The sequence below is a fragment of the Micromonospora sp. NPDC050397 genome (assembly GCF_044901685.1).
In the GTDB taxonomy this organism is placed as follows: Bacteria; Actinomycetota; Actinomycetes; order Mycobacteriales; family Micromonosporaceae; genus Micromonospora_G.
In genome coordinates this window covers 1-55622 of the sequence record NZ_JBJDPS010000008.1, presented here as the reverse complement: position 1 = coordinate 55622, position 55622 = coordinate 1, and the positions used below count along the sequence as shown (strand labels likewise).

Sequence of the window (55622 nt, the reverse complement as noted above, 5' to 3'; positions counted from 1 at the left end):
TCGCGATCCGGGACATCGGCCCGGAGGCCGGCTGGAAATAGAGCTGGCGGCCGTCCGGGGAGACCTCGAGCTGGTCGGTGTGGATCCGCACCTCGCCGCCGTCGGGCGTACGCAGCAGTTGGCCGTCGGCGTACATCGGGCGCTGGTCGGACGCGCTCGGGTGGTCGTCCAGCACTCGCCGCAGTTCGGCGGTGGCGAGGTCGAGCACGATCAGCCCCGGCTCACCCGCGTCGGTGAGATAGATGTGGTCACCGTTGAAGCGGAGGTCGTCAAGGTAACTGTGCGGCTTGGTGATCGGACCCAGGTCGTAGATGTCGCTGACCGTGTCCGTGCTCAGGTTGACCACGATCAGCCGCGCCCCACCCGGTACGGCGGCACGACCGACTCCCGGCGCACCCGCGTCGACGATCCAGAGCCGCCCGTCCGGACCGACCCGCAACGCGTTGACCCGTACGAAGGTGTTTGTCGGGTCGTTGTCCTGGCGAACCGTGTTCCAGGTCTCGTCCGGATAGGGCACTATCTGCCCGTCGGAGCCGAGTTCCGCGACCTGAACACCGGGACTGTCGGCGCCCGGAAAGCTGACGAACATCCGCCCGTCGCCACTGGTGGTCACTCCGCTCCAGGCCCGGTCGGACCGGAAGGTGGCCTCCAGGCGAGGATCCTCTTCGGTCGGCAACCCGAACATGTGACGCCTCCTCCCCGATGCGACCCGGGCGGTCCACGCGACTTCGCGCGACCCGGGGTCGACGGTTGAGGCGTACCCGTTGGGGACCGGCGTACCCCTGCCGGTGCTCCAGGCTGTGGGCGGGCGGCTCAGCTCCCGGCGCAGGCCTCGTCGTGCGCGCTGGTGTTGATCCTGGTCAGCAGGTCGTGCAGGGTGGCGACCTCGGCCGGGGTGAGGTGGGCGAGGAGTTCGCGCTCCACCGCCGTCATCGCGGTGTCGACCCCGGTCAGGACCTCGGTGCCGGCCTCGGTGAGCAGCACGATGTGGCGACGCCGGTCGGCCGGGTCCCGGCGCCGTTCGACCAGGTTGTCCCGTTCGAGGTCGTTCAGGATGGCGACCAACGCGCTCGCGTCGACCCCGATCGCCTCCATCAGCGCCTGCTGTCCGATCGGGCCGGTCTCGGCCAGGTGCATCAGTGTCATGCCCTGCCGGGTGGTCAGGCCGGTTGCCTCGAGCGCCTGCCGTAACCGGGCGTTGCTGATCCCCCCGTGCCGGGCCAGCAGCAGGCCGATGCGGTCCATCGCCCGCCGGCACCGGGTCTCCTCGACCGTCATGGCGTCATGCTAACAGAGCCAAGATGATTAGGGTCCGCTAATTATTTGTGTCCCTGAATGATCTGGTACGGTCGGGCCCATGAAGCGTGGCCGTGGGACCAGGGAGGCGCCGGGCGAGCACCTGGTCAAGGAGCTGAAGTGGATCCACGGGGTGCTCCGCCGGGACCTCAACCAGCTCCGCCAGCTCGCGGACGAGATCCAGCGCGGCTCGGCGCCGGAGCGGGTCCGGTCCACCGTCCATTCGTTGCAGACCCGCAGCCCGCTCTGGCAACTCCGGACGAACTGTCTCACCTGGTGCCGGCTGGTGCACAGCCACCATGGCAACGAGGACGTCCGCCTCTTCCCCGCGTTGCGTCGGGCCAACCCGGCCCTGATTCCGGCGGTCAACCGGCTCCAGGCCGACCACCGTCGGATCTCCGACCTGTTGGACCAGGTCACGTCGCTGGCCGACCTGCTCAGTGGTGACGACCGCCCGGAGACCCGGAAGCGACTGCTGCTCACCCTGGCCGAGGTGCGGACGGTCCTGCTGGCCCACCTCGATCTGGAGGAGGCCACGATCACCCCTACCCTGCGGCGGTGGCGAGACTGGCCGAGGTGAGGCGGCACGACGAGCACGAGTACGAGCACGAGCATGAGCACGACGAGGACGAGGACCACGTGACCGACACCGAACACTGGCTGACCGCCCGTACCGGGCTGGTTCCGACGCCCGCTCCGACCCGCCGGCACAGCGCCACCGAGGTCTGGGACGAGAGCACCCGGCCGAGCGCTCCCGAGCCCGACGGGGAGGTGCGGTTCTCCGGCCGGGGACTCTCCGCCGGCAAGCACCTGATCGAGGTGCACGACCACTACCGGACCGAGCTCGCCCGGGTACGCGACATCCTGGACCAGGTACGCGCCAACGCGATCGACGTCGGCGCCGCCCGGGGTGAGTTGAACGCGATGACGCTGCGCTCGAACAACTGGACCCTGGGATCGTTCTGCCAGTCGTACTGCGTCTCGCTCACCCAGCACCACACGATGGAGAGCGGCAGCATCTTCCCGTACCTGCGCGCCTCCGACCGCAGACTGGCCGCCGTGATCGAACGGCTGGACCAGGAGCACCAGGTGATCCACGAGGTGCTCGAATCGGTGGACCGGGCACTGGTCGACCTGGTCCGTCACCCGGACGACCTCTCCGGCATCCAGGAGGCGGTCGACGTGCTCACCGACGCGCTGCTCTCACACCTCGCGTACGAGGAGCGCGAACTGGTCGGGCCGCTCTCCCGGTTCGGCTTCTTCGGCGGCCAGGTCTGAGTCCAGCCCGGGTTCGGCTGAAACAGTTCAATCTTCGGAAGTTACCGGCGGCTCGGCGGCTGCGTCAATCGTTCTCGGCTTCTATCTGCTGAAAACGGTCGCCGAGCCGCCGAAGCCATAGTTTTCCTTGACACCCTCGTAACGCCCTCGATATCTTGGCCGCGGCTTATTGAAACGGTTCATCTCCTTGCGGAAATTCCCCCGCTCCCCTCAGGAGGCTCCGACATGCCGCAGTCACCCCCGTCCCGACCTCGAACCGACCCCCAGGCACCGCGCTGGGGCGGGTCCGGGTCACCGCCGAGAACGCCCGTCCGGAACAGAGAACAGAGGGGCCAGCGGCTGCGCCGTACGGTGGCGCTGCTGGCGGCGCTCCCGTTGGTCGCGACCGGGCTGGTGGCCCCGTCGGCCGCCGTGGCCGATCCCGGTCCGGCGTTGCGTCAGCTCGAATACCTGGACCGTGGTCTGGTGGCGGTCAAGGTGGCCGAGGGTGTTTTCCTGAGTTGGCGTTTTCTGGGTGACGAGCCGGATGACGTGGTGTACCGGGTGTACCGGGACAACAGGTTGGTCGGCACGGTGACCGGAAGCAGCAACTTCACCGACCCGGCGGGTACGGTCACGTCGTCGTACCGAATCGCGGCGATCGTCAACGGGGTGACCCGGCCCAAGTCGGCACCGGCCACGCCACTGGCCCAGCAGTACCGGGACATCCAGCTCAAGCAGCCCCCACCGGCCATCACGCCGGTGTTGCAGACCTACCCCACCACGGTCTCGGGCAAGCAGTACGAGCCGGTGGACATGGACCTGCTGCGGCGGGTGCGGGAGGCGCGCGAGAACCCGGCCGGTCTGACCGAGGCGGAGTTCGCGGCGTTGATCGCGCCGTTCCGGACGTACCTGGGCGATCCGTCGTGGGCGCCGAGGAATCCGTTCGGCACCCGGGCGACCTGGAAGGGCGGTGACCGGTACGGCATCAGCGACAGGCTCTTCGCCGAGCTGGACAAGACCTTCACCCGGTACGTCGACGAACTCGACCGGGGACCGAGGCTGGCGTACGCGAAGAACCCCGACGGCACGCTGCGGACCAACACCGCCACCTACTCGGCCAACGACGCCAGCGTCGGTGACCTGGACGGCGACGGCGGCTACGAGCTGATCCTGAAGTGGGACCCGAGCGACAGCAAGGACTCCTCGGTGTACGGCTTCACCGCGCCGGCCATCGTCGACGCGTACAAGCTCGACGGCACGCTGCTCTGGCGGGTCAACGTCGGCTACAACATCCGTGCCGGGGCGCACGACACCCAACTCGTCGTCGCCGACTTCAACGGTGACGGCCGGTCCGAACTGGTCATCAAGACCGCCGACGGCACCACCACCGGCAGGGTCCTCGCCGACGGCACCTACCAGGTGCGGGACGTGGTCGGCGACAACCGGGCCACCGCGGAGAAGATCCAGTCGTACATCACCAGCGGTGACGAGGCGAAGCTGGACAGGTTCACCGACGCGATGAACACGTACAGCGTCTCCTGGGTGCTGCCGGGTGGCAACACGCCACCGGAGCAGAACGTGCGGCAGTGGGGCAAGGTCTACGCCTACGGGCCGATCGGCACCAGCAACGAGTACCTGACCGCGTTCGACGGCGCCACCGGCCGGGTGCTGGACACGGTCGACTACGCCTTCCCGTACGGCGAGCCGAACTGGGGTGCCGCGCCGGTCGACCACCGGGGCGCGTTCTTCAAGGCCGAGATCGATCCCTACTGGCAGAACCCGAGCACCCGGTGGGGCTACTTCCCGTGGGGCGACCCGCAGGGCAACCGGTCCAACCGGTTCCTGGCCGGGGTGGCCTACCTGGACGGCGTACACCCGAGCGCGATCATGGCGCGCGGTTACTACGCCAAGACGACGGTCGCGGCGTACTCGATGCGGGGTGACCAACTGGTGCTCGGCGACACCTTCGACTCCGACCGGCTCCCCGACCCGAAGGTCGGCGAGGAGCGGGGCGCGCACAGCCTGATGGTCGCCGACGTGGACGGCGACGCCAAGGACGAGATCGTGTACGGCGCGATGGTGCTGGACGACAACCTGGCGCTCAAGACGGTGGCCAACACCTGGTTCCCGTCGCCGCCGCCGGCCACCAACGTCGACCTGACCCCGCAGATCAGGAACCCGGACGAGAACGCGCGGTTCGTCTACCTCGCTCACGGTGACGCCATGCACGTCGGCGACCTGAACCCGGACCGCCCCGGCCCGGAGGTGTTCATGGTGCAGGAGGCGTGGAACGCCTGGCAGGACGCGAAGGACCGGGCCGGCAACACGGTCGACGGCGTACGCCCCGGTGGCGGCGTCTACGACCCGGTGACCGGCGAGTTGACGACCGCGTTCTACGCGGGCAAGGACAACGGCCGAGGGGTGGCGGGCAACATCGACCCGAACAGTCCCGGCGCCGAGTACTGGTCCAACGGTTCGGTCTACAGCGCGGTCACCGGCGAACGGCTCTACGGCTCGGGCAACCTGCCGCAGAACTTCCTCGTCTACTGGGACGGCGACCTGACCCGCGAGCTGCTCGACAGCAACCGGATCTCCAAGGCGGACACCGACTACAGCACCCGGCCGGGCACGGTCAACAAGACCGACCTGCTGGTGGCGACGGACGCCTCCGCCAACAACGGCAGCAAGTCGACCCCGACGCTCTCGGCCGACCTGCTCGGTGACTGGCGGGAGGAGGTCGTCTGGCGGGTCGGCGACGACAAACTGCGCCTGTACACCACCACCATTCCGACCGAGCACAAGATCCGCACCCTGATGCACGATCCGCAGTACCGCAACCAGGTGGCCTGCGAAAACATCACCTACAACCAGCCGCCGCACCCCAGCTTCTACCTCGACCCGGCGTACCCGCTTCCGCCCCGTCGCACCGACATCGACGTGGCCAAGAAGTAGCGGCGAGGATTAAGGATTCCCATGCCCGACAGAAATCGAAGGAGTCAGCGGCTGCGCCGTACGGTGGCGATGCTGGCGGTCCTCCCGCTCGCCGCGACCGGGCTGGTGGCCCCGTCGGCCGCCGTGGCCGATCCCGGTCCGGCGTTGCGTCAGCTCGAACATCTCGACCGTGGTCTGGTGGCGGTCAAGGTGGCCGAGGGTGTTTTCCTGAGTTGGCGTTTTCTGGGTGACGAGCCGGACGACGTGGTGTACCGGGTGTACCGGGACAACAGGTTGGTTGGCACGGTGACCGGGAGCAGTAACTTCACCGACGCCGCGGGTACGGTCACGTCGTCGTACCGGGTGGCGGCGATCGTGAACGGGGTGACCCGGCCGAAGTCGGCCGCCACCACCCCACTGGCCCAGCAGTACCGGGACATCCCGTTGCAACGGCCACCGTCGGCGCCGTACCCGCTGGTCACCACGTATGCGACCACGGTCAGCGGCAAGCAGTTCGAGCCGGTGGACATGGACCTGCTGCGGCGGGTGCGGGAGGCGCGCGAGAACCCGGCCGGTCTGACCGAGGCGGAGTTCGCGGTGTTGATCGCGCCGTTCCGGACGTACCTGGGTGATCCGTCGTGGGCGCCGAGGAATCCGTTCGGCACCCGGGCGACCTGGAAGGGCGGTGACCGGTACGGCATCAGCGACAGGCTCTTCGCCGAGCTGGACAAGACCTTCACCCGGTACGTCGACGAACTCGACCGGGGACCGAAGCTCCAGTGGCAGCGCAACGACGACGGCTCGATCCGGACCACCATGGCCTCCTACACCCCCGGCGACGCGACCGTCGGTGACCTCGACGGCGACGGCGGTTACGAGCTGATCCTGAAGTGGGACCCGAGCGGCGCGAAGGACTCGTCCCAGTCCGGCTTCACCGCTCCGGCGATCGTCGACGCGTACAAGGTCGACGGCACGCTGCTCTGGCGGGTCAACGTCGGCTACAACATCCGGGCCGGGGCGCACGACACGCAGCCGGTGGTCGCCGACTTCAACGGTGACGGCCGGGCCGAACTGCTGATCAAGACCGCCGACGGCACCACCACCGGCAGGGTCCTCGCCGACGGCAGCTACCAGGTGCGGGACGTGGTCGGGAAGAGGCAGGCGACGTACGACAGGTTCGCCGGTTACTTCGCGGCCGGTGACGACCAGAAGTTGGACCAGTTCTACGACGCCATGAACGGCTACAACGTGAGCTGGATCCTGCCCGGTGGCAACACGCCGCCGGAGCAGAACGTACGCCAGTGGGGCAAGGTCTACACGTACGGGCCGATCGGGACCAGCGACGAGTACCTGACCGCGTTCGACGGCCGGACCGGGCGGGTCATCGACACGGTCGACTACGCCTTCCCGTACGGCGAACCGAACTGGGGTGCCGCGCCGGTCGACCACCGGGGCGCCAGCTTCCAGGGCGCGGTACGCGACGGCTCCGGACCCGGTGAGCAGGTGCCGGTCGACCCGAGCGAAATCCCCGACGCGTACTGGACCAATCCCGAGACCCGGTGGGGCTACTACCCGTGGGGCGACCCGCAGGGCAACCGGTCCAACCGGTTCCTCGCCTCGGTGGCGTACCTCGACGGGGTGCACCCGAGCGCGATCATGGCGCGCGGTTACTACGCCCGGACCACGGTCGCGGCGTACACGTTGGTCGGCGACAAGCTGAAGCTGGGCCGGACGTTCGACTCGGACCTGTTGCCGGATCCGCACCTCGGTGAGGACCGGGGCATGCACTCGCTGATGACCTCCGACATCGACAACGACGGCCGGGACGAGATCGTCTACGGCGCGATGGTGCTGGACGAGGAACTGAGGGTGCAGACGGTGGGCGGGACCTGGTTCCCGTACCCTGCTCCGCCCTTGAACGTCGACCTCACCCCGCAGATCAGGAATCCGGACGCGGACGACCGGTTCATCCACCTGGCGCACGGCGACGCGTACCACGTGGGTGATTTCGACCCGGACCGGCCGGGCACCGAGGTCTTCCTGGTGCAGGAGCAGGCCGCCGGGCTCGACTCGGTCGGGCGCGACGGGCGGCCCGGCCTCGGCTACCGGCCGGGTGCGGCGGTGTACGACCCGGAGACCGGCGAGGTCGTCGCCGCGATGTACGGCGGCGGTGACAACGAGCGCGGCGCGGCCGACAACATCGACCCGAACTCGCCCGGCGCGGAGTACTGGACCGGCGGCAAGGTCTACAGCGCGGTCACCGGCGAGGAGTTGTACGCGCACGACGGCCTGCCGGCCAACTTCCTCGTCTACTGGGACGGCGACCTGACCCGGGAGATCCTGGACGGCAACCGGATCTCGAAGGCGGACACCGCCTACACCACCCGTCCGGCCACCATGACCAAGACCGACCTGCTGGTGGCGCCGGGAGTGTCGACCGTCGGCGACGGCGGCAAGGGCAGCCCGATCGTCTCGGCCGACCTGTTCGGCGACTGGCGGGAGGAGGTGGTCTGGCGGGTCGGCACCTCGGCCCTGCGGATCTACACCACCACCATCCCGACCGAGCACAAAATCCGTACGTTGATGCACGATCCCCAGTACCGCAACCAGGTCGCCTCGGAGAACGTGGTCTACAACCAGCCCCCGCACCCGAGCTTCTTCCTGGACCCGGCGTACCCGCTCCCGCCCCGCCGCACCGACATCGACGTCACCGCAAAGTAGCGGTGTAAGGAAGGGCCCCTTATTAACGCATAGCGTTAATAAGGGGCCCTTCCTTACACCTGAGCCTCGGCGGCGGGTGACGCTCGTCACGGGAACTCGTGGCGCCCGGCCGGACAGACGCTGATGTGGAGATGAGCATTCGTGCCCGAGTGCGCGACGGGGACCCGGACGCGTTCAGAGAACTGTTCGACGCGTACGCACGCTCGGTGTACAACCACGCCTACCGGCTGACCGGCGACTGGTCGACGGCGGAGGACGTGGTGTCGCTGACCTTTTTGGAGGCTTGGCGGCTGCGCGACCGGGTGGACGTCGGCGTCGAGGCGGGCTCGCTGCGCCCGTGGCTGCTCGGGATCGCCACCAACGTCACGCGTAACGTCCGCCGGGCCGCCCGCCGGCACGACGTGGCGCTGGCGCGACTGCCGAGGGCGGAGGCGGTGCCGGACTTCGCCGAGGAGGTCAGCTCCCGGATCGACGGCCGGGGACGGCTCGCGCTGGCCATGACGGCACTCGCGGCGCTGCGCAAGCCCGAACGCGAGGTGCTGGCGCTCTGCGTGTGGTCCGGGCTCGACTACGCCGAGGCGGCGGAGGCGCTCGGCGTACCGGTCGGCACGGTCCGCTCCCGGCTCTCCAGGGCGCGGACGAAGCTGGCCAAGCTCGTCGCCGCCGGAAACCCTCTGTCGCCCGACGCGGATCGGGAACCGACACCCCGGCACGGACAGGTAAGAGGAGACCGCGAGATGGCGGTCCGGCTCGCTCAGGAGAATGCCCGATGAAGCCCCATCCGACCCAGCCCAACCCGATTCAGCCCGACTCGAACGAGCGCGACGAGCTGGTCCGGCTGTTGCCGGGGCTGGTGGAGCGGGATCTGCCGAGCGACCGTCAGCGTCGACTCCAGGAGTTCGTGATGACCCGCATCCACCAGGACCTGCGTACGGTCGAGCAGGTATCCCGCCCGAGACCGAGGCGGCGGTTCGTCCTCGCGGCCTCGGCGTTGGCCGCCGTTGCCGTAGCGGCGGCGGCGATCGGCACCGGAGGCTTCGGCGTCGACCGGGGTGCCGAGGCCACCAAAGCCCCACGGAACACCGCCGGTCCGGCGTCGCCGGTGATGGTGCCGGTGGCCGGGACGTTCGAACTGGCCGCCGCCTACGCCGCCGCCAGGCCGTTCACGCCGCCCCGCGCGGACCAGTGGGTCTACGTCCAGAACCGGAACCTCGCCCCCAGTGCGATGGCGGCGGACAAGGGGCAGGAGCCCGACGTGACGGTGGCGGTCTGGAAGCGCGCCGACGGGAAGAAGATGGCCGAGTTCAATCCGATGACCGGCAAGCTCGACACGTGGGACCAGGACAACGGCTATCCCATGCTGTCCACGCTGCCCACCGATCCGCAGGCACTGCTCGCCCTGCTGCGGGAGCAGATGGAGGCCGTGCCCTCGGCCCCGCCCGGAGCCCCGAAACCTCCGGTGGTGAAGGGGAATCGCACCCCGGAGGAGTTGAACAGCCTGCTGTTCGACCGGGTCGCCGGGATCCTCGGTGAGAACCTGCTTCCGCCGGAGGTGACGGCGGCGCTCTGGCGGGCGGCGGCACTGGTTCCCGGCGTCACCGACGCACCCGAGACGATCGAGGTGGACGGGCGCCGGGTGAACGTGGTCGGCCGGGTCCAGGAGGGTTGGCGGTTCAGCCAACTCATGCTCGACCCGGACACCCACGAGTTTGTCGGTTACCGGTCCGTGGCGGTCAAGGACCACACGTACGAGACCGGACCGAACGGGCCGGTCACGGAGAAGAAGGGCCAGGTGCAGTTCACCATCACCCGGCTCACCGGGAAGGTCGTCGACACGGCGGGTCAGACGGGTTGAGCGGGCCGTGCGGGCCGTGCGGCGCATGGGACAAGGCAGACAGATGTCCCCGCCGGGGAATGTGAGTCGCCAAATCTCTACATGGAAGATGATGTAGCTACACGTTTTTCCGTGTAGAGATTTGGCGCACAACCGCCCCTCGTAGCTTCGCGGCGCATCCGGCCGGCGCGGCGCGTCCCGTCGACGCGGCGCATGCCGTCGACCGGGGAGGGCGGGAGGGCGGGACGGTGGTCGGCGAGATCGAGGTCGCTCTGCCGGCGCTGCCCGGGTCAGACCGCCCGCAGGTGTCGGGTCGGTGGCTGGTTGATCCAGCCGATGAACCGGGCCTCGACCTGCCGCGCGGTCAGCTCCGGCAGTGCGGGTGCGGCCTTGTCGCGGAAGTGACGCATGAACGCGGCGAGCCGGATCGGGTCGTCCGGGTAGAGCAGCCGCATCCGCTGCCGGAAGATCTGGCACGGCCACTCCCGGCCGTCGTCACGGCAGCGCCAGTCGTCTCCGGGGCGGTGCGGTGCGCTCAGGTCGTCGGTTTCCTCGGCCACGTAGGCGCTCCGTCCAGTCGACCGGTCCATATTGGACACAACGGTAGATGGGGCACGGAAGCGAAGATCATCGGCTCCACCCAATCGGTTCTGACCAGGCGGGTCGACCACCGGGGACCGGGTCGGCGCTCCGGAGCGTCACTCGCAGGCGGCGACGAAGTCCTGTCGGGCCTCGGCGAACCTTGGGTCGAAGGCGGCGAACTTCGGCCGCAGAATGGTGATCGAGCTGCTCGACTCCAGGTCGGCTTCCCGGATCACGTCGGCCAGCCGCTGGATCGAGGACTTGACGTCGCCACTCGCCGGTGCGGCGATCTCTTCGAGCTTGGGGCGCAGGGCGCCGAGGTAGACCGCCCGGAGTTCCTCGACATTTCCCTTGAACTCGTCGAACTGCACCATCAGCTTGCCGGTGTCGTCGCACGCCTTTCGTGAGGCGTCGTCCAGCCCTCCGCCGCAGCCGCCGGTGGCCAGCGCGAGCAGGAGGAGGACGGATCCGACCGCCCGGGATCGGTGACGCCGCATGCTCCCACCCCCGAATTCGCGTGTCCGGCCATCTTCCACCACCCACAGTCGGATGTCGATGCCACCGGCCGCCTCCGGGCGGAGCCCAAGCCCAAGCCCAAGCCCAAGCCCAAGCCCAAGCCCAAGCCCGAGCCCAAGCCGGAGCCGGAGCCGGAGCGCGGATCGGACGGGACGCGTGGTCGGGCCTGCACTACCCGGGCGACCCGGTCAGCCCTACCGCCAACACGGGTGTGAGCTGGATCGATCCGTCGCGGCGTGGCCCATAGCGTCGGAGTCATGACCACGTCGACCGTTCTTCCGCCGCCGCCGCCCCGCCCCGACCCGTACGTCACGGCGCGGGGCAAGCCGCCCGGCAACGTCGCCGCGCGGGTCGCCGGGTGGAGCGCTCGGCACCGCACCACCGCCATCCTCGGCTGGCTGCTCTTCGTTGCCGTGGCGACCACGCTCAGCGCCGTACTCGGCACCGTGAACGCCGAAGACAGCGAGTACGGCCACGGCGACTCGGGTCGGGCGAGCGAACTGATCGCCGCCGCCGGTTTCCCCGACCGGGCCGGTGAGCTGGTGCTGATCCGCAGCGACACACTCGACGCGGACACACCCGCGTTCCGGGCCGCCGTCAACGCCACCGTCACCGCCGTCCAGGGCACCGGACGGGTGGAGAACGTCAACGCCGGCGCCGTCTCGGCGGACCGGCACGCCGCCCTGGTCACCTTCGATCTGACCGGTCCGGCCGACACCGCCGCCGACCGGGTCGGCCCGGTACGCGACGCCGTCGCCGCCGTCGCGCGAGACCATCCGGACCTGCTGGTGGCCCAGACCGGCGACGCCAGCATCGACGAGTCGATCGGCACCATCCTGAGTGCCGACATGCACCGGATGTCGCTGCTCTCCCTCCCGGTGACGCTCGGCATCCTGATCGTGGCGTTCGGCGCGCTGCTGGCCGCCGTACTCCCGATGGGCCTGGCCCTGACCGCGTTCGCCGCCTCGCTCGGCCTGCTCGCGGTGGCCAGCCGGCTGGTTCCCGCGGTCGACACCACGATGCACCTGATGCTGCTGATGGGGCTCGCCGTCGGGGTCGACTACTGCCTGTTCTACCTGCGTCGGGAACGGGAGGAACGGGCGCTCGGCGCCGACCCGGAACGGGCGCTGGCGATCGCGGCGGCCACCTCCGGCCGGGCCGTGCTGATCTCCGCCCTGACCGTCATCGGCGCCACCGCGGGCATGTTCATGACCCGGGACACCGTCTTCGAGAGCCTCGCCACCGGCACCATCCTGGTCGTCGCGATCGCCGCGCTCGGCTCGCTCACCGTGCTGCCGGCGGTGCTCTCGAAGCTCGGTGACCGGATCGACCTCGGCCGGGTGCCGGGCCTGTACCGCCGCGCCTCGAACGGGCGTGGCTGGAATCGGTTCCTCCGGGTGGTGCTGCGCCGGCCGGGGCTCTCCGCCGTACTCGCCGCCGGCACGCTGCTCGCGCTGGCCGTACCGGCGCTCGGCATGCGGACCGCCGAGGAGGACATCACCACCCTGCGGAGTTCGTCCCCGGCGCTGGACACCTTCGTACGGGTCCAGGCCGCCTTCCCCGGCGGCGGCGACCCGGCCCTGATCACGGTCCGGGCCGACGACGTGACCAGCCCGGCGGTCACCGCCGCGATCGACGACCTGAAGACCCGGGGGTTGGCCTCGGGCGCGTTGCACGAGCCGGTGACGGTCGAGGTCAACCCGGACCGGACGGTCGCGGTGGTCAGCGCCGGCCTCTCCGGCTCCGGCGTCGACGCCACCTCGGAACAGGCCGTACGGACGGTGCGCGAGCAGGTCATGCCGGGCGCCTTCGCCGGGGTTGACGGCGCGGAGGCACTGCTGACCGGACGTGCGGCCGGCTCGGTCGACTACAACGACGCGATGGGACGCGGCACTCCGCTGGTCTTCGGATTTGTGCTCGGGCTGGCGTTCCTGCTGCTGCTGGTCTCGTTCCGGTCACTGGTGGTGGCGCTCACCGCGATCGTGCTGAACCTGCTCTCCGTCGCCGCCGCGTACGGCCTGCTGGTCCTGGTCTTCCAGCACGGTTGGGGGGAGGGGCCGCTCGGCTTCGAGTCCAGCGGGTCGGTCACGAACTGGGTGCCGCTGTTCCTCTTCGTGATCCTGTTCGGCCTCTCGATGGACTACCACGTCTTTGTGCTGAGCCGGATCCGCGAGGGACACGACCGGGGCTGGCCGACCAAGCTCGCCGTCTCGCGCGGCATCCGGAGCACCGCCGGGGTGATCACCAGCGCGGCGGTGGTGATGGTCGCGGTCTTCGGCCTCTTTGTCACCGGTTCGCTGGTGTCGATGAAGGAACTCGGCTTCGGCCTGGCCGTCGCGGTGCTGATCGACGCCACCATCGTCCGGGCCGTGCTGCTCCCCTCGGTGATGGTGCTGCTGCGGGAGCGGAACTGGTACCTGCCGCGCTGGCTCGACTGGCTGCCCAGCCTCTCCCACGGCGAGCCGGTGGCGCTGCCGCCCGTCGTCCGGGAGCGCGACCCGGAGCCGGCACGGACGTAGCCGGGCGGCAACGGGGGGCGGACGCCGTACGGGGCCGGGGGGCTCGTACGGCGTCCGCGTCCGTACCGTCGAGCGGCGTCAGCTCACCAGTGGTCGCCCGGCTGGCGCGGGGTGCCGTACAGGGTGCCGCGCGAGGCGCGGGCGTCGGCGACCGGGTCCGACCCGACCGGCTGCCCGGCGTACGGGTCCGCCGCCGGGCTGGTTTCCCAGGGCTGCTCCGTCCCGTCCGGCTCGGGGCTGGAGAGCTTCGCCTGCCGGGCCCGGCGCACCCGGGTGAACACGAAGTACGCCACGGCGATCACACAGACCAGGATCACCACGTTCTGGAGCACCCCGACGTAGCTCTCGACCACGTGCCAGTTCTCGCCGAGGAAGTAGCCGGCCAGCACGAAGACCGTGTTCCAGATCAGGCTGCCGAGCGCGGTGTAGAGCAGGAACGTGGTGACCCGCATCCGCTCCACCCCGGCCGGGATCGAGATGAGGCTGCGGAAGACCGGGATCATCCGGCCGAAGAAGACCGCCTGCACCCCGTGCCGGAGGAACCACGCCTCGGTCCGGTCGACGTCGGCGAGCTTCACCAGCGGCAGTTTCGCCGCGATCGCGCGTACCCGGTCCCGGCCGAGCAGGGCACCCACGTAGTAGAGGGCGAGTGCGCCGACCACCGAGCCGATGGTGGTCCAGATGATCGCGCTGGCCAGGCTCAGGTTGCCCTGACTGGCGGTGAAGCCGGCCAGCGGCAGGATGACCTCGCTCGGGATGGGTGGGAACAGGTTCTCCAGGGCGACCGCCAGCCCGGCGCCGGGACCGCCGAGGGTCTCCATCAGGCCGGTGACAAAACCCACGATGCCGCCCGAATCCGGCTCGGGGTTGGCGGCGAGTAACGAGCTGGTGTTCCAATCCCAGGTTCGATTCACCGCCAAGACGTTACGGGGCCAGTCTGAGCGTCACCATGCGGTGCGCCGCCGGGATCGACCGGACAACCGCAGCCACCTACTGCGGAGAACCACACCCGACGGGACCGGTGTCGGGTTGGTCGACAGTCGGCGGCATTAGAGGTTTTTGTCGGGAAGGAGGTGATTTCTCGATACCCTCGGCTGGACCGGAAACGGGGGTGGTGCGGTGAAGTCGTACGTCGGGGCAGTGGGAACCGCGGACACGGCGGTGGTACGCGGCCCGGGTGAGGTCATGATCACGCTGTCGGTGAACGGTGTGTCACGCAGCCTGCCGATCGAGCCCCGGGTGAGCCTGCTCGACGCGCTGCGGGACCGGCTCGACCTGACCGGCACCAAGAAGGGCTGCAACCAGGGTGCCTGCGGGGCGTGCACGGTCTGGATGGACAAGCGCCGGGTGCTCGCCTGCCTGACCCTGGCGATCACCTGCGAGGCCAGGGAGATCACCACCATCGAGGGGCTCGCCGAGGACGGCGAACTGCACCCGATGCAGACGGCGTTCATCGAGCGGGACGCCTTCCAGTGCGGCTACTGCACCCCGGGACAGATCATGTCGGCGGTGGCCTTCCTGCACGAGGGCCACCAGGTGGACGACGGCAACATCCGCGAGTGGATGAGTGGCAACCTGTGCCGCTGTGCCGCGTACCCGCACATCCGGGCGGCGATCCGGCAGGTCCACGACGCGATGGTCGCCGGAGGCCCCGATGCGCCCCGTTAGCTACTCCCGGGTGGCCGACGTCGCCACCGCGATCGGTGTGGTCAGCACGGACGCGGACAGCGCCTTCCTGGCCGGCGGCACCACCCAGGTCGACCTGCTGCGGATCTACGTCGAACAGCCCGGCCGCCTGGTCGACATCAACGACCTGCCGCTGCGCCAGATCGACGCGCTGCCCGGCGGCGGGGTGCGCATTGGCGCCCTGGCCCGGATGAGCGACGTGGCCCAGGCCCCGCTGGTCCGTACGGGCTTTCCGGTGATCTCCCAGGCGTTGTTGCTCGGGGCCAGCCCGCAACTGCGCAACATGGCCTCGATCGGCGGCAACCTGATGCAACGGGTGCGCTGCGGCTACTTCCGCGACCTCGCGGCCGGCTGCAACAAGCGGGCACCTGGCAGCGGGTGCGCCGCGCTGCACGGCGTCAACCGGGGCCACGCGGTGCTCGGCACCAGCGAGCGCTGCATCGCCACCCACCCCTCCGACCTGGCCGTGGCGTTGGTCGCGCTGGACGCGGTGGTGCACACCGAAAGCTCCTCCGGCCGGCGGGAGTTCGCCGTCGACGACTTCTTCCCGCTGCCCGGCGAAACCCCCGAACGCGAGCACCCGCTGCACCACGGCGAGCTGATCGTCGAGGTCGAGGTGCCGGGTAACCCGGTCGCCGAGCGGTCGCTCTACCTCAAGGTCCGCGACCGGGAGTCGTACGAGTTCGCGCTCGCCTCGGTGGCGGTCGCGCTCTCGCTCGACGACGGCATGATCGGCGAGGTACGGCTGGCGCTCGGCGGTGTCGCGACCAAGCCGTGGCGGGCCCGTCAGGCCGAGCGGGTGCTGATCGGGGCCCCCGCCACCGCGGAGCGTTTCGCCGAGGCGGCTCGGCAGGAATTGCAACCGGCGGTCTCGCACGGGATGAACGAGTTCAAGATCGAGCTGGCCAGGCGCAGTATCGTCCGCGCGCTGGAGATGATCACCGCCGACGACTGGCGGGAGCAGCAGCGGACGACCCTGGGAGGGGCGGCATGAGCCCGGCCATCGGCACCACACTCAGCCGGGTCGACGGCCGCGCGAAGGTCAGCGGCGCCGCCCGCTACACCGCCGAGTTGGCCCTGCCCGGACTGGTGCACGCGGTCCTGGTCGGCGCTCGGGTGGCGAGCGGGCGGGTGGTGGGCATCGACACCACGGCGGCGGAACGGGCCGGCGGGCTGGTCGCCGTACTGAGCCATTTCAACCTGCCGAAAATCCCCGGTACGCCGAAACTGCTGCCCTCGCTGCTCGGGATGGCCGCGCCCGGGGTGAGCTGGTTCCCGTTGCAGGACGACGTGGTGCACTACGCCGGGCAACCGGTCGCGATCGTCGTCGCCGACACGGTCGAGCGGGCCGAGCACGCGGCCAGCCTGCTCCGGATCGACTGCACGGAGACGCCCGCCGAGACCACCCTCGACCAGGTACGCGACCAGGCGTACGAGCCGGAGCGGATCTTCGGCGGGATGCTGCCGGGGCGGTCCGTCCGGGGTGACGTCGACGCCGGGCTGGAACAGGCCCGGTTCCGGGTGGACGAGACATACCGGTTCGCGGCCAACCACCAGAACCCGATCGAGCCCTCGGCCACCACCGTGGTCTGGGACGACGTACACCGGCTCACCATCTACGACTCCACCCAGGGCCCGACCGCGACCCAGCTCACCGTGGCCACCCTGCTCGGCATCTCGCCCACGCAGGTCAAGGTGGTCAGCGAGTTCGTCGGCGGCAGCTTCGGCAGCAAGGCGATGATCTGGCCGCACGTCACCCTGGCCGCGCTCGCCGCCCGCCAGGTGGGCCGACCGGTCCGGCTCTCGCTCAACCGGGAGCAGATGTTCCACTCCTGCGGGCACCGGGAGGAGCAGGAGCAGCGCCTCACTCTCGGTGCCGACGACGAGGGCAGGCTGACCGCGCTGCGGCACCACAAGCTCTCCATCACCTCGCACTTCGACGACTGGGCCGAGACCTCGTTGCAGTCGCCCGCGGTCCTCTACGACATCCCGAACTACGAGGGGATCTACCGGTTGGCCCGGGGCAACACCCTCACCCCGACCTTCATGCGCGGCCCCGGCGAGGCGACCGGCATGTTCGCCCTGGAGTCGGCGATGGACGAACTCGCCGAACAGCTCGGGACGGACCCGATCGAGCTGCGGCTGCGCAACCTCGCCGACAACGATCCGACCAGCGGACACCCGTGGTCGAGCAACGGCATCCGGGAGTGTTTCCAGCGGGGTGCGGAACTCTTCGGCTGGGCGGGGCGCGACCCGAGTCCGGGTGCCCGCCGGCAGGGGCGGACGCTGATCGGCTGGGGGGTCGCCTCGTCGGCGTACCCGCACGTGTCACCGCCGAATCCGCAACGCGCGCGGGCCCGGATCTACAGCGACGGCAGTGTGGTGGTGGAGGCGGGCGTCTCCGAGTTCGGCACCGGGGTGACCACCGCGATGACACAGGTCGCCGCGGACGGACTCGGCCTGCCGGTCGACCGGGTCCGGTTCATCGGCGGCGGCAGCGACCTGCCGAACATCACCGCCGCGGTCGGCTCCGCCGGCACCAGCGCGGTCAGTGCCGCCGTCCACCTGGCCACGACGCAACTGCGCGACCAACTCGTCGCGCGGGCGGTGGCGGACGACAAGTCGCCGCTGCACGGCGCCGACCCGGGCGCGGTGTCGGTCGAGGGCGGGCGGATGCGGTTGCGCGACCGGCCGGAGGTCGGCGAGGGCTACGCCGAGATGCTGCTGCGGCAGTTCACGCCGGACGTCGAGTCGCTCGGGGTCTGGACCCCGCCACCGCCGGATCCCGGGTACGGCACGCACACCTTCGGCGCGCAGTTCGCCGAGGTCGCGGTGGACGCCGACCTCGGCCTGATCCGGGTACGCCGGATGGTGGGGGTCTTCGCCCCCGGCCGGGTGCTCAACCGCAAGACCGCACACAGCCAGTTGATGAGCGGGATGCTGTGGGGGCTGAGCCAGGCGTTGCTGGAGGCGAGTCACATGGACGCGCGCCTCGGCCGCTGGGCGAACCCGAGCTTCGGGGACTACCTGATCCCGGTCAACGCCGACGTGCCGGACGTGGTGGTGGACACCGTCGAGGTGACCGACACCGTGGTCAACCCGCTCGGGGTGAAGGGGGTGGGGGAGATCGGCATCGTCGGTTCCGGCGCGGCGATCGCGAACGCCGTCCACCACGCCACCGGACGGCGGGTACGCCACCTGCCGATCACCATCGAGGACCTGCTCTAGGAGCGGGACCCCGCTCTGGTCAGGCGCGGATGGTCATCCGGGAGACCCGGTCGTCGCGCACCCGGAAGGAGAAGGTGCTCGGCCCGTTGAAGCCGTTGCCGCCGACCTCGGCCACGACCACCGTCTCCTGGCCGTGCTGCCGTACGTCCCGCACGTCGAGGCTGACCTGCTTGCCGATGAACTCGGCGTCGCTCCAGCCGGCGATCCGTTCGGCACCGTGGAACTCCCGGCCCCAGTCGTCGACCACACCGTCGGCGGTGAAACCGGCGAGGAAGGCCGGCAGGTCGTTGGCGTTGGCGGCGTCGACGAGCGTACGGACCGCCGGCTGAAGTTCGGTTGGCACGTGGATCCCCCTGATGGTCAGGTACGGCGACGACGGCGCGGGCCGGTGTCCTCGCCGAGTTCCTGCACGATCTGGCAGGCGTTGTGGACCGGGTCGAGGCGGTCGGCGTGCATCGCCACGCGTTGCAGCAGTTCCTTGAAGGCCGACTGTTCGCCGCCGAGGACCGACAGGATCTCGGCCTCGGCCGTGGCCAGGGCCTCGCGTCGATCCTGCCAGAGGGCCAGCCCGGCTTCGGTGGCGACCACCCTGCGGCTGCGCCGGTCGGCCGGATCCGGCTGCCGGGCGACGAGTCCGGCGGCTTCCAGGTCGTCGATCAGGTAGGTCAGAACGGTCCGGTCGATGCCGAGTTGAGCGGCCATGGCGCCCTGGTTCGTCGCGAGGTTCTGGCTCGCCGAGGCGATCACCTGGTAGCCGCGGGGGCCGCCGGGAATGTCGTTGACGATCTCATCCGACGCCCGCAGATAGCGCCGCAGGATGACGCCGACGACCCAGCCGAAGTCGTCCTTGAGCAGGTCGGCTGCGATCTGTTCGCCCCCGTCCTCGGACCCCGGGGCCGGCGGCGCGGTCGCTGCGTCTTGTGCCACCCGGCAAGTGTAACCAGGCCCGTAGATAATCTGCATCCAAGATTATCTGCAATAGAGGAATGCTGTGCTCCAGATGATATGGCTCACATGTGTGGGGGATGAGAGAAGTTCTGTCGTTAATTTAGTCGGCAACACAGAACATCTTCGGGAGGTAATAGTGAGCCTGTTCCGACTCGACTCGAGCATCCTTGGCGGGGCTTCCACCAGCCGCGCGGTCGCCGACACGGTCGAGCGCGCCTGGACCCGTACGCACCCGTCGGGCCCGATCACTCGCCGGGATCTGGTCGCGTCGCCGGTGCCCACCGGCACCTGGACAGCGGCGGTCACCGCCGGGTTCGTCCCCGCCGACCAGCGTGGCGAGGAGCAGTCGCGGGCGGTCGCCCTGGTCACCACCCTGGTGGACGAACTGCTCGCGGCCGACGCGTACCTGTTTGCCGTACCGCTCTACAACTACGGCGTCTCCCAGCACGTCAAGGGCTGGATCGACCTGCTGTTGACCGACCCCCGGCTCGCCCCGGGGCAGCAGCCGCTGGCCGGGCGTCCGGCCGCGATCGTCACCAGCCGGGGCGGTGGTTACGGTCCCGGCACCCCGCGCGAGGGTTGGGACCACGCGACGCCCTACTACCGGCGCATCTTCGGCGACCTCTTCGGTCTGGAGCTGCACGTCAGTGAGATCGAACTGACCCTGGCCGAGAGCACGCCCGCCATGGCCGACCTGCGGGACCTCGCCCGGCAGCAACTGCGCGAGGGCCACGCCTCGGCCGAGAAGCACGGCGAACTGCTCGCCCAGCACGTTCTCGCCCAGGCCCGCTGACCGGCGTCGAGGTTCAGCTACGGGATCGTGCCCCCGCGTCGGTCGCCGACCCGGGGGCGTGACCCGGTGTGGCGCCGGAACGTACCGGCCAGCGTTGCCAGACGGCCACGTGCATCACCACACCGAGCGCGATGAAGTTCAGCGCGGCCGTGGAGATCCAGTCCTCGGCGGTCGCGCGTACCCAGTCGATCTGGCCCGCGTACGCCCAGAGGACGCCGTAGAGCGCGGCGGCGACCAGGGCGACCAGCCCGACCAGCGCGGTCCGGCCCGGGTACGGACGCAGCCGGGTCGCCGGCCACCCCTCGAAGAGCATCGCGACCAGCAGGGCGGCGGCGATGACGGTGCCGCCGACGGCGCTGATCCGCGCCGGTGGCCAGCCGGCGACCCGCCACACCAGCGGGAAGGTCGCCGCCGTGGCCCCGGCCACCCCCGCGTTGCCGGCCAGGATCCGTAACCAGCGCCGCCCGATCAGCGAGAACGGCAGGCCGCGCAGGGCGACGAAGAGCAGCACCTGCCAGACCCCGAGCGTGACCAGCAGCGCGCCGTAGACCGGTGCCGCCAGCGGACCGCCGGGATTACGCAGGCCGTCGGCCGCGCGCACGGCGGCCGGGACGTGGTCCAGGTTGACCACGAGCAGGTACGCCAGCACCGCGACCACCCACGACAGCGCCAGTGCGGCCAACCCGGCCGGGACCCGGGGCAACCGGGCCAGCGGGCACCGCTCGCAGACCAGGGTGAGTTGCAGGATCGCGGTGAACGTCCCGGCGCCCAGCGCCAGCGTGACCGGGAAGGTGGCGACGTGTCCGGGGCCGGCGTCGGCGACGAAGATCCCGCGCAGGTCGACCCGGCTCACCACGAGCTGGCCGAGGATGGTCAGCCCGACTCCGGCGACCCCCGCGATCAGCGTGTCGGTCAGCCCCACCCAGCCCGCCCGCAGGTGGCTGCCCGGCCAGTCCTGCCACCAGAACGCGATCATCGCGATCACCGGTAGGGCGAAGGTGGCCAGCGGACCGAGGACCACCAGCGACGCCTCCGCGCTGCCCAGCAGGAAGGCGAGCAGGAAGAAGAGCGGAAGGACGAAGGTGAGCCCGGCCAGGCCGAGGATCGGCTGGGTCGGTGTGGTTCGGCCGGCCGGGCGCGGTTCGGCCGGCGCCACCGCCGCCGGTCGCGGAGCGGTGAGCGCGGGCCGGTCGTCGGCGTCCGCGGCCATGCCCACCTCCGGTATCACGCCCGATCCACCCTATCCGGGCAAGACGGGACAGAAGGCCCGTTCCGGTCTAGAGGGAGGGGGTGGGCTGCTCCGGCGTCGTACGGCCGCGCGAGCGGAACGCGTCGGCGAGCGCCACCCCGGCCAGTACGACCGCCGCCGAGACACTGACGACCAGCGGCGGTACGTGCAGCATCGCCGGCACCAGTAGGCCCAGCAGGATCAGTCCGCCGGTCCGGGACCGGGAGACCCGGGCGTACACCTGGTATTCGAACAGGGCCCGTCCGGTGAGGAAGAGGGCGGGGCCGCCGAGCATGGTGTAGAGCCAGACCGGTGTGATGTGCCCGAGCGGGTGGGCGATGGCGAGTTCGTAACCGACGGCGGTGAGTACGATTCCCGCGATCATCAGCAGGTGCGAGAAGGACATCGACCGGCCGAACCGGCCCTGGTGGCGGGCCGAGGTGATCGCCAGCGGCAGCAGGTGTCCGGCCTGGTGGAAGTAGATCCGCCAGAGCAGCACGGTGGTCAGGAACGACACCAGGAAGGCGGCGGCCCGGTCGACGGCGAAGTCGGCGCCGCTGAAGGTCAGGCCGATCACCAGGATCGACTCGCCCAGGGTGATCAGCAGGAACTGCTGGTAGCGCTCGGCCAGGTGCTCGCCCGCGATGGGGACGTTGGCGGCCGGACCCCGGCCCAGCCCCGGGACCGGCCAACCGGCGATCGCCCCGCCGTAGTCGAGCAGGATGGCGATGGTCCAGAGGACCCCGCGCAGCCGGGCGTCGTCACTCGTGGCGCCGAACAGCCAGGGCACCGCGCTGAGCCCGAGCCAGATGATCAGCCGTACCGGGACGTCCCGGTCTCGGTTGTGCGCGACCAGGAGGAGGAGCGTACGGCCGAACTGGAGGGCGACGTACGCCCCGGCGAAGACGATCGCCCGCTCGCCGAACCCCTTCGGCACCGCCACCGCCATCACCATCGCGCCGAACATGGTGCCGACCACCACGAGCTGGATCGCCGGCTGGTCCGGGTCCAGTCGGCTGGTGGTCAGCGCGGTGAGGGTCCAGACCAGCCAGAGTGCGAGGAACAGCAGCAACGTCTGACCGGCCTCGGAGAACAGGATCCGCCGGTCGCTGCTGAAATCGTTGATCAGGCGCTGGGATATCCGGGTGAGCGCGAAGACGAAGACGAGGTCGAAGAAGAGTTCGAGGAAGGTGGCCCGCTGCGTACTCTCCGCGCTGCGCAGCAGACCCCGTTCCGATTCCTCGCCGCTGGTCATCCGGCGACCGTGCCGGGATCGGTCACGGCACCCCCTGGTCGCTCGGGCGATCTCCAGATCCCAACGAACGACCCCCCGCTGTGGACATTGCCGGTGTAAGGAAGGGCCCCTTGTTAACGCTATGCGTTAACAAGGGGCCCTTCCTTACACCTCGGCGTTGTCGGTGCGGAGGCGGCGGTAGTGGCGGTTGCGGGCGCGCAGCACCACCGTCGCCAGGGCCGCCGACACCAGCGAGGCCAGCAGTACGCCGAGCTTCGCGTACCGTCGCCCAGCGCGAGCACCGCCGCGCCGAGCAGCAGCAGGCCGCCGACCGTCTCGGTGCGCAGGATCCGGCCGCGCGGCGGGGGGTGCCCGGTCGACGTTGCCGAGTCGACCGGACACCCCCCGCGCGGACCCCTTCGGTCAGGTCAGGGGAGCTGCCAGATCTGGTTGCTCGTGTTGAAGCAGTCCCAGATCTGGAGCCGGGTGCCGTCCGCGCTGTTCTTGTCGGTCACGTCCAGGCACTTGTTGGACTGCGGGTTGCGTACGGTGCCGTTGCTCTGGCCCTGCCAGACCTGGGCGCCGCTGCCGTTGCAGTCCCAGAGCTGGATCTTGGCGCCGTTGGTCGTCGAGGCGCTGGTGACGTCCATGCACTTGCCGAGGCCCCGGATCGTGCCGTCGGTGCCGACCGTCCAGGTCTGCGCGTTGCTGCCGTTGCAGGTGTAGAGCTGTACGGCGGTGCCGTTGGTGGTGCTGGCCGCCGCGATGTCGACGCACTTGCCCGCCAGTCCGGTGATCCGGCCGGTCCGGCCGGTCGGCGGCGGCGTGCCACCCCCGCCCATCACCGTGTCGTAGATGGCGCTGACCAGCGAGGTCGAGGTGTTCGTGTCCTGGGACAGCTCCCAGTTCATCATGCCGCCGGCGTTGGCCAGGGCCCACTGCGTCTTCCGCTTGACCGTCGGGATGCCGTTGTAGCACTGCTGTGCGCCGTTGACGGTGGTGCAGTCTCGGTTGGCGTTCGCCGGGTCCATCGCCACGAGCTGGTTGTAGGTGACGTAGCCGGGGCGGCTGTAGAACGGCACGCCGAGCACCGTCTTGCTCGCCGGCAGACCACGGTTCTTCCAGCCCTGGGCGTTGCTGATCGACCAGTCGTAGTTGGCGTGCGGCTCACCGCCGTCGTACAACATGATGTTGAGGAAGTCGACGTAGCCGAAGACGGCCGGCTGGATGCCGTTGGCGGTGCCGCCGCCCGAGACGACCGCGGCGGTGAGCAGCTTGCCCCGGCTGTGCATGGCGGTGCTGAGCTGCTGCATCAGCAGGGTGTAGTTGTTCGCCGAGGTGCCCGGGTCCGGGTACTCCCAGTCGATGTCGACGCCGTCGAGTCCGTACTGGTTGACGAAGTTGACCATGTTGTTGACAAAGGTCGTACGGGTGCCCGAGTTGGCCGCGAGCGCCTCGAAGGCCGAGTCGTTGCCGTCGTTCCAGCCGCCGACCGCGATCAGCACCTTCACGTTGTTCGCGTGGCCGAGCGAGACGAGCTGCTGGAGCTTGCCCGGCTGGTCGACCGGCTGGAGGCTGCCGTTGGCGTTCGGCAGCACGAACGAGTAGTTGATGTGGGTCAGCTTGTTGTACTGGATGGTGGTGACGTTCCCGGCCCAGGACGGCATGTAGCCGACGCTCTTGAAACCGTTGGGCAGCACGGCCGCCTGCGACGGCGACGCCGGGGCCAGCGCGGTGGTCGTACCGACGAGGGCGGTGACCAGGGCCATCGCCCCGGTGAGGAGGCGGGATCTGCCGCTACGCCCGATCCGGGCGGTAGCAGAGGATGTATCGGACATGTTCGACCTTTCGCGGCGTACACGCCATCGGCCCCGTGGGGGAGGGGCGGTGATCACGAGCGCTCGGCCGACCAGGGCCCAGGGTCGGCTTCGAGGCGGGAGGAGGGGGGTTGTGCTTTTTGGTACGCTTCAGGTGGTTCAAAGCTTAGGAAACTTAACTATTAAAAGTCAATGGATGCGAATTCATCACTTCGCAACGGGTTTCGTGGCCGTGCACACGACGAGGCCACACCTTCGACGAAGGTGTGGCCTCGGTGACTTCCGGAGCGCTGGACAGACAGCCGGGTGGGCGCCCCGATCGGGGCGCCCACCCGGCGCGGGTTACCGGTGGATCAGGGCCGCAGCGCGTCCCGGGTGTCGTGGGCGGCGTCCTTGACGTGGTCGCCGGCCTGCTTGACGTTCGCCTCGGTCCGCTGCGTGGCACCCTCGGCCTGCAACCGCTCGTTGTCAGTGGCGTCGCCGACCTTCTCCTTCACCGCACCGGTGATCTCTTCGGCCTTGTGCTTGATCTTGTCGCTGATGCTCACTGTCTCCTCCAGTTGCCTCGATCGCCGGCCCGCCCCGCCGGGTCCGGGTGGCTCGGTGTTTCCGCTGTCGAAGGTTGTGCCCAGGACGGCGAACGCCGAAACCGGCTCGGCGCGTAACCCCGGACCGCCGGCTCGGCACCCCGGACCGCCGGCTCGGCACCCCGCGCCCATCGGACACCGGTACGGGCGCTGGCCGCCCGCCCGGACCGCCCCCGTACGGTGGTCGGGTGATGTCCGCGGTTCAGGTGACCTGGTGGGGGCATAGCACGGCCTGGATCGAGGACTCCGGCGTCCGGCTGCTGACCGATCCCGTACTGCGTGACCGGGTCGCCCACCTGCGGCGGATGCGTGGGCCGACGCCGCACCTTCCCGGCCAACCGGACGCCGTACTCATCTCGCACCTGCACGCCGACCACCTGGATGTCGCGTCGCTGCGCCGGATGCCCGACCGGGTCGCGCTGGTGGTGCCGGCCGGGTCGCGACCGTTCCTGCGGCGCCGGCTCGGCGCCCCGGCGGCGGCGCGCGCGGTCGAGTTGGCGCCGGGTGAGGAGTACACCATCGACTCGGTCACGGTCCGGGCGGTGCCGGCCGAGCACGACGGCGGCCGGGGACCGTGGTCGCGGCACCGCGCGATCGCGGTCGGCTACACCGTGCACGGTCGAGCCAACACCTGGTTCGCCGGGGACACCGGCCTCTTCGGCGGCATGGCCGACCTCGGCCCGCTCGACCTGGCGCTGATCCCGGTCGGTGGGTGGGGTCCGACGCTCGGCGCCGGCCACCTCGACCCGGCCCAGGCGGCCGAGGCGGTACGTCTGGCCGCGCCCCGGCACGCGGTGCCGGTGCACTTCGGTACGTTCTGGCCCGCCGGCCTGATGTTCCGCCGGGCGATGTTCCACGAACCCGGTCGACGTTTTGTCGACCGGGCCGCCACCGCCGCCCCCGGAACCCGGGTCACCGAGCTGCGCCCGGGCGAGACCCTAGCGGTGGAACCCGTACGGTGAGCAACGCCATCGGGGTGCTGGCCTCGCTCTTCGCGCTGGTGGCGTTCGGTGCCGTGCTGCCGGTGGTGCCGACCGGCGCCGCGGTCAGCGCGGCGGCAGCACTCGCCTTCCACCAACACTCGATCATGATCGTGGCGGTGGTGCTGGCCGGCGCGGCCGGCGCCTACCTCGGCGACGCGGTGACCTACCTGCTCTGCCGGGTGGGTGGTGAGCAACTGGCCCGCCGGCTGCGCTGGCTGCGCGACACCGACCGACTCGACGGGCTCGCCGTACGACTGCGCGAGCGCCAGGTGTCGGTGCTGCTGATCTCCAGGCTGGTGCCGGGAGGTCGAATTCCGGTGCTGCTCACCATCGCCCTGACCGGCCTAGACTGGCGGCGCTTCGCGCTGGCCAACGCCCCGGCCTGCGGGCTCTGGTCGGTGGTCTACGCCGGGTTCGGTGTCCTCGGCGGCTCCATCTTCGCCGAGCCGTGGCAGGGCGTCCTGGTCGCGGTGGTGGTCGTGCTGGTGATCAGCCAGGTCGTCGGCTGGGTCCGGCGTCGTACCGGAGCCGCCTGACCGGGCGCCGTCGCCCGCCGCCTGCGCCGGCACCAGCGCCCGGTCGCTCATTGCACGGGCATGTGCGTTGGCGGCTTCGCGGTCACCCGCCGTGGCCGGCTCGGCTTCGGGTGTCCCCTCGGCGGGGGTGGGCGGCAGGTCCGCCTCGCGCAGTCCGAGCCGGCGTAGCCAGGCCAGCAGTTGCCGGTGGACCGCGGCCGGTCCGACCAGCGGGTCGGTGTCGACCGGCCAGTCGGCCGGGCGGAGCAGGAACGCGTCGCTCTGCCAGCCGCCGAGTCCACCGTGACTGCCCACGAGCTCCTCGAAGGCGGCCACCTCCTCGGTGCCCGGGTCGATCGTGCTGACCAGCACCAGGTCGCCGACGTGCGCGATCTCCTGGTGACGCAGCAGGTCCTCGCGCGCCCGGGGGCCGTACGCGGCCAGCGGGTCCGCACCGACGACCAGCCCGTCACGCAGGTGGTGCTCGCCCCGGTGTCCGACCGCCACCGGGCCGGTCGGTTCGCCGACGACCACCACCCCGACGCCCGGGTGGGCGGCCAGCGCGTCCACCAGCCCCGGGTGGGCCGCCTCGATCTCCGCCCGGCCGGGCTTGCCGGGGTACCGGGTGAAGTAGACCATCGCCAGGTTTCCGGACGCGACGACCAGGGTGTCCGTACGGGCGAGCTCCTGGGCCTCGCCGGTGCCGGCCCCTCGGGGCGGCGTCCTGCGCTCCCCGCCCGGCCCGAGCGTCACCTCGCGGTCGACCGTACGGGAACGCATGGCCGCCCGGGTCGCCGCCGCACCCGCCCCCGGCCGACCGCTGATCTCGGTGAGCAGGGTGTTCACCGGACCCCAGTGCTCGATCGGTCCGGTCGCCGCCGACGCGGTCCGTTCCGGCCGGACCGGGCGGGCCGAGCCGTTCTGCTCCGGGTTGTCGGCCCGGCCGGTGCCCGCCGTCCGAGCCGGCCCGGCACCGGGCGTCAGGGCCGGTCCGGCACCGGGCGTCAGGACAGCGGCGGCGCTCGCGTTGACCAGTCGGTCCACCGTCTCGGCCAGCGACTCGCCGTAGCGCTGCCGGAAGGTCTCGCCCTGGCTCTGTCCGTGGTCGGAGAGGACCACCAGGTGGTAGCGGCGGTCGGCCTCGCTGGCGAGCCGTTCCAGGACACCGAGGACCTGGTCGAGCCGGCCGAGCGCGTCCAGCGCCTCCGGCCGCGCCGGGCCGGCGTGGTGGGCCACCTCGTCGTAGTCGACGAAGTCGCAGAAGATCACCGGAGCGCCGAGCGCCATCTGCTCGGCGATCAGCGAGACGTTCATGTCCCGGAGCATGCCGGCGAGCGGGCGGAGCACCAGGAACGCCCCGGACCGGCTGACCCGTGGCCGGATGTCGCGCAGCCGCTGCCCACGGGCCTGGTGCAGCTCCTTGAACACGCGCCCGATGCCGAGCACGATCGCCCGGGCGAAGCCGTACGGGCTGATCATGAATTCGGCGTAGCCCCGGGACGAGCGGCCGGGCAGGGTGGCCCGGCTGACCGTGAACAGCGTCGAGGGCGCGTCGCCGGAGAAGATGTTGCTGATGCTGACGCCCCCGTCGCGCAGCAGCCCCCGGCCGTCGGAGAGCTGGCGCTCGATCTCCGCCGCGTCGCGCGGGCGGTTGGCGACCATCAACCGTCCGGCCTCCTTGTCGTACCAGCGGAAGGCCGGCACCGACAGGTCGTCACCGTGCAGGATGCCGGCCTGCGCCCCGGGCGTGGTCGCCGGCAGGCCGGTGTGCCAGCCGCTCAGCCGGTGGCTGCGCAGCCGCAGCCAGCGACCGATGTTGGGCAGGTTGCCGGCGTGGATCGCCCAGCGCAGCAGCGGCGCCGACACCCCGTCGAGCTGTACGACGAGCAGCCCTTCGCCGTGCGCCGCCGTACCGCGCTTGTGCGCCGCCCGGCTGACCTTGTGCATCAGCCGTACCGCCTCGCTGACAAAGGCGTCGTCGGTGCCCGAGTCGGTCAGCCAGTTGACGACGGCGGCGAGCGCCACCGCGAACCAGGAGGCGGCGAAGACCGCCGGCAGCCCGGAGAGGTACGCGTCCGGCGCCAGCCAGAGCGCCACGTACAGCACGATCGTCTGGAGGCTGGCACCGACCACGAGCGCGCCCAGCCCGCCGAGCACGGTGGCCAGCGCGAGCAGCAGTGGCCGGAGCAGGGCACCACCCACGGCGACCAGGACCACCACCCAGAGGATCGAGGTCAGCCCGTCGGCGTCCACGCCCGGCATCAGCCAGAGTGTCCCGGCCAGGACCACGAACGACGTGACCGCGCTGCGCAGCAGCCCGGCCAGGCGGGCGAGGGTCGGCCGCCAGGACCGCAGCTCCCGCAGGACGAGCCGGGTCCGGCCGGGCCGGACCGGGGTCGGCGGACGGGTCGGTTCGGCTGGCGCGGTCACCGCCCCACCTTGGCACAGCCCCGCAGCCCCCGGCCCGGTGCTGACGTACCGTGACTGCTCGATGTGATCAGGCTGACAGCCTGCCGCACCCGGTGGACGGGGTAACGGGTGTGGGCGACAGGGAGCCGGCGCCGCCCCCGAGATGACGCGCCGGTCGCCGGGCCTTACGGTGGGGTCCAGCTTCATCACGTACGGAGGCGGGGCTGCATGGCCGAGGCTGTCCGGGTAGACGAGCTCACGCTCGGGGATCACGGATGTTTGACGTTCTCTGACCCGCAGGAGCGGCTGGACCTGCTGGCCGCGTTTGTCCGCGACGGCCTGCGTCAGGGTCAGAAGGTGCTCTGCCTGACCGACTCGGTCGACCCGGAGCAGTTGGGCCGGGAGTTGCGGGACCGGTCGGTGCGTACCGGCGGCGCGCTGCGGCGCGGACAGCTCCACCTCGCCACGGTCGAGTCGTCGCTGCTGGTCGACCGGGGGGCGGACGCCCGGAACATGGTCGACACGCTGGCCGAACAACTCGACCTCGCCGGCCGGGAGGGCTATCCGGGCCTGCGGGTGACCGCGGACATGTGCTGGGCGACCCGCCCGCTGGCCGCGCCGGAGGAGCTGCTCTCCTTCGAGCAGGAGGTCGGCGCGCTCTTCGCCGACGGTCGGCTCTGCGTCATCTGCCAGTACGACCGGGAGCGCTTCGACGCGGTCACCCTGGCCTTCGCGGCCAAGGCGCACCCGAAGGCGGTCGCGGCGCTGGCGTACCACGACGACGCGCTGCTGCGGATCTGTCGCCAGTACAGTCCGCCGGGCATCCGGGTCGCCGGTGAGCTGGACTACCAGCACCTGGACGAGCTGAACCGGGCGCTCACCGAGACGGTGCGGCTGGACCGGCACCCGCACGTGAACCTCGGCGGGTTGGACTACATCGACGCCGCCTGTGCCTCCGCGATCACCCACGCCGCGCTGAAGCTGCCCGCCTCCCGGCGGATGACCGTGACCTGTCGTGGCCTGGTGCGGAAGGTGATGGAGTTGGTCGGCAAGGTCGGCACCGACCGGCTCCGGATAACAGCGGCCCCATGACCGGCTCCGACCCGAGCACCACCTCCTCGGACCAGGCGGAGATCCTGGTTCCGGACCCGGTCACGCTCGACCACCCCTTCGACGGCGACGGCCTGTACGGGATGCGGGCCACCATCGCGGCCCACGCCGACCGGCTCGCCATCGACGACGAGCAGTTGCAACAGTTGCTGATCGTCGCCGGGGAACTCGCCAGCAACACGGTCCGGCACGGCGGTGGCGGCGGCCGGCTGCGCCTGTGGCGGACCGGAGACTCGCTCTACTGCGAGGTCAGCGACCGGGGCCCGGGGATCAGCGAGCCGGCCACCGGCACGACCCAACCCGCGGCGACCCAGATCGGTGGCCGGGGTCTGTGGATCGTCCGGAGTCTGAGTGCCGATCTGGTGATCCGTGACGGGGCACCGGGCACCGTGGTGACCGCCGTCATCGACCTGCGCTGACCCGGGCGACGGACCCCGCTCGTACGGTCGCGGGGCCCCTCGCCGGGCGGTTCACACCCCTCGGTGTCAGGCGAAGTCCTTCGGGTCGAACTCGTGCGGCTCGACCAGCACCATCCAGTTGCCGGAGTTGTCGCGGGCGACCGCCTCCACCCCGTACGGGCGCTGCTCCGGGGTCTGGATGAACTCCACGCCCTTGGCTCGCAACTCGTCGTAGGTCTTCTGGCAGTCGTCCACCCGCAGGCCGAGGGCGAACAGCCCGCCGTCGTCGAGCGCCCGGTTCATCGCGTCCACCATCTCCGGCGAGTACGGCGGGCCGGGGATGGTGAGGTGCACCTCGAGTTCGGGCTGGTTCGGGTGCTTCACGGTGCACCAGCGGTAACCGTCGCCGAGGGTGATGTCGGTGTGTTCGGCGAACCCGAGTACGTCGATGTAGAACGCCTTGGAGGCGTCGATGTCCTTCACGGAAACGCTGGTGATCGAGATGTTGGTAATCATGGGACCAGGCTAGGAGCGGCCCGGGAGATCCGGCTTCTCCCCGATTGCGCGGTCCCGCCGCTCGGCCAGCCCCCACATGAAGACGAAGCATCCCGGGATGCGCGGCGCCCCGCTCACCGCCCAGCGGCGCTGGAACTCGCTCGGCGTCTCGCCGACCAGTTCCCGGAACCGGCTGCTGAACGACCCGAGACTGGAGAAGCCGACCACGTGGCAGACCTCGGTCACGGTGAGGTTGGTGGCGCGGAGCAGGTCCTGCGCGCGCTCCACCCGCCGCCGGGACAGGTGGGCGGCGGGCGAGATGCCGTACGCCGCGGTGAACATCCGCTGGAAGTGGAACTTGCTCAGGCCGGCCACCCCGGCGAGGGTCTCCAGGTCCAGCGGCTCGGCGTAGTGGCGGTCGGCGTGGTCGCGGGCCCGCCGCAGGTGGACCAGCAGGTCACCGGGGACCCGTCGGGGCGCGGCGCTCACCGGGGCAGTCTATCCCGGCCATTGATCGAGTAGTCGTGACTAACGGTCGAGCAGTTTTGTCGCCGATCGATCCCGCACCATCGCGCTGACCACCGAGGCCGGTTCGCCGCGCAGGATCATCAGCTCCAGAGCGCGCAGTTCCGGGCCGGGTTCGATGCCCAACTGATCCACGATCTTGTCACGGCCGTCCCGGTATATCGCCAGTGCCTCGGCGGACCGTCCGGAATGGTACAGCGCCAACATCAATCCATGTCGGAGCCCCTCGTGCAACGGATATTGCGCCACCGTCCCGCGCAATCCGGCGACGAGTTCGGTGTGGTCGCCCAGCGCGAGTTTCACGCGTAATTGCTGTTCCAGCGCCGCCACCCGTCGTTCCTCCAGTTGATGGGCGGTCTGCTCGAAGAATTCCCCCGGCACGCCGCCGAGCGGGTAACCGCGCCAGCAGGAGAGGGCCGCGTGCAGCAGCCGGTCCGCGCCCCGCCAGTCGCCGGCCCGGGCCTGCCCGGCGGCGTCGACCGCCGCCCGTCCGAACGCGGCCAGGTCGACCCAGTTCGCTGGTACGTCCAACAGGTAGCCGCCGGGCCGGGTGTCGATCAACCGGTAGCCCGATCCGGCCTCGGCGAAGGTCCGGCGCAGGCCGGAGACGTACACCTGGACCTGGTTGCGGGCCCGGGCCGGTGGCGCGCCGTCCCAGAGCACGTCGATGATCTCCGACATCGGCACCTGGGTGCCGCTGCGCAGGGCGAGCAGCGCCAGCAGTGCCCGCTGCTTCGGTTGTCCGACCGGTAGCTGTCTTCCGTTGATCAGGACTTCGAATGGACCAAGCAACCGCAGTTCAGCCTGACTTGCCCCCATGAACCGTCTCCCCGTGTGGCACGTGCCGACATTTCCCAGCGTTGATCGGCGTCCTCTGTTCGGTGGTCCGGTCGAGCTCCGAGTCCGGAGTCAGCTCCGTGTGGATCATATCTTACGTAACATCAGTAAATGATGTCGGTAAATATACTGCGCCACGGCAAATGCATCACAGCAGGTCGGCCAAAGAAATGATCGTCCTGATAGGACGGCCTTCAGCATATCTTAAGCGGTTCTTCAGTGACCCGCCCGACGATGCCCTGGACAGCAACGGCACAACACGAGGGGACGCACCATGAGATCACGTATTCTCAGCGCCGCTGCCGCGCTCGTACTCGCCGTCACCGGTCTGGTGGCGCTGACGGCGACCCCGGCCCAGGCCGGCTGTAGCCACGCCCACCCGTTCCTGGACGGGACCGGTGGCTACGTCTCGGCCACCGACGCCGCCGTCCGCTCCGGCCCGCACCACCTCGGCAGCGGGGCCTGCACCGTCGTCGGCCGCGCCTACAACGGCTACGCCGCCCAGTACTACTGCTACACCTCGGGCGACACCTACAACGGCTGGTCGACCTGGACCTGGGTCTACGTCCCGGCGATCAACCGGTCCGGCTGGGTCAACGACGCCCTGCTCTACGGCAACGGCAGCAACTACCCCTGCTGACGCCGGACGGCGACCTCCGCCGCCGAATCCTACGACCGACGAGCGGCCCGCGCAGGCGCGGGCCGCTCGCCCGTCTGCGTCACGGGGTGGCCAGGGCCTCGGTCGGCGCCAGCCGGGCCGCCCGGATCGCCGGGTAGAGCCCGGCCAGCGTGCCGATCAGCACGGTCGCGCCGATCCCGCCGGCGGTCGCCCAGGCCGGCACCAGGGTCGGCCAGTCCCGCAGGTGGGCGTAGCCGGCGGTGGCGGCGATCCCGAGCAGGGTGCCGGCCACCCCGCCGAGCAGCGACAGCAGCAGCGACTCCATCAGGAACTGGTTCCTGATCTGCCCCCGGGTGGCACCCATGGACCGCCGCAGCCCGACCTCGGTACGCCGTTCCAGCACCGAGATCACCATCGTGTTCGCCACCCCGATCCCTCCTACCAGCAGGGCGATCACACCCAGCCCGATCAGCTGGGCGCCGAGGGTGTGACCGGCCGCCCGCCGGGCGGCCAACGCGTCGGACGGGCGCGACACCCGTACCTCGTGCGCCGCGCCCGGGTTGGCGGTCGCCCCGAGCACCGCCCGGACCGCCTCCACCCGGGAGTCCAGCGAACGCGTGTAGATCATCGTCGGGTGGCTGTCGAAACCCAGGTAGCGCTCGGCCGAGGACCAGCCGACCAGGGCCGCCGTGTCGAGTTCCGGCGCCAGCGGCACCGGGTCGAGCACCCCGACCACCCCGAACCACGTCCCACCCAGCCAGACTCGCGGTCCGGCGATCCGTACACCGAGCCGGTTCGCGGCGGTCGCGCCGAGCACCACCGCCGGGTGGCTGGCCGTCGCCGGGTTGAACCACGCCCCCCGGGCCACCCGGCCGCCGACGGTCGAGAGCAGGTCCGGCTGTGCCGCCAGCACCGCGATGCTGCCGGTCTGGCCGGACGGGATGTACTCGTTGCGGTAGACCGAGGCGTCCACCACCCCGGTCGCCGAGGCCGCCGTGACCGGGCCGATCCGGCGCACCATGCTGACCGACTCCACCGGGAGCGGTGCGTCCTGACCCGCGATCGTCTTGCCCGGCGTCACCGTGAGCAAATTCGTGCCGAGCCGGTCCAGCGTCCGGTCCAGTTCGGCCCGGCTGGACGAGGAGATGCCGACCATGGCCAACATCGCCGCGATCCCGATCGCGATCCCCAGGGTGGAGAGGAAGACCCGCAACGGCCGGGTACGCAGGCCGGTCCCGCCGACCCGGAGCACGTCCGCCGGGCGCAGCCGCGCCGGCCGCAGCCGGTCCGCCGAGGTGCCGGCCGTCCGGCGTACGTCCGCCGGCCCCGGGCCGGGCCCGCTCACGACCGCACCCCGTCCGGCGGGGTGTCGCCGGTGAACGCCGCCGCCCCGGTGTCGGATCCGGCGTCGACGTCGGGTCCGGCGTCGGGCCCGTCACCGGGTCCGCTGTCGTCGGCGATCCGGCCGTCACGCATCCGTACCTGACGGGGCAGGCTCGCCGCGATCTGGAGATCGTGCGTGATCACGACGACGGTCGTACCGGCCCGGTGCAGCTCACCGAGGAGCGCGAGCACCGCCGCCCCGGCCGCCGAGTCCAGGTTGCCGGTCGGTTCGTCGGCCAGCAGCAACGCCGGTTCACCCACCACCGCGCGGGCCACCGCCACCCGCTGCCGCTCCCCACCGGACAACTCGTGCGGGCGGTGGTCGACCCGATGGGCCAGCCCGACCCGGGCCAGCGCCGCCTCGGCCCGGTCCCGCCGTTGCCGCCTCGGCACCCCGGCGTAGAGCAGGCCGTCGGCCACGTTGTCCAGCGCGGAGACCCCGGCGGCCAGGTGGAACTGCTGGAAGACGAAGCCCACCCGGCGGGCGCGCAGGGCGGAGAGCTGCCGGTCACCCAGCCGGGCCACGTCGTGACCGTCGATCTCCACCAGACCGGCGGACGGCCGATCCAGGGTGCCGACCAGGTGCAGCATGGTCGACTTGCCGGACCCCGAGGGCCCCACGATGCCGACCGACTCGCCGTACCCGATCCGCAGGCTCACCTCGGCGAGAGCGGCGACCCCACCCGGGTAGATCTTCGACACCCGGTCGAGTCGTACCACCGCGTCGCGGTTCACCGTGGCACCACCACCGTCGTACCCTCCGTGATCTCCGGACCCTCCACCTCGACCCGCCCGGCGGCGATGAGACCCACCTCGACCGCGACCATCCGGGTGCCCGACCCCTGCGCCAACTCCAGCCCGTAGCCCCCCTCGGCGAGCGCCAGCAGCGCCGCGACCGGCACGGTCAGTACGTCCTTGCGCTCCCGGACCACGTGGCTCACCCGTACCGGGGCCTTCTCGAACTCGCGCAGCGCCGCCTGGTCGGCGACCCGGACCGTCACCGGTACGGTCGGCGCGTCCGCACCGCCCGGCGCGTCCCCGCCCTCGGCGGGCTCGGTCACCTCCGCCCCGACCCCGGTCACCGTGCCGGGTACGGTCGCACCACCGGGCAGGGTCACCGTGACCGCGACCCCGGCCTTCGCCCAGTCGCTCCCGTCGACCGGGACCCGCGCCGTGACGATCTTCTCGGTGCCGGTGTAGCCGAGCAGTTCGCCGGTCGCGCTGGCCCCGAGCCGGACCCGGTGCTCCGCGACCCGTACCGGACCGGCGGCGTAGCTGACCTGGTTGACCTCCACCGTCCCGGTCTCCGGCTGGCCGAGATCCTTCTGCCAGCGTTTGACCGCCGTCTCGGTCGCCGCCGTGTAGCGGGTGTCCACCGTCAGGCCGGAATAGCCCAGCTCGCGCAGGTTCGTCTCGAACTGCTTGACGTCCGTGCCCTCGGTGTCCTTCTTGAGCTGGCGGTACATCGGCAGCGTGCCGTAGAGCAGGACCACGGGTTTGTCGTCCGCCCGCAGCAGCGGCTGTCCCCGGTTCACCGTCGTGCCGACGGTGGGCAGCCAGGTCAGCGTGCCGGGTGCGGCCGACACCAGCGGGACCCGGTCGCCGTACCCCAGGTCGGCCTCGGCCTGCGCCGACTCGACCAGGGTCTCCCGGATGACCGGGGTGGTGCCGCCCGGGGCGGCGGCGGTACCCGGCTCGGGCTCGCCGCCGCCGAGGCCGACCGAGGCCACGACGGCGGCGGCGACCAGGGCCAGCACCGCCAGCCCGATCCCGACGGTACGGATCAGGCGGCGGGCCGGCCGACGCTGCTCGCTCATCCCTGACCGGGGCCGGTTGGGTCACTGCCGAGAATGCCCGCGCACTGCTTCTGCGCCCGCTCGGCGGCGGCCGGGTCCTTCGGCGGCGTGACAAAGCCCTGCGGACCCGGGTCGGCGAAGTCCGGTACGCCGTTGTCCCGCATGCACTGGGCGTACCTGCGCATCGTCTCCAGTTGCTCCGGTGAGATCGCCGTCGCCCCGCCCGGCTGCGGGAAGAGGTCCTTGCACTTCTCCGACGCGGCCGGGAACTCCGGATCGGTCTTGTCGCCGGGCTTCATCACCCAGACACCGTTCGGGTCCGGGTCGTCCACCTGGACGCCCGCCTCACGCATGCACCTCACGAACGCCAGCGACCGGTCCAGCCCACCGGCGTTCCCGGCCGGGGCGGCGGTCACCTCCTGGTTCGGCGTGGACGAGGTCTGGGCGGTCGCCACCCCCCGATCCGGCTCCTCGGCGCAGCCGGCCGCCGTCACGACCAGCAGGGCACCGGCGGCGGCGAGCAGCAGCCCCCGGAACCTCGGCGTGCCGCCCGGCCGTCCGGCGCGGGCCCTGGTCGTCCCCGTCGCGACAGATACCTCGGACACTCGGTCACCTCCACATTCGCGGACATCTACCAGGGTCATTGCGCGTCGCCGGGAAAGCGTCACGTCCGGCTCCGCGCCGGCTCGGTTCCGGCCCTGGTCGGCTCGGTTCCGGCCCTGGTCCGGCCGCCGTCGCTGGTCCGGCCGGCAGCGGCGGTCGACGTGACGCCCGGGACGGCTCGCGCAATGACAAGATGTGAGGGTGCTCGATGCCAGCTTCGACGCCATTGACGATCGTGAGCTGCTCCGTGGACTCGACCGCGATCCGGCCGCGCTCGAGGAGTTCTACCGCCGGCACGTCCGGGCGCTGACCCGCTACCTGCACTCGGCGGTCGGTGACACGCACGATGCCGGCGACCTGGCCGCAGCCACCTTCATCGCCGCGATGGAGTCGGCGACCCGGTACGACCCGGCCCAGGGCGAACCACGCGCCTGGCTCTTCGGCATCGCCCGCAACCTGGTCGCGATGCGCTGGCGGCGCGCCGCCGCCGAGTCGCGGGCGATGAGCCGGCTCGGCGGGCAGTCGCACCCCAGCGTCGACGAGTACGAGCGGGTCGACGACCGGATCGACGCGAGCGAACTGGCCGCGCCCGCGCTCGCCGCCCTGCCCTCCCTGCCCCCGGCGGAACGGGAGCTGATCGAGGTGATGCTCGACCGTGGGCTCAGCGTCACCGAGGCTGCCGCCGCCCTCGGCATCCGACCGGGTACCGCCCGGATGCGCCTGGCCAGGGCCCGAGCCAGACTCGCCCTGGCCATGTCGAAGGACGAGACCTGATGCGAAGCAACCGTGATCCCGACTACGCGCACGAGCTGACCGACGCCGAACAGCGCACCCTCGACCTGCTCCTGGCCCGGCTCGGCGAACGTACCGCCGAGGCCGGGCCGCCGCCGGTGGTGCCGCCGCCGACCGTGTTGCCGGCGCCCCGATCCGGCCGGGCCGCCGCCCCGCCGGCCGCGCCGGGGCGGCGGCGCCGGTGGCTCGCGCCGCTCGCCGTCGCCGCCGCCGCGACCGGGGTGCTGCTCGCGGCCGACCTGGTCCCGGTCGGGTTCGGACCGGACCAGCCGGACCGGAACCCGCCCCCGGTCGCCGCCGCCTCACCGCGCGAGGTGCTCGACCGACTCGCCGAGGCGGCGGCGCACGTCACCGACCCGCCGGCCGGCGCCGACCTGCTCCACCGGCACGACCTCGAGGTGCTCGTCACCGGGGCGCCGGCCGCCTGCGCCGTCACCACCGTCGCCGCGTCGAGCTGGGTCGACGCCCGTCCGGCGAGCGGTGGACCGGTCGCCGGGCGCCTCAAGGCCGAGCTGAGCACACCGCCCGCCGACGCGGCCGGGCTGGCCGGCTGTACGGGCACAGCCTCCGCCCCGGCCGCCCGTACCCTCTTCGACGGCACCACCCAGGATCTCGACGCCCGGTGGGCCGCCCTCGGCGACGGCGTCCCGGGAGGGCTGCCCGGTTACACCAGTCCACGCTGGGTCTCCGTGGTCTTCAACGTCCCCGACCCGGCCACCGACATCCCGGCCGACCCGGTCGACTTGGACCGCCGCCTGGGCAAACTCTGCGCCAACCAGCCGGCCACCGACTGCCCGGCGCTGCGCTGGACACTCCTGGTCGAGTTCCTCACCAGCCCGGAGACCGGGGCGGCGCAACGGGCCGCCGCGCTCCGGCTGGCCGCGCAGGAGGGCAACGCCACCCTCGTGCCGGACGTCGACCGTGACGTCACCGGGGCACCCGGAGTGACCCTGCGGGTGCCCTACCTGCGGCTCGCCGGCTCCCGGGTCACCGACGGGGGCGAGTCCACGGCCGCCGAACTCACCTTCGACCCCGGTACGGGCGACCTGCGTCAGCGGCGGCTCCGCAGCGCCGACGGGGCGCGTACGGAGTTCACCGTCCATCTCGCCCGTACCCGTACCGCGGGCTGACGTACCGGCCGTCGAGACCGCGCGCCGGGTTCGGGCCGTCGGCTTCGACTCACCGGGCGTCGGCCAGCCCGTGCCGGTTGGCGTAGGCCGCCGCCTCGGTCCGGTTCCGTACGCCGATCTTGGCGAACGCGTTGTTGACGTGCGTCTTGACCGTGGCCGGCGCGACGAACAACGCCCTGCCGATCTCCGCGTTGCTCAGCCCCCGGGCGATCAGCGCGAGCACCTCCACCTCCCGGCCGGTCAGCCCGTCCGGCAGCGCCCGGCGGGCAGCGCCCGGTGCCGGACCGGTCGGCCGGTCGAGCGCCTCGACCAGGCGTCGGGCCACGGCCGGGTCGAAGACCGCCTGTCCCGCACCGGCCGCCCGCAACGCGTTCCCGATCTCCACCCGGCCGGCGTCCTTGGTCAGGTAACCCCGGGCGCCGGCCCGCAGCGCCGCGTCGATCGACTCGCCGTCGGCGTACGTGGTCAGGACCAGCACCGCCGTGCCGGGAAACTCCCCGCTGATCCGGGCGGTCGCGGCGACCCCGTCCAGCACCGGCATCCGCAGGTCCATCAGCACCACGTCCGGCGCCAGCTCGGCGACCAGCCGCAACGCCTGCTCGCCGTCCCCGGCGTCACCGACCACGGTCACGCCGTCGAGCAGCCCGAGGAGCGCGACCAGCCCCTCCCGGACGATCTGCTGGTCGTCCACCACCAGCACCCGCAGGGACCCGCCCGCCGGGGTCACGCCGGCACCCGTACGTCGACCTGCCAACCGCCGCCGGGATGTCCCGGATCACCGGCGGTCAGAGTGCCGCCCACCAGCGCGATCCGTTCCCGACTGCCGGTCAGGCCGTAGCCGTTGACCCGTACCGCCTCCGCCGGGGTCGCCCGGCCCGGTCCGTTGCACACCTGGAGACGTACCTCCTCGGGCCGGAAGTGGAGGGCGACCGTGACCGGCCCGCCCGGCGCGTGCTTCGCGGCGTTGGTGAGTGCCTCCCGCGCGGTGCCCAGCAACGAGACCTCGGCGGCGGGCGCCAACGGACGGGGCGTGCCCTCGGTACGGAAGTCGACCGGCACCTGGTGGTCCTGTCGGTACGCGGTGACCAGGTCGGAGAGCGCGGTGGTCAGCGGTGGCACGTCGGCCCGCAGCGCGGCGACCGCGGCACGGGCCTCGACCAGACCCTCGGCGGCCAGCCGACGGGCCCGTCGGACCCGGACCGCCGCCCCCTCCACGTCGCCCCGGTCGGTCAGCAGCGCCTCGGCCACCTCCAACTGCACCCCGAGTGCGCCGAGCGAGTGCGCCAGCACGTCGTGCAGCTCCCGGGCGATCCTGGCCCGCTCGTCGAGCGCCGCCGCGCGGGCCTGCTCCCGCTGGGCCAGTCGGGTCTGTTCGAGCAGCCGCGCGGTCTGCCGCGCCCGCCGCCGGTGCTCCCGCCGGTGCAGCCCGAACAGCACGACGATGACCACCACCGCCACATTGATCAGGGCTGCGGCTGGGTCCTGCCCCCACCACCAGCAACCGAGCAGGTAGAGGCAGAGGTCGACGGCGGCCACGGCGACGATCGACCGTGGCGTCGGCCCCAGGTGCAGCGCGTACGTGAGCAGACCGACCAGGGTGAAGGTGGCGGCGGTCGAGCCGGCCGTCCCGCCCGTACCGGCCGCCACCGAGCCCAACGCGGAGCAGAGCGCGAGCGCGCCGAGGGCCGTACGCGGAGCCCGCCCGTCCCCGAGCGCGAACACCAGCCAACTCGCCAGGCTGGCGGCGAGTGCCGCCCACTGCCAACCGGCGGCGCCGGACATGCCGCCCGAATAACTGAGGGTCCAGGCCAGCAGACCGGTGAGGGTGAGCCGGACCAGCCATCCGGTCTCCGGGTCGTCGGCGAGCAGCAGGCGTCGTACCCGCTGCCACACCTCGCCCATCGGCCCAGTCTCGCCGATCCCGCTACCGGTCTTCCACCAGGCGCAGGATGAGCTCCAGCACCACCAGCCGGTACGCGACAAAGCCGAGCACCACCACGACGAGCACGATCAGCGCGGCGAAGATCGCCTTACCGGTCACTTTCCCTCCACCCTGTTCGAAGATCCGGCCGAGTACGAACACCAGCAGCCGTACGCCACGGGAGGGCTGGTGACCCCCGGTGAGCAGGCGACTGATCGTGCGTACCCGGTCGGGCAACCTGTTGTCCCGGTCGTTCATGACGGCCACGCTATGGACCGGTCCGGGTGGACCGACACCGCCGGAAGATCGAGCGGCGGGTGGAGACGAGGGTGGAGGAGTCGGGACCGAGGCGCGCGGCGCGGTATCACCATCTCCATCGCTGCCGACGACTGGTCGCCGGACCGTCCCGACGGCGCAGGGCCACCCCGAACCCGGGATGGCCCTGCGTCGTGCTGGTCGCAGTCGTGCTGGTCGCAGTCGTGCTGGTCGCAGTCGTGCCGGTCGGACGATCAGTGGGTGCGGTACGCCGTGGTCGGAGCCGCCGAGCTGACCTTGGCGGCACCGTCCACGACCAGGAAGCTGTAGTTCGTGGTCGCGGAACGGGCGCCGCCGGCCGCGATGCTCCGAACGCTCAGGGTGTACCGGCCGGTCTGCGTCGGCGTCCAGTCCAGCGTCGCCGTGCCGTCCGGCCGTGCGGCAAGATTCGTGTACGGCCCGAAGTTGAACGTGTACTCGTACGCGACCGTGTTGGGCAGGCGTGGGGCGAAATCGAAGCTGCCCGGGGCGAGCTGGCCACCGTCGCGCGTCGGGAAGTCGGTCGACGTGACCTTGGGCGAGTCCAACACCGTCCAGTACGTGCCGCCCTCCTCCGTCCGTACGCCAGCGGCGTTGCGGGCGACGACGGTGACGTAGTTGTAGCCGGCCCTCGTCGGCGTGTAGCTGAACGTGACACTGCCGTCGGCGGCCGGGGTCAGAACCTGCTCCGTCGCCTCGTCGCGGTTCAACAGCACGACGTAGTCGACCACGTTCGCCATCCGGGTACGGGCGGTGAAGCTGGCGGTCGTACCCAGGTCGTCCCCGCCGGTACGGTTCACCGTCGGCGACGCGCCGTCGACCGAGACGGAGGTCCAGCGCGGCTCGGAAAGGCTGCCGTCCGCGCTCCGGCTCTGGATGCGCAGCCCGTTGACGCTGGTCTCGGTCGCCGTCCAGGTGAGATCGGCGGTGCCGTCCGGGCGAGCCGGAACGGTGACCTTCTCGATCGGCCGTTCCTCCAGGCCCGAGTAGCTGACCCAGTAGAGGTACGCCTCGACGTTCGGCGTCCGAGGTGCCAGGTGGTAGGAGAGCGACGACCCGATCGTCACACTCCGGTCCGTGTCACCGGTGACCCTCGGAGCGTTGTCGACCAGGAACTCGTAGGCGCGGGAGGCGTGGTTCGCGCCGTCGCCGGTGACGCTCCGAACGTAGAGGGTCTGCCGGCCGGCGCGGACCGGAGCGATCATCACGGTCGCCGTCCCGTCGGCCGCCGCCGGCACGGAGCCCGACGGCCCGTCCTCGTCGATCCGCCAGGCGAACGACGTGGTGCCGGGGACCGAGGCCCGCAGCTCGAACGCGCCAGGCACACCGACGTTGTAGTTCAGGTTCGTGCTCCAGTCCGGGTACGCGGCCGAGAAGATCGACGGCCGCGTCTCCTTGACGTAGAACTCGTAGTGGGCCGGCTCGGAGAAGTTGCCGGCCCGGTCCAGGGCCCAGACCCTGAGTGCGTGGTTGCCAGCCGCCTGCGGGGTGAACTCGACGGTCGCCGGGCCACCGAGACCCTCGGCCTCCACCGTTGTCTCGACCGGGTCACCAGTCGGCTCGCTCACGTGGAACCGGTAGCGGTAGCTGACAGTATCGGGACTGGTCGGGGAGAGCGTGAACGAACCGAGCTTACCGATCCCACCGCTGGGGTTGTCCCAGCTACCGGTCGGATATTCGGCGGAGGCGACGGTCGGGGCCGGGCCACCACTGCGGTCCACCGTGTAATAGCAGGTAGCGCTCCACGGCGACGCGTCCGTGCCGTCGAGGACCCGCACCCGCCACGCGTACGTGACCCCGTCGAGCTGCCTCGCCCGGTCCTCGAGCTGGATGTAGACCTCGTTGCTCTGCTCCGCGATGCCGGTCAGCCACTGCTGTGGCTGCTCCGGGTTGGCGACGTCCCACACCTGAAAGTCGGCCTGCGGGTCGGCGCCCAGGCCGTCACCGTCGAAAGTGCCGCGTAGCACGACGGCCCGGGCGTCGTTGAGCATCTCCGGGCTCAGGTATGGCCCCGGCGCGGCGGTGGCACACGGCTGGTTCGAGGTCTTGAGATCCGTCGGCGCCGTTGTCGCCGCGGCGGCCGGTGTGGCCGTGAGTCCGATGGTCGCGCCGCAGCCGAGCATCGACGCCGTGACCAGCGCCGTGACCCGTCGACGAGCGCGCGAAGGTACACGCATGTCGCCCTCCCGCAATGAGATGGGTGTCGTTGTAAACCCGCGAAAGGATCGCACATCCGTACGACCCACGGGGAACCGTTTCCGGGACGGTTCCATCGACGCGTCACGCCCATCGGAGAGGGGTCGACGGCTAGTCGATCCAGCAGATGATGCCGTCGCCGCTCCTCGCCGCCGCAGCGAAGAACCTCCGCACGTACGACAGGTGGTGGACGGCCCAGTCGAGTTCCCCGGGCCTGTCCCAGACGTTCGGGTAGATCTCGGCGCGGGTCAGCTCCGCCGGATCGACGCCACGCGTCAGAGCCTCCTCGGTGAGGGTGGCGAGTTCGGTCGCGGCCGTCGCCACCTGCTCCGGGGTGAGGTAAGTCGGCGGCCCGTAGCCCCAGTCGGTGTCGTCGTCCTCGTCGTCCTCGTCATCCTCGGCGAGCTCGTCGTCCGGCGTGTCCACGAACGACTCGGCGCCGAGGACGATCGGGACACTGAACCCGTGTCGTTCCAGCAGGAAGTCAAAGGCGTGCCATGTTTTGTCCAGGTGGTACAGCCGGCTGCTCTCGGAGTCCTGCGCCGCCTGCACGAGCTGGTACGCCCAACCGAGGTCTTCCCGTGCCTTCGCCAGCTCGGCCGGCGTCACCCGTAACCAGTTCCCAATCATGCTCACGGCGCCTGAGCCTAGACAGAGGGTCCGACAGCTCCCGGCCGACCAGGACCGCGATCGCGATACCTAGGCCGGGAGCTGTGAAGCGGGCGACGAGAACCGAGCGCGCGCAGTCAGTTTCGATGGTCGTGGTTCACCGACCTGATCCGTCCGAAGGTTCTGGTCATCGACTGTCCGATAGTGCCCGTACCTGCCCTTGCGACCGTCTCCGGCTCATGGCTTGTGGGTGGCTCGGTCTGCTCCTCCGGGGCGGGCCGGAGGCGGTTCCACTGCGGGTCGAAGCAGATGAGACCACGCTCAGCCGCCAATTGCGCCGCAGCCGCCGACACGTCCTCGCACATGCTGTACCGCATGGCGAAGTAGATGATTGGACCCGAGGCGTTGTCGATCAGCGGGCCATCGGACCAGGGGCTCACGTCATCGTCGTCCTCGGTCATATCTATCCAACGGTCGAGCAGAGCTTCGACGTAGGCACGGATACGCGGAGTCGGAGGGAAGTCCTCATCCGCTCCGATGTACTTGTGGTAGATCCGCTCGAAGGCAGCAGCGCCCGCAGCGTCGTCGGCCGGCTGCTCGCCATCCCAAACCGCAAGGTCGTAGGTCATCCCGGCAGTGTGGCGGTCCCCGCCGACATTTCAGGCAGCGGGGCGACAGGCAACCCGGGCGGTCAGTGGCAAGCCAATCCAGGCGCGCCGGAGGTCACGGTTCGGGGGACCGTCAGGGGTGATGTGGCGAGTACAGACACGCGAAATCGAAGTACGGCGTAGGCGCGCGTTTCGGCCTCCGGCGAGCGGAATTGTTGCTTCCGTCCGACGAGTCACAATGCAGCAACACTCGGCGATGATCGATCCAGGCATTTGTAGGTGCGGGCCGCTCGACCAGATGACTGTCGGCCAGCGCGGTCACGACGTCATCCGTCGGCCACCCGAAAAGATCCACGTTATCTAAGGCAACGGGCATCGTGCCTACCGCCGAGTCGGTGCGGCGGAAGGAGACCGCATCCAGTCCCCTCGCCGTGGCTGCTGACATCGTGACAATGATGCCACCAGTCTCGAACGCGATAGCCCAGACCGTCCCGCAGACGAATACGTCGTGTATGTCGGCCGCATGGCACACATCAAGAACCTCGACACGCTGCAGGCCGAACGCCAGCGGAAGCGCCGACGGCAGCAGCACGCCCTGGTCGAGCAGCAGGTCGAAGGTCATCAACCAACCATGCCACCTGGCGCGAGTGTTCAGGTAGCCCGAACTTGGACACTCACACCGCATCGACGGCCTATCTGTTTCAAAGGATGGAGCCCAGCGGCTACACGAGTCTGCTGTCGTAGCCGGCGTTGACCAGTCGGGCGTACGCGAGTTCGACCTCGGTGGGTACGTCTTGTGGGATGGCGAAGCCGAGTTCGGCGTACTTGGTGATGCGTTGGGTGTCGCCGACGAGCATGTTAATGACCTTGTCGACGTCGCCGATGCTGGTCACGTAGTCGTCCAACGGCAGCGGGTGCGACGCGCAGATGACGTCGACCTCGGGCCAGAGTTTCTTGCAGGTGGCGTAGGCGCGTCGCTGCTGGTAGGGCCGGGACATGAGGGTGACTGACCGGACCTCGATCCGGCGCTCGGCCAGGAGTGCGCGGGTCAGCTCGACGTTCTGTCCGGTGTTCCGAGCCTGTGTCTCGATGACGATGGCGGTGGGCGGTATGCCGTGCTCGATGGCGTACTCGCGGTAGTGAACTGCCTCGCCACGTGGGAATCGCTCGATAGTGGTGGGGGCGTTGGCGCCGGTGAAGACGAGGAGCGGGTACATGCCTAGGTGGAAGAGGTTCGTGGCGACCATCGCGACGCCCAGGTCGTGACTGCCGAGCCCGATGCCGACGTCGGTGGGGCGGCGGTCGTGGTGCATGTCGTGGTAGGTCCACAGGCGTTCGACATCGACACGCACGTTCGGCGGGATGCTGGGCGTCGTCGCTGTCATGCTTCCTCTCTCAGTCCGGGGCCTGTGAGCTGTAGCAGGCGAAGCAGAGGTAGTACGTGGTCGATCGTGCCGCAGGTTAGCCCAACGGTGCTGTTGGTAGCTGGTACGAGTCGTCGCAGCGTGCATCCCGAGCAGGGCAGCAGGTGCGGACCGGCTGTCGGCGTCATCTCGCTGCCAGGTATCAACGGCTGGCACGGCGGCGCACAATTCGTAGGCTGTCTGGGTGGAGCTGACGACTGATGCGCGTGACCTGGCCGCGTCCCTGCTGAGTGAGTCGTTGCCACGGCGGTGGAGGCATGTGCAGGCGGTGGGCGCGAAAGCAGAGCGCGTCTCGGCGGCGCTGGATCGCGCGGACCGGGAGACGTTGGTCGCGGCGGCCTGGTTGCACGACATCGGGTACGCCCCGCCATTGGCGCAGTCCGGCTTTCATCCGCTGGACGGTGCGCGCTGGCTGCGATCTCGTGGTTTCGATGAGCGCGTCACGTGCCTGGTGGCGCACCATACCTGCGCGATCCTTGAGGCCGAGGAGCGAGGCCTGGCCGACGAGTTGGGCGCAGAGTTCAGTCAGGAGGACTCACCGACACGGGACGCGCTCTGGTACTGCGACGCGACGACCGGCCCGGACGGGCAGGACTTCGACGTGCTGGACCGGCTGGACGAGATTCGGACCCGATACGGCCCTGACGATCTGGTCACCCGATTCATCAACAGGGCCGAGCCGCAGATCGTGGCTGCTGTACGACGGACTGAGGCGCGTCTCGCTGAGCTGTGATCAGCCGATATAGGGCTGTGGCAGGTTGGCGTAGCCGTGGTCGATGCGTAGACGCATCGAGGGGTGGATGTTCAACTCGTCCAGGGCATGTTGTTCGATCCACTCGACACGTGATGACTCGTCGCTCTCCGTCGGCTGTCCAGCCAGGTAGCGGGCGCGGAAGCAGATCGAGAACTGTTGCCGGACCTCGCCGTCACTGTAGGCAATGACATGGTTCGGGTCGGTGTAGATGCCCACCATGCCGGTGACCTCGACGTCTATCCCGGTTTCTTCCCTGGTTTCGCGCACCACCGTCTGCGCGATCGATTCGCCAACGTCCTGCGCGCCCCCGGGCAGTGCCCAGAGTCCGTTGTCGGTGCGCTGGATGAGTAGAACCCTGTCTTGGCCGTCGAGCACGAAGGTCGTGACAGCTACGACGATGCTGTTGGGCTTCGGCGCGTGGGGATCGTGAAAGTGTTCGGTCCGTGCCATGTCTAGGGCGCCTCTCGGTCCTGTCGTTTGGGCCTCGATGCGGACCAGATGCGGTCGAAGCTGTCGGCGTACAGGTTGAACAGGTCTCCACCTGCGATCCTACGGAGGTGCAGCGTCGGTGCGTGCGCCGCCGGGAACCCGAATACGTGCGGGTTGACCAGCATCTCTTCATCGAACTGGTAGATCGAGTTGTAGAGCGTCGTCCCGTGCAGCCCGAGGCTGACTCCGTCGACCCCGTCAAGTTTCTCGTACCACGTGAGGACGTTACGGATCTTGGCCGAGATCGCGTTTCCGATGCCTTCCTCGGCGCCGCGCTGCGCGACTCCTGACGAATCCGGGTCGCCCAGGAGGATGCGTACCCTCGCTCCGGCTTCCGCTCGTTCCCGCAGGATGGTGATCAGGTTCGGGTGCTGCTCAGGCAGGAACAGTCCGGCGTACACCAGGATCGAGATCTGCTGGGTGGCTGTGGTCAGTAGGCGTTGCCAGAGTTCGATCGGGATCGAGGCGCGGCGCGAGTAGATCTGGACGAGTTCCGATTCGGTGACCGCGGCTGCACGCGCGGACGGAAGCGCGTCCGGCCACAGGTACGACTGGGTCTCACCTAGCCGCGTCGCGAGGGCGTGCCGGTGGCGGGGATACGGGACCCGGTCCTGCGTGATCCACCGCTCGACTGTCTTGGGGTCGACGCCGACATCTGCGGCGAGGTCGGTCGGGGTGAGGCGATTTCGGTGCATGGCATCGCGTAGACGCTCGTTGGGCACGCCAACCTCCCGGGGACAACTAGGGACGACTCACTCTATCTACAGACGTCCGTAGTCGTCCAGTGGAGTGGTGCCAGCGTGGCCAGGCATTGAGGACAGTGGTGGCCATGTCAGAGCGCTCGATAGCCACGGTGAACTGCACCTTTTCATTCACGAGCCGGAGGTACGCCACCCGCAGTGCGAGCCTCCGCGCCGTTGCGCGGGCAAGTGAACGCGTACGGATGCTGCTCCGGTGGTCGTGTGGGGAGCACGGCGGATCGGGTCGGTCGACGGCTTCCTGAGCTGGGCATCGGGGTGGGCGGTGCTCCCCGGCCGCTGGACCGGCAACCGGCGCCGTTCGAAGGTCCACCCACCTCGATGCCCCTTCAACCAACGTTCGGGGGTTCGTGTGTGGGTGCCTGAGGCAGGTGACGTGTTGCGGATCGACGCACGGGCGTCGGTGCAGTTCGGCGGCGCTCCGCCGCTGATTCTGCGGGTGATCTCGGTGAGCGAGAAGCCGACCTATGACGGCTGGGCCTGGATCACCGGCTACGTCCTGAACGCCAGGGGTGAGGCGGTGGAGAAACGCGAGCTGTTCGTCCAGCCGGAGGGACTCCAACTGATCCCCGCCAAAACCGCCACCCGCTCGCCGAGGAGACGTCTTGTCTGACACCCGCCTACAGCTTGGCGAGCCGCTGAGGATCACCGTGACAGCCGGGCGGATACTTCGGCGCGTTCGTCCGATTGGGTGACGATCCGGTGATGGGGGTGGATGAGCCCGACTCTCCGTCGGTCCTGGTGGTCGCGGCGGGGTACACCGTCGACCTGCACCGGACGAAGACATGCTCGAAATGCTCTGCGGATGGCTGTCCCCAGCTCCTGTGGGCAGGGGGAGAGATCAAGAAGTACCGACAGGCGCGTGCGGCCGAGTTGCTCCGACGAGGCGAGTCTTCCGGGCGAGCGGAGCTGTGACCGAGCCGGCGGCCTGGAAGCGGGTCGGCTGCGGGCGACCCGCGCTGCTGCGGGTCGAGTTGTACGGGCCGACCTCGCTGGAGCACGCGCGTTATCTCTGTGTGAGCCACGTCAGTGAACTGGTGGCGCGGGCGACTCTGGTCGGTCTGGTGCCGTACCGGTTGCCGGGGCGGAGCATGGAGAGCAAGAGGTGCGGGGAGGGGTACGACTTCCCGCCGATCGTGTCTTGGGGAGGCGCTGGGAACAGTGCGGCCCAGGTGTAGCGATCATGTCGCTGACCTGGGCCGGGAGCTGTGGAGCGGGCGACGAGAATCGAACTCGCGTAATCAGTTTGGAAGACTGAGGCTCTACCATTGAGCTACGCCCGCGCACGTCCGGTCACCCGAACGCGCCCATAGCTTACTGGGTCGGCTGCGGAAGCGCGCGGGGGTATCCGCCCGGCTGTGACGAGCGCCCGCTTCGCCCGTACGCCGATCTTGAAAGAGCCCAGGTCACGGCGGTCTGTGAGCGTCGTCGGGAGGGCGGCCGGGCGCGACGCGCGGATACCAGGCGGCGCGACCGGGCGGGGGAGGCATACACTGCTGGTCGCCACGGGGTGTGGCGCAGCTTGGTAGCGCACTCGCTTTGGGAGCGAGGGGCCGTGGGTTCAAATCCCGCCACCCCGACTGTGATCCACCACCGCGGTGTCGGGCGCCGCAGGGCCCTTGAGACGGCTCGCCTACACTCGATGGGCTGAATCACGCCCATGACAAGTCTGAGATCCGTCAAGGAGTACGCCTGTGAAGAGCACCGTCGAGACTTTGAGCCCGACGCGCGTGCGGCTCGCCATCGAGGTGCCGTTCGTCGAGCTCGAGCCGAGCCTCAAGAAGGCGTACCGGGAGATCGCCCAGCAGGTCACGGTGCCCGGTTTCCGCAAGGGCAAGGTGCCGTCGAACGTGATCGACCAGCGGGTCGGCCGGGGCACCGTGCTGAACGAGGCGGTACAGGAGGCCATCCCGGAGAACATCCTGGCCGCCGTCCGCGAGCACGACGTCAAGACCCTGGGTCGCCCTGAGGTCGAGATCACCGAGTTCAACGACGGTGACGCGCTGAAGTTCACCGCCGAGGTCGACGTCCGCCCCGAGATCACGCTGCCCGACTTCACCACGGTCGAGGTGACCGTCGACGAGCTGAAGATCGACGACAGCGAGGTCGACGAGCAGGTCAAGGGCCTGCGGGAGCGCTTCGCCACGCTGAAGACGGTCGAGCGGGCCGCTCAGGAGGGCGACTACACCCAGATCGATTTGGCCGCGACGGTGAACGGCGAGGAGGTCCCGGGCGGCTCGGCGACCAACATCTCGCACGAGGTCGGCAGCAAGCAGCTCCTCCCCGGGCTGGACGAGGTCCTGGTCGGCCTCTCCGCCGGCGACTCGACCACCTTCGTGACCCAGCTCGTGGGCGGCGACTTCGCCGGCCAGGACGCGGACGTCGCGGTGACCGTGCGTACGGTCAAGGAGAAGGAACTGCCCCCGCTGGACGACGACTTCGCCCAGCTCGCCAGCGAGTTCGACACGCTGGAGCAGCTCCGTGACGACCTGCGGGAGCGGATCACCCGCAACAAGCAGGTCGAGCAGATCTACGCGGCCCGGGACAAGGCTCTCAAGCAGCTCGTGGACGCCTCCGAGGTGCCGGCGCCGGAGGGTGTCGTCCGCGACGAGGTGGAGAACCGCAAGCAGGCCATGGTCGACCAGCTCGAGCGGATCGGCGCCTCCCTGGAGGAGTACCTCGCCGCCGAGGAGAAGACCGAGGAGCAGATCGACGCCGAGCTGACCGAGGCGGCCACCGAGGGCGTACGGGTCCAGCTCCTGCTGGACACCCTGGCCGACGCCGAGGACGTCCAGGTCTCCGACGACGAATTCGGACACGAGATCGTGCACCGGGCACAGCGCGCCGGTATGGCTCCGCAGCAGTACTACGACCAGCTCGCCCGCTCCGGCACGGCTGGCGCGGTCTTCGGTGACGTACGTCGCGGCAAGGCGCTGGCCTCGGTGATGGACCGCATCAAGATCACCGACTCGGCCGGCAACGCGGTCAGCCTGGACGCGCTGCGCGCCGCGGCTGACGAGGAACACAACCACGCGCACCAGCACTGATCGACGGGCCTTTTCCGGCCGCCACGCGGGTCTTCCGCGCGGCGGCCGGAACCCTTCCCGGGGCGCTCCGCAGGAGCTGCGCCGGAGGCGATCGGGTAGCTGCGCTTAAAGCGAACAGTGCCCGGAGGAGGAAGCTCCGGCCCCCCGCAGCGGTTAGTGTCGGGCGTAAGACGGTACGGAGAGCGAAGGGCTGCCATGACCGAAATGAACATCCCAGCGATGCCCCTGCGGGCTGTTGAAGCCCGCGGTGGGGACTCAATTGGCAACCTCGACGACTCGGTCTACAACCGGCTGCTCAAGGAACGCATCATCTTCCTGGGCAGCGAGGTGACGGACCAGGTCGCCAACCGCATCTGCGCACAGCTGCTGCTGCTCGCCGCGGAGGACCCCGACCGCGACATCAACCTCTGGATCAACTCGCCGGGTGGCTCGGTCTACTCCGGCATGGCGATCTACGACACGATGCAGTTCATCGACAACGACGTGTCCACCGTCGCGATGGGCATGGCCGCGAGCATGGGCCAGCTACTCCTCTGCGCCGGCACCAAGGGCAAGCGGTACGCGCTCCCGCACGCGCGGATCATGATGCACCAGCCGTCCGGTGGAATGGGTGGCACGGCGTCGGACATCGCGATCCAGGCCGAGCAGATGCTGTACACGAAGCGGATGTTCCAGGATCGGGTCGCGTTCCACACCGGGCAGGACCAGGCGGCGATCGAGGCCGACTCCGACCGGGACCGTTGGTTCACCGCGGAGGAAGCCAAGGACTACGGCTTCATCGACAAGGTGATCACCGGAGCCACGCAGGTTCCGGAAGGCGCCGGGACCCTGAGCTGAGGAGCTGGACGATGACTGACCTGACGCTGCCGCCGCAGTTCGCACCCGTACACAACCGGTACGTTCTGCCGTCGTTCGTCGAGCGCACCTCGTACGGGGTGAAGGAGTCGAACCCGTACAACAAGCTGTTCGAGGACCGGATCATCTTCCTCGGTGTCCAGGTGGACGACGCGTCGGCGAACGACGTGATGGCCCAGCTGCTGACGCTGGAGGGCACCGACCCGGACCGCGACATCATCATGTACATCAACTCGCCCGGTGGCTCGTTCACGGCCATGACGGCGATCTACGACACCATGCAGTACGTCCGCCCGGACATCCAGACGGTCTGCCTCGGGCAGGCCGCCAGCGCCGCCGCGGTGCTCCTCGCCGCCGGCACGCCGGGCAAGCGGATGGCGCTGCCGCACTCGCGGATCATCATCCACCAGCCGGCCACCGAGGGCGGCTACGGGCAGGGCTCGGACATCGAGATCCAGGCTCGGGAGATCCTGCGAATGCGTACCCAACTGGAGGAGATGCTCTCGCGGCACTCGAACCAGCCGGTCGACAAGGTCCGCAAGGACATCGACCGTGACAAGATCATGACCGCGGAGGAGTCCCGCGAGTACGGCCTGGTCGACACCATCCTGACCAGCCGTAAGAAGGGCCTGCTCGCGGCGAACGCCGCTAGCTGACCAAGGTGTCCCAGAGGTCGGCCGGCCTGGATTCGTCGGCCGACCTCTGACACACCCGGTTTTGGGGGTCGGAGAAAGCTCCGGCAGCGAGTAACGTCGGGTCTGCACCGCTTCGCCGGTCAGTCCGGCGGGCGATCTAGACCGACGAGGCGTACCGTCCTCAGGCCAGGGCCGGGTTGATCCGGCCGATGAGCGCAGGGAGAACGTAGGTGGCACGGATCGGCGACGGCGGCGACCTACTGAAGTGCTCCTTCTGTGGCAAGTCACAGAAGCAGGTCAAGAAGCTCATCGCGGGCCCAGGGGTCTACATCTGCGACGAGTGCATCGACCTCTGTAACGAGATCATCGAAGAGGAGCTGGCCGAGTCCGGCGAGGTGAAGTGGGAAGAGCTTCCCAAGCCGATGGAGATCCGCCAGTTCCTCGACAACTACGTGGTCGGCCAGGAGCAGGCGAAAAAAGCCCTCTCGGTGGCGGTGTACAACCACTACAAGCGGATCCAGGCGGAGGCCGCCGGCGCACCGGGGTCGGGCAACGACGCGGTCGAGCTGGCCAAGTCCAACATCATGCTCATCGGCCCCACCGGTTGCGGCAAGACCCACCTGGCGCAGACCCTCGCCCGGATGCTCAACGTGCCGTTCGCGATCGCGGACGCGACCGCGCTGACCGAGGCGGGCTACGTCGGCGAGGACGTCGAAAACATCCTGCTGAAGCTGATCCAGGCCGCTGACTACGACATCAAGCGGGCCGAGACCGGCATCATCTACATCGACGAGGTCGACAAGATCGCCCGCAAGTCGGAGAACCCGTCGATCACTCGGGACGTCTCCGGCGAGGGTGTCCAGCAGGCCCTGCTCAAGATCCTGGAAGGGACGGTGGCGAACGTGCCGCCGCAGGGTGGCCGTAAGCACCCGCACCAGGAGTTCATCCAGATCGACACCACCAACGTGCTGTTCATCTGCGGTGGCGCCTTTGCCGGGCTGGACCAGATCATCGAGTCCCGGACCGGACAGGGCGGGACCGGCTTCGGTGCCCACCTCCGGGCCGTCTCCGAGCGGTCGACCGACGACATCTTCGGCAAGGTGATGCCGGAGGACATGCTCAAGTTCGGCCTGATCCCCGAGTTCATCGGTCGTCTGCCGGTGATCACGAACGTACGGAGCCTGGACCGCGAGGCGCTGGTGCGGATCCTGACCGAGCCGCGCAACGCGTTGGTGCGGCAGTTCCAACGGCTCTTCGAGCTCGACGGTGTCGAGCTGGAGTTCGAGCCGGAGGCCCTGGCCGCCATCGCCGACCAGGCGATGCTCCGGGGGACGGGAGCCCGTGGTCTGCGGGCCATCCTGGAGGAGGTCCTCCTCTCCGTGATGTACGAGGTGCCGAGCAACCCCGACGCCGCCCGGGTCCTGATCACCCGCGAGGTGGTCCTGGAGAACGTCAACCCGACCATCGTGCCGCGTGAGTTCACCGGCCGGCGTCGGCGTGACCGCGAGGAGAAATCGGCCTGAGTCCGGGTCTGGTCCAGGGCGGGCGGCGGCCCGTACGCTCAGCGCATGCGTGTCGCCGTCTGCCAGCTCAACGCCCGCGATGACCGGCAAGCCAATCTCGCGGCGGCCGGCGAGCTGCTGGACCGGGCCGCGGCGGCCGGCGCGGACCTGGCGATCCTCCCTGAGTACGTCGACTATCTCGGTCCGGCGTCGAGGCAGCCGAAGCCCGAGCCGGTTGACGGCGAGTTCGCCGAGTTCTTCGCCTCGGCCGCGCGGCGGCTCGGCATCTGGGTGCACGCTGGTTCGTTCCACGAGGTCGGTCCCGACCCGGAGCACACGTACAACACGTCGTTGGTCTTCGACCGCGACGGCGAGCTGAGCGCGACGTACCGCAAAATCCACCTGTACGACGTGGAGATCCCCGGGCGGGTCTCCTACCTGGAGTCCAGGGGCGTGGCCCCGGGGCCGGAGCCGGTCACGGTCACCGTCGACGGCGTACGCGTCGGTCTCTCGATCTGTTACGACCTGCGCTTCCCGGAGCTGTACCGACAGCTTGCCGTGGCCGGGGGTGCCCAGTTGCTGGTGGTGCCCGCCGCGTTCATGTTGCACACGGGACGGGACCACTGGGAGGTCCTGCTGCGGGCGAGGGCGATCGAGAACCAGTGTTTTGTGGCCGCCGCCGCCCAGATCGGTGATCACGAGCCGGGGCGGACCTGTTTCGGTCGCAGCATGGTGATCGACCCGTGGGGGACGATCCTCGGCCAGGCGCCGGACACGGTCGGTGTGGTCTGTGTCGACCTGGACCTGGAGCGGCTGGCCACCATCCGCGCCGAGCTGCCGAGTCTGGCCAACCGCCGTCTCTGACCCGGGCGTGGGGTTCCCGACCAGCGGCCGTCCGGCCCCGGTCAGCGTCCTTCGAGGAAGACGCCGATGAGCGCGAGCCCGATGATGGCCGCCGCCGTCACCAGGAGACCCGTGGTCATCCTGCTGGGGCCGCGTCGGGCCAGCCGGCGTACGGACACGACCAGCGCCACCAGCACGAGACTTCCGATGACGAGCTGCCAGAAGGGGAGCAGCAGACCGACGACGGCGTCTGCGGCGAGAGGGGCATGCTCCGGTACGGCGACCATGGATGCCACTCTGGCACGACTGGCGTCGCAATACGGTGACGGACGTTGATTTGCTTCTCGGAGAGTCCTTCGCGTAACTTTCTCTCTGCAAGCGGAACACCGGACAAAACGGCCGGAACCGCAAGCGCCCAGGCTCGTGGCGGGTGACCGCCGAGCGAGGCTGGTCCGGGTGGTGCGAATCGCCGGTTGAACCGGGTTGAGATCGCGAAGCCAACCGGGTAGAGTACTCGGGGCCGGCAGGAGCCGGGCGGATGTGTCGCTGAGCGACTATCGGCCGGTCTGTGGGCCTCCCTCGGACAGTAGTGACCACCGGTGACGGTGGGCGCGAGCGCGGGGAAACTCGGATGAAGCGAAGAAAGTCCAAGATATGGGCTTGACAACGCCAAACCGGGCGGGTAAGTTAGGTGAGTTGCCCCGAGGGCGGTTCTCGAATGTGAGAGCAGTTCTTCGGTGTGTGGTTGTTCTTTGAGAACTCAACAGGGTGCTTGATAAGCCAGTGCCAATTATGATTTTTACCCCGGGCCGGCTGGTCGCTTTATTGTGATCTGTTTGGTCTGGATTCCTTTGGCAACTTTTTGTTGTCGGGATTGGTTTTCCAAGTTTTTGTTGGAGAGTTTGATCCTGG

The 55622-nt window shown here is 70.1% G+C and carries 56 protein-coding genes, 2 tRNA genes and 1 pseudogene (1 of these 59 running past the window's edge); 27 read left to right on the top strand and 32 right to left on the bottom strand.

The window, feature by feature from the left end:
• On the bottom strand, positions 1–685 hold the 5' portion of the coding sequence (locus ACI2K4_RS24630; RefSeq protein ID WP_404514509.1) for an SMP-30/gluconolactonase/LRE family protein. 365 nt of this gene lie to the left of the window's left edge; only the first 685 of its 1050 coding nucleotides appear in the window; the start codon lies at positions 683–685; its stop codon lies beyond the left edge, outside the window.
• Positions 686–813: 128 nt separating this feature from the next.
• A complete protein-coding gene (locus ACI2K4_RS24625) occupies positions 814–1278 on the bottom strand; it encodes a MarR family winged helix-turn-helix transcriptional regulator (protein ID WP_404514508.1) in 465 nt (154 codons plus the stop codon).
• A 79-nt stretch (positions 1279–1357) separates the two neighbouring features.
• Here ACI2K4_RS24625 and ACI2K4_RS24620 point away from each other — a divergent pair, with 79 nt between their 5' ends.
• From ACI2K4_RS24620 to ACI2K4_RS24595, 6 genes are all read left to right on the top strand, one after another.
• Positions 1358–1876 (top strand): hemerythrin domain-containing protein, encoded by a 519-nt coding sequence (locus tag ACI2K4_RS24620; protein ID WP_404514507.1) that lies wholly within the window; start codon positions 1358–1360, stop codon positions 1874–1876.
• Positions 1855–2574 carry a hemerythrin domain-containing protein gene (locus ACI2K4_RS24615; RefSeq protein WP_404514506.1) on the top strand — a complete coding sequence of 240 codons (720 nt, stop codon included), beginning with the start codon at positions 1855–1857 and terminating at the stop codon, positions 2572–2574. The genes ACI2K4_RS24620 and ACI2K4_RS24615 overlap by 22 nt, the downstream gene beginning before the upstream one ends.
• A gap of 351 nt (positions 2575–2925) precedes the next feature.
• Positions 2926–5508 carry a hypothetical protein gene (locus ACI2K4_RS24610; RefSeq protein ID WP_404514505.1) on the top strand — a complete coding sequence of 861 codons (2583 nt, stop codon included), beginning with the start codon at positions 2926–2928 and terminating at the stop codon, positions 5506–5508.
• Positions 5509–5529: 21 nt separating this feature from the next.
• The gene (locus tag ACI2K4_RS24605; RefSeq protein WP_404514504.1) at positions 5530–8208 is read left to right on the top strand and encodes a hypothetical protein; all 2679 of its coding nucleotides are present in this window, start codon (positions 5530–5532) and stop codon (positions 8206–8208) included.
• A gap of 131 nt (positions 8209–8339) precedes the next feature.
• Complete coding sequence (locus tag ACI2K4_RS24600; protein WP_404514503.1) at positions 8340–8981, top strand: RNA polymerase sigma factor; 642 nt, start codon at positions 8340–8342, stop codon at positions 8979–8981.
• The gene (locus ACI2K4_RS24595) at positions 8978–10063 is read left to right on the top strand and encodes a CU044_5270 family protein (protein ID WP_404514502.1); all 1086 of its coding nucleotides are present in this window, start codon (positions 8978–8980) and stop codon (positions 10061–10063) included. Before ACI2K4_RS24600 ends, ACI2K4_RS24595 begins: the two co-directional genes overlap by 4 nt.
• Before the next feature lie 269 nt (positions 10064–10332).
• Here the strand turns inward: ACI2K4_RS24595 and ACI2K4_RS24590 are convergent, their stop codons facing one another.
• On the bottom strand, positions 10333–10602 hold the full coding sequence (locus tag ACI2K4_RS24590) for a hypothetical protein (protein WP_404514501.1): 270 nt from the start codon (positions 10600–10602) through the stop codon (positions 10333–10335).
• 138 nt (positions 10603–10740) lie between these two features.
• Complete coding sequence (locus tag ACI2K4_RS24585; protein ID WP_404514500.1) at positions 10741–11121, bottom strand: hypothetical protein; 381 nt, start codon at positions 11119–11121, stop codon at positions 10741–10743.
• A 276-nt stretch (positions 11122–11397) separates the two neighbouring features.
• Here ACI2K4_RS24585 and ACI2K4_RS24580 point away from each other — a divergent pair, with 276 nt between their 5' ends.
• Entirely contained in the window at positions 11398–13659 is a 2262-nt protein-coding gene (locus ACI2K4_RS24580) for an MMPL family transporter (RefSeq protein ID WP_404514499.1), read from the top strand.
• 83 nt (positions 13660–13742) lie between these two features.
• On the opposite strand, the gene ACI2K4_RS24575 is transcribed toward ACI2K4_RS24580, so the two are convergent.
• A complete protein-coding gene (locus ACI2K4_RS24575; RefSeq protein WP_404514498.1) occupies positions 13743–14573 on the bottom strand; it encodes a DedA family protein in 831 nt (276 codons plus the stop codon).
• A gap of 271 nt (positions 14574–14844) precedes the next feature.
• Between ACI2K4_RS24575 and ACI2K4_RS24570 the strand changes: the two genes are divergently transcribed.
• Genes ACI2K4_RS24570 through ACI2K4_RS24560 form a run of 3 tightly spaced genes read left to right on the top strand, consistent with a single transcriptional unit; the run spans position 14845 to position 18573 of the window.
• Positions 14845–15327: a (2Fe-2S)-binding protein gene (locus tag ACI2K4_RS24570; RefSeq protein WP_404514772.1), complete on the top strand. Its 483-nt coding sequence runs from the start codon at positions 14845–14847 to the stop codon at positions 15325–15327.
• A complete protein-coding gene (locus ACI2K4_RS24565; RefSeq protein WP_404514497.1) occupies positions 15314–16339 on the top strand; it encodes an FAD binding domain-containing protein in 1026 nt (341 codons plus the stop codon). The genes ACI2K4_RS24570 and ACI2K4_RS24565 overlap by 14 nt, the downstream gene beginning before the upstream one ends.
• A complete protein-coding gene (locus ACI2K4_RS24560) occupies positions 16336–18573 on the top strand; it encodes a xanthine dehydrogenase family protein molybdopterin-binding subunit (protein WP_404514496.1) in 2238 nt (745 codons plus the stop codon). The genes ACI2K4_RS24565 and ACI2K4_RS24560 overlap by 4 nt, the downstream gene beginning before the upstream one ends.
• A gap of 19 nt (positions 18574–18592) precedes the next feature.
• Here the strand turns inward: ACI2K4_RS24560 and ACI2K4_RS24555 are convergent, their stop codons facing one another.
• Positions 18593–18916 (bottom strand): nuclear transport factor 2 family protein, encoded by a 324-nt coding sequence (locus tag ACI2K4_RS24555; protein WP_404514495.1) that lies wholly within the window; start codon positions 18914–18916, stop codon positions 18593–18595.
• Between the two features lie 17 nt (positions 18917–18933).
• The gene (locus tag ACI2K4_RS24550) at positions 18934–19500 is read right to left on the bottom strand and encodes a MarR family winged helix-turn-helix transcriptional regulator (protein WP_404514493.1); all 567 of its coding nucleotides are present in this window, start codon (positions 19498–19500) and stop codon (positions 18934–18936) included.
• 157 nt (positions 19501–19657) lie between these two features.
• Between ACI2K4_RS24550 and ACI2K4_RS24545 the strand changes: the two genes are divergently transcribed.
• On the top strand, positions 19658–20314 hold the full coding sequence (locus ACI2K4_RS24545) for an FMN-dependent NADH-azoreductase (protein ID WP_404514492.1): 657 nt from the start codon (positions 19658–19660) through the stop codon (positions 20312–20314).
• A 13-nt stretch (positions 20315–20327) separates the two neighbouring features.
• Here the strand turns inward: ACI2K4_RS24545 and ACI2K4_RS24540 are convergent, their stop codons facing one another.
• From ACI2K4_RS24540 to ACI2K4_RS24520, 5 genes are all read right to left on the bottom strand, one after another.
• Positions 20328–21524 carry a hypothetical protein gene (locus tag ACI2K4_RS24540; protein WP_404514491.1) on the bottom strand — a complete coding sequence of 399 codons (1197 nt, stop codon included), beginning with the start codon at positions 21522–21524 and terminating at the stop codon, positions 20328–20330.
• 67 nt (positions 21525–21591) lie between these two features.
• On the bottom strand, positions 21592–22797 hold the full coding sequence (locus ACI2K4_RS24535; RefSeq protein ID WP_404514489.1) for a low temperature requirement protein A: 1206 nt from the start codon (positions 22795–22797) through the stop codon (positions 21592–21594).
• Positions 22798–22941: 144 nt separating this feature from the next.
• Positions 22942–23178: a hypothetical protein gene (locus tag ACI2K4_RS24530; RefSeq protein ID WP_404514487.1), complete on the bottom strand. Its 237-nt coding sequence runs from the start codon at positions 23176–23178 to the stop codon at positions 22942–22944.
• Positions 23179–23204: 26 nt separating this feature from the next.
• Positions 23205–24614: a glycosyl hydrolase family 18 protein gene (locus ACI2K4_RS24525; RefSeq protein WP_404514485.1), complete on the bottom strand. Its 1410-nt coding sequence runs from the start codon at positions 24612–24614 to the stop codon at positions 23205–23207.
• Positions 24615–24946: 332 nt separating this feature from the next.
• On the bottom strand, positions 24947–25141 hold the full coding sequence (locus ACI2K4_RS24520) for a CsbD family protein (protein WP_404514483.1): 195 nt from the start codon (positions 25139–25141) through the stop codon (positions 24947–24949).
• Between the two features lie 230 nt (positions 25142–25371).
• Here ACI2K4_RS24520 and ACI2K4_RS24515 point away from each other — a divergent pair, with 230 nt between their 5' ends.
• Positions 25372–26142 (top strand): MBL fold metallo-hydrolase, encoded by a 771-nt coding sequence (locus tag ACI2K4_RS24515; RefSeq protein WP_404514770.1) that lies wholly within the window; start codon positions 25372–25374, stop codon positions 26140–26142.
• Positions 26139–26699 (top strand): DedA family protein, encoded by a 561-nt coding sequence (locus ACI2K4_RS24510; RefSeq protein ID WP_404514481.1) that lies wholly within the window; start codon positions 26139–26141, stop codon positions 26697–26699. The genes ACI2K4_RS24515 and ACI2K4_RS24510 overlap by 4 nt, the downstream gene beginning before the upstream one ends.
• A gap of 1026 nt (positions 26700–27725) precedes the next feature.
• On the opposite strand, the pseudogene ACI2K4_RS24505 reads toward ACI2K4_RS24510, so the two are convergent.
• Positions 27726–28625 (bottom strand): annotated as a pseudogene (locus tag ACI2K4_RS24505) (alkaline phosphatase family protein); the annotation flags it as partial.
• A gap of 741 nt (positions 28626–29366) precedes the next feature.
• Between ACI2K4_RS24505 and ACI2K4_RS24500 the strand changes: the two are divergent.
• Both ACI2K4_RS24500 and ACI2K4_RS24495 read left to right on the top strand, forming a co-directional pair.
• Complete coding sequence (locus ACI2K4_RS24500; protein ID WP_404514479.1) at positions 29367–30179, top strand: MEDS domain-containing protein; 813 nt, start codon at positions 29367–29369, stop codon at positions 30177–30179.
• Positions 30176–30616 carry an ATP-binding protein gene (locus tag ACI2K4_RS24495; RefSeq protein ID WP_404514477.1) on the top strand — a complete coding sequence of 147 codons (441 nt, stop codon included), beginning with the start codon at positions 30176–30178 and terminating at the stop codon, positions 30614–30616. Before ACI2K4_RS24500 ends, ACI2K4_RS24495 begins: the two co-directional genes overlap by 4 nt.
• Before the next feature lie 66 nt (positions 30617–30682).
• On the opposite strand, the gene ACI2K4_RS24490 is transcribed toward ACI2K4_RS24495, so the two are convergent.
• From ACI2K4_RS24490 to ACI2K4_RS24480, 3 genes are read right to left on the bottom strand one after another with little or no spacing between them, the layout of a single operon-like run.
• The gene (locus ACI2K4_RS24490; RefSeq protein ID WP_404514475.1) at positions 30683–31111 is read right to left on the bottom strand and encodes a VOC family protein; all 429 of its coding nucleotides are present in this window, start codon (positions 31109–31111) and stop codon (positions 30683–30685) included.
• Positions 31112–31120: 9 nt separating this feature from the next.
• On the bottom strand, positions 31121–31579 hold the full coding sequence (locus ACI2K4_RS24485; RefSeq protein WP_404514473.1) for a helix-turn-helix domain-containing protein: 459 nt from the start codon (positions 31577–31579) through the stop codon (positions 31121–31123).
• A gap of 39 nt (positions 31580–31618) precedes the next feature.
• On the bottom strand, positions 31619–32434 hold the full coding sequence (locus tag ACI2K4_RS24480; RefSeq protein WP_404514470.1) for a BTAD domain-containing putative transcriptional regulator: 816 nt from the start codon (positions 32432–32434) through the stop codon (positions 31619–31621).
• A 292-nt stretch (positions 32435–32726) separates the two neighbouring features.
• Between ACI2K4_RS24480 and ACI2K4_RS24475 the strand changes: the two genes are divergently transcribed.
• Positions 32727–33092, top strand: a complete 366-nt coding sequence (locus ACI2K4_RS24475) for a hypothetical protein (protein WP_404514468.1) — start codon at positions 32727–32729, stop codon at positions 33090–33092.
• Positions 33093–33171: 79 nt separating this feature from the next.
• Here the strand turns inward: ACI2K4_RS24475 and ACI2K4_RS24470 are convergent, their stop codons facing one another.
• From ACI2K4_RS24470 to ACI2K4_RS24455, 4 genes are read right to left on the bottom strand one after another with little or no spacing between them, the layout of a single operon-like run.
• Positions 33172–34416, bottom strand: coding sequence for an ABC transporter permease (locus tag ACI2K4_RS24470; RefSeq protein ID WP_404514466.1), 1245 nt, complete (start codon positions 34414–34416; stop codon positions 33172–33174).
• Positions 34413–35174 carry an ABC transporter ATP-binding protein gene (locus ACI2K4_RS24465; RefSeq protein ID WP_404514768.1) on the bottom strand — a complete coding sequence of 254 codons (762 nt, stop codon included), beginning with the start codon at positions 35172–35174 and terminating at the stop codon, positions 34413–34415. The genes ACI2K4_RS24470 and ACI2K4_RS24465 overlap by 4 nt, the downstream gene beginning before the upstream one ends.
• Before the next feature lie 11 nt (positions 35175–35185).
• A complete protein-coding gene (locus ACI2K4_RS24460) occupies positions 35186–36271 on the bottom strand; it encodes a peptidoglycan-binding protein (RefSeq protein WP_404514464.1) in 1086 nt (361 codons plus the stop codon).
• A complete protein-coding gene (locus ACI2K4_RS24455) occupies positions 36268–36855 on the bottom strand; it encodes a hypothetical protein (RefSeq protein ID WP_404514462.1) in 588 nt (195 codons plus the stop codon). The genes ACI2K4_RS24460 and ACI2K4_RS24455 overlap by 4 nt, the downstream gene beginning before the upstream one ends.
• 199 nt (positions 36856–37054) lie before the next feature.
• Between ACI2K4_RS24455 and ACI2K4_RS24450 the strand changes: the two genes are divergently transcribed.
• Positions 37055–37627, top strand: a complete 573-nt coding sequence (locus tag ACI2K4_RS24450; RefSeq protein WP_404514460.1) for an RNA polymerase sigma factor — start codon at positions 37055–37057, stop codon at positions 37625–37627.
• Entirely contained in the window at positions 37627–38775 is a 1149-nt protein-coding gene (locus tag ACI2K4_RS24445) for a hypothetical protein (protein ID WP_404514458.1), read from the top strand. Before ACI2K4_RS24450 ends, ACI2K4_RS24445 begins: the two co-directional genes overlap by 1 nt.
• A gap of 49 nt (positions 38776–38824) precedes the next feature.
• Here ACI2K4_RS24445 and ACI2K4_RS24440 read toward each other — a convergent pair whose 3' ends face one another.
• The 8 genes from ACI2K4_RS24440 to ACI2K4_RS24405 form a co-directional block, all read right to left on the bottom strand.
• Positions 38825–39502 (bottom strand): response regulator, encoded by a 678-nt coding sequence (locus ACI2K4_RS24440; protein WP_404514456.1) that lies wholly within the window; start codon positions 39500–39502, stop codon positions 38825–38827.
• Positions 39499–40677 carry a sensor histidine kinase gene (locus tag ACI2K4_RS24435; RefSeq protein ID WP_404514454.1) on the bottom strand — a complete coding sequence of 393 codons (1179 nt, stop codon included), beginning with the start codon at positions 40675–40677 and terminating at the stop codon, positions 39499–39501. The genes ACI2K4_RS24440 and ACI2K4_RS24435 overlap by 4 nt, the downstream gene beginning before the upstream one ends.
• 22 nt (positions 40678–40699) lie before the next feature.
• Complete coding sequence (locus ACI2K4_RS24430) at positions 40700–40954, bottom strand: hypothetical protein (protein ID WP_404514452.1); 255 nt, start codon at positions 40952–40954, stop codon at positions 40700–40702.
• A gap of 251 nt (positions 40955–41205) precedes the next feature.
• Positions 41206–43167 (bottom strand): hypothetical protein, encoded by a 1962-nt coding sequence (locus tag ACI2K4_RS24425; protein WP_404514450.1) that lies wholly within the window; start codon positions 43165–43167, stop codon positions 41206–41208.
• Between the two features lie 130 nt (positions 43168–43297).
• Positions 43298–43816, bottom strand: a complete 519-nt coding sequence (locus ACI2K4_RS24420; RefSeq protein ID WP_404514766.1) for a YfbM family protein — start codon at positions 43814–43816, stop codon at positions 43298–43300.
• Between the two features lie 116 nt (positions 43817–43932).
• A complete protein-coding gene (locus ACI2K4_RS24415; protein WP_404514448.1) occupies positions 43933–44424 on the bottom strand; it encodes a hypothetical protein in 492 nt (163 codons plus the stop codon).
• A gap of 112 nt (positions 44425–44536) precedes the next feature.
• Positions 44537–45025 (bottom strand): hypothetical protein, encoded by a 489-nt coding sequence (locus tag ACI2K4_RS24410; protein ID WP_404514446.1) that lies wholly within the window; start codon positions 45023–45025, stop codon positions 44537–44539.
• A gap of 100 nt (positions 45026–45125) precedes the next feature.
• Positions 45126–45788, bottom strand: a complete 663-nt coding sequence (locus ACI2K4_RS24405; RefSeq protein WP_404514444.1) for a YdcF family protein — start codon at positions 45786–45788, stop codon at positions 45126–45128.
• A gap of 223 nt (positions 45789–46011) precedes the next feature.
• On the opposite strand from ACI2K4_RS24405, the gene ACI2K4_RS24400 reads away from it, so the two are divergent.
• Positions 46012–46560, top strand: a complete 549-nt coding sequence (locus ACI2K4_RS24400) for an HD domain-containing protein (RefSeq protein WP_404514442.1) — start codon at positions 46012–46014, stop codon at positions 46558–46560.
• On the opposite strand, the gene ACI2K4_RS24395 is transcribed toward ACI2K4_RS24400, so the two are convergent.
• Positions 46561–47031: an NUDIX hydrolase gene (locus tag ACI2K4_RS24395; RefSeq protein WP_404514440.1), complete on the bottom strand. Its 471-nt coding sequence runs from the start codon at positions 47029–47031 to the stop codon at positions 46561–46563. It abuts the gene before it with no gap.
• A gap of 2 nt (positions 47032–47033) precedes the next feature.
• Positions 47034–47792 (bottom strand): helix-turn-helix domain-containing protein, encoded by a 759-nt coding sequence (locus ACI2K4_RS24390; protein WP_404514438.1) that lies wholly within the window; start codon positions 47790–47792, stop codon positions 47034–47036.
• Positions 47793–48186: 394 nt separating this feature from the next.
• Here ACI2K4_RS24390 and ACI2K4_RS24385 point away from each other — a divergent pair, with 394 nt between their 5' ends.
• Positions 48187–48441 carry a hypothetical protein gene (locus ACI2K4_RS24385; protein ID WP_404514436.1) on the top strand — a complete coding sequence of 85 codons (255 nt, stop codon included), beginning with the start codon at positions 48187–48189 and terminating at the stop codon, positions 48439–48441.
• Between the two features lie 298 nt (positions 48442–48739).
• A complete protein-coding gene (locus tag ACI2K4_RS24380) occupies positions 48740–49006 on the top strand; it encodes a hypothetical protein (RefSeq protein ID WP_404514434.1) in 267 nt (88 codons plus the stop codon).
• Positions 49007–49037: 31 nt separating this feature from the next.
• Here the strand turns inward: ACI2K4_RS24380 and ACI2K4_RS24375 are convergent.
• Positions 49038–49111 (bottom strand) — tRNA-Gly (locus tag ACI2K4_RS24375).
• A 223-nt stretch (positions 49112–49334) separates the two neighbouring features.
• On the opposite strand from ACI2K4_RS24375, the gene ACI2K4_RS24370 reads away from it, so the two are divergent.
• From ACI2K4_RS24370 to ACI2K4_RS24345, 6 genes are all read left to right on the top strand, one after another.
• A tRNA-Pro gene (locus ACI2K4_RS24370) sits at positions 49335–49408 on the top strand.
• Between the two features lie 114 nt (positions 49409–49522).
• The gene (gene tig / locus ACI2K4_RS24365) at positions 49523–50875 is read left to right on the top strand and encodes a trigger factor (protein WP_404514432.1); all 1353 of its coding nucleotides are present in this window, start codon (positions 49523–49525) and stop codon (positions 50873–50875) included.
• A gap of 195 nt (positions 50876–51070) precedes the next feature.
• Positions 51071–51712 (top strand): ATP-dependent Clp protease proteolytic subunit, encoded by a 642-nt coding sequence (locus ACI2K4_RS24360; protein WP_404514430.1) that lies wholly within the window; start codon positions 51071–51073, stop codon positions 51710–51712.
• An 11-nt stretch (positions 51713–51723) separates the two neighbouring features.
• The gene (locus ACI2K4_RS24355; protein ID WP_121156500.1) at positions 51724–52386 is read left to right on the top strand and encodes an ATP-dependent Clp protease proteolytic subunit; all 663 of its coding nucleotides are present in this window, start codon (positions 51724–51726) and stop codon (positions 52384–52386) included.
• A 209-nt stretch (positions 52387–52595) separates the two neighbouring features.
• On the top strand, positions 52596–53888 hold the full coding sequence (clpX, locus tag ACI2K4_RS24350; RefSeq protein ID WP_404514428.1) for an ATP-dependent Clp protease ATP-binding subunit ClpX: 1293 nt from the start codon (positions 52596–52598) through the stop codon (positions 53886–53888).
• Between the two features lie 45 nt (positions 53889–53933).
• Positions 53934–54731: a carbon-nitrogen hydrolase family protein gene (locus tag ACI2K4_RS24345; RefSeq protein ID WP_404514426.1), complete on the top strand. Its 798-nt coding sequence runs from the start codon at positions 53934–53936 to the stop codon at positions 54729–54731.
• Between the two features lie 41 nt (positions 54732–54772).
• On the opposite strand, the gene ACI2K4_RS24340 is transcribed toward ACI2K4_RS24345, so the two are convergent.
• A complete protein-coding gene (locus ACI2K4_RS24340; protein WP_404514424.1) occupies positions 54773–54997 on the bottom strand; it encodes a hypothetical protein in 225 nt (74 codons plus the stop codon).
• Positions 54998–55622: the final 625 nt, after the last annotated feature.

Bases quoted from the DNA above. Each gene is read 5' to 3' on its own strand.
- ACI2K4_RS24625 (WP_404514508.1), bottom strand. From the start codon at position 1,278: ATGACGGTCGAGGAGACCCGGTGCCGGCGGGCGATGGACCGCATCGGC.
- ACI2K4_RS24620 (WP_404514507.1), top strand. From the start codon at position 1,358: ATGAAGCGTGGCCGTGGGACCAGGGAGGCGCCGGGCGAGCACCTGGTC.
- ACI2K4_RS24605 (WP_404514504.1), top strand. From the start codon at position 5,530: ATGCCCGACAGAAATCGAAGGAGTCAGCGGCTGCGCCGTACGGTGGCG.
- ACI2K4_RS24600 (WP_404514503.1), top strand. From the start codon at position 8,340: ATGAGCATTCGTGCCCGAGTGCGCGACGGGGACCCGGACGCGTTCAGA.
- ACI2K4_RS24595 (WP_404514502.1), top strand. From the start codon at position 8,978: ATGAAGCCCCATCCGACCCAGCCCAACCCGATTCAGCCCGACTCGAAC.
- ACI2K4_RS24585 (WP_404514500.1), bottom strand. From the start codon at position 11,121: ATGCGGCGTCACCGATCCCGGGCGGTCGGATCCGTCCTCCTCCTGCTC.
- ACI2K4_RS24580 (WP_404514499.1), top strand. From the start codon at position 11,398: ATGACCACGTCGACCGTTCTTCCGCCGCCGCCGCCCCGCCCCGACCCG.
- ACI2K4_RS24570 (WP_404514772.1), top strand. From the start codon at position 14,845: ATGATCACGCTGTCGGTGAACGGTGTGTCACGCAGCCTGCCGATCGAG.
- ACI2K4_RS24565 (WP_404514497.1), top strand. From the start codon at position 15,314: ATGCGCCCCGTTAGCTACTCCCGGGTGGCCGACGTCGCCACCGCGATC.
- ACI2K4_RS24560 (WP_404514496.1), top strand. From the start codon at position 16,336: ATGAGCCCGGCCATCGGCACCACACTCAGCCGGGTCGACGGCCGCGCG.
- ACI2K4_RS24540 (WP_404514491.1), bottom strand. From the start codon at position 21,524: ATGGCCGCGGACGCCGACGACCGGCCCGCGCTCACCGCTCCGCGACCG.
- ACI2K4_RS24535 (WP_404514489.1), bottom strand. From the start codon at position 22,797: ATGACCAGCGGCGAGGAATCGGAACGGGGTCTGCTGCGCAGCGCGGAG.
- ACI2K4_RS24525 (WP_404514485.1), bottom strand. From the start codon at position 24,614: ATGTCCGATACATCCTCTGCTACCGCCCGGATCGGGCGTAGCGGCAGA.
- ACI2K4_RS24515 (WP_404514770.1), top strand. From the start codon at position 25,372: ATGTCCGCGGTTCAGGTGACCTGGTGGGGGCATAGCACGGCCTGGATC.
- ACI2K4_RS24495 (WP_404514477.1), top strand. From the start codon at position 30,176: ATGACCGGCTCCGACCCGAGCACCACCTCCTCGGACCAGGCGGAGATC.
- ACI2K4_RS24490 (WP_404514475.1), bottom strand. From the start codon at position 31,111: ATGATTACCAACATCTCGATCACCAGCGTTTCCGTGAAGGACATCGAC.
- ACI2K4_RS24480 (WP_404514470.1), bottom strand. From the start codon at position 32,434: ATGGGGGCAAGTCAGGCTGAACTGCGGTTGCTTGGTCCATTCGAAGTC.
- ACI2K4_RS24475 (WP_404514468.1), top strand. From the start codon at position 32,727: ATGAGATCACGTATTCTCAGCGCCGCTGCCGCGCTCGTACTCGCCGTC.
- ACI2K4_RS24460 (WP_404514464.1), bottom strand. From the start codon at position 36,271: ATGAGCGAGCAGCGTCGGCCGGCCCGCCGCCTGATCCGTACCGTCGGG.
- ACI2K4_RS24445 (WP_404514458.1), top strand. From the start codon at position 37,627: ATGCGAAGCAACCGTGATCCCGACTACGCGCACGAGCTGACCGACGCC.
- ACI2K4_RS24435 (WP_404514454.1), bottom strand. From the start codon at position 40,677: ATGGGCGAGGTGTGGCAGCGGGTACGACGCCTGCTGCTCGCCGACGAC.
- ACI2K4_RS24430 (WP_404514452.1), bottom strand. From the start codon at position 40,954: ATGAACGACCGGGACAACAGGTTGCCCGACCGGGTACGCACGATCAGT.
- ACI2K4_RS24425 (WP_404514450.1), bottom strand. From the start codon at position 43,167: ATGCGTGTACCTTCGCGCGCTCGTCGACGGGTCACGGCGCTGGTCACG.
- ACI2K4_RS24420 (WP_404514766.1), bottom strand. From the start codon at position 43,816: ATGATTGGGAACTGGTTACGGGTGACGCCGGCCGAGCTGGCGAAGGCA.
- ACI2K4_RS24415 (WP_404514448.1), bottom strand. From the start codon at position 44,424: ATGACCTACGACCTTGCGGTTTGGGATGGCGAGCAGCCGGCCGACGAC.
- ACI2K4_RS24410 (WP_404514446.1), bottom strand. From the start codon at position 45,025: ATGACCTTCGACCTGCTGCTCGACCAGGGCGTGCTGCTGCCGTCGGCG.
- ACI2K4_RS24405 (WP_404514444.1), bottom strand. From the start codon at position 45,788: ATGACAGCGACGACGCCCAGCATCCCGCCGAACGTGCGTGTCGATGTC.
- ACI2K4_RS24395 (WP_404514440.1), bottom strand. From the start codon at position 47,031: ATGGCACGGACCGAACACTTTCACGATCCCCACGCGCCGAAGCCCAAC.
- ACI2K4_RS24360 (WP_404514430.1), top strand. From the start codon at position 51,071: ATGACCGAAATGAACATCCCAGCGATGCCCCTGCGGGCTGTTGAAGCC.
- ACI2K4_RS24355 (WP_121156500.1), top strand. From the start codon at position 51,724: ATGACTGACCTGACGCTGCCGCCGCAGTTCGCACCCGTACACAACCGG.
- ACI2K4_RS24345 (WP_404514426.1), top strand. From the start codon at position 53,934: ATGCGTGTCGCCGTCTGCCAGCTCAACGCCCGCGATGACCGGCAAGCC.
- ACI2K4_RS24340 (WP_404514424.1), bottom strand. From the start codon at position 54,997: ATGGTCGCCGTACCGGAGCATGCCCCTCTCGCCGCAGACGCCGTCGTC.